General features: G+C 70.0%; 47 protein-coding genes (2 of these 47 only partly in view). 29 read left to right on the top strand and 18 right to left on the bottom strand.

Annotation, left to right across the window (positions count from 1 at the left end; genetic code table 11):
* Window positions 1-1,212: the 3' portion of a hypothetical protein gene (locus WME90_RS12275; protein WP_437281289.1), read on the top strand. 318 nt of this gene lie to the left of the window's left edge; the window shows 1,212 of its 1,530 coding nt (coding positions 319-1,530); its start codon lies off the left edge, out of view; the stop codon is at window positions 1,210-1,212.
* A gap of 43 nt (window positions 1,213-1,255) precedes the next feature.
* Here WME90_RS12275 and WME90_RS12270 read toward each other — a convergent pair whose 3' ends face one another.
* From WME90_RS12270 to WME90_RS12260, 3 genes are all read right to left on the bottom strand, one after another.
* A complete protein-coding gene (locus WME90_RS12270) occupies window positions 1,256-2,353 on the bottom strand; it encodes a hypothetical protein (protein ID WP_437281288.1) in 1,098 nt (365 codons plus the stop codon).
* A gap of 105 nt (window positions 2,354-2,458) precedes the next feature.
* A complete protein-coding gene (locus WME90_RS12265) occupies window positions 2,459-3,181 on the bottom strand; it encodes a hypothetical protein (RefSeq protein ID WP_437281287.1) in 723 nt (240 codons plus the stop codon).
* Window positions 3,178-3,588 (bottom strand): hypothetical protein, encoded by a 411-nt coding sequence (locus WME90_RS12260; protein ID WP_437281286.1) that lies wholly within the window; start codon window positions 3,586-3,588, stop codon window positions 3,178-3,180. Before WME90_RS12260 ends, WME90_RS12265 begins: the two co-directional genes overlap by 4 nt.
* Before the next feature lie 1,763 nt (window positions 3,589-5,351).
* Here WME90_RS12260 and WME90_RS12255 point away from each other — a divergent pair.
* Window positions 5,352-5,741 (top strand): hypothetical protein, encoded by a 390-nt coding sequence (locus WME90_RS12255; protein ID WP_437281285.1) that lies wholly within the window; start codon window positions 5,352-5,354, stop codon window positions 5,739-5,741.
* A 114-nt stretch (window positions 5,742-5,855) separates the two neighbouring features.
* Here the strand turns inward: WME90_RS12255 and WME90_RS12250 are convergent, their stop codons facing one another.
* The 3 genes from WME90_RS12250 to WME90_RS12240 all read right to left on the bottom strand — a co-directional run bounded on the left by WME90_RS12250 (window position 5,856) and on the right by WME90_RS12240 (window position 10,063).
* Window positions 5,856-8,012, bottom strand: a complete 2,157-nt coding sequence (locus WME90_RS12250) for a pentapeptide repeat-containing protein (RefSeq protein ID WP_437281284.1) — start codon at window positions 8,010-8,012, stop codon at window positions 5,856-5,858.
* Between the two features lie 5 nt (window positions 8,013-8,017).
* Window positions 8,018-9,169 carry a TIR domain-containing protein gene (locus tag WME90_RS12245; protein ID WP_437281283.1) on the bottom strand — a complete coding sequence of 384 codons (1,152 nt, stop codon included), beginning with the start codon at window positions 9,167-9,169 and terminating at the stop codon, window positions 8,018-8,020.
* 102 nt (window positions 9,170-9,271) lie between these two features.
* On the bottom strand, window positions 9,272-10,063 hold the full coding sequence (locus tag WME90_RS12240; protein ID WP_437283599.1) for a site-specific integrase: 792 nt from the start codon (window positions 10,061-10,063) through the stop codon (window positions 9,272-9,274).
* Window positions 10,064-10,763: 700 nt separating this feature from the next.
* On the opposite strand from WME90_RS12240, the gene WME90_RS12235 reads away from it, so the two are divergent.
* From WME90_RS12235 to WME90_RS12220, 4 genes are all read left to right on the top strand, one after another.
* Window positions 10,764-10,943, top strand: coding sequence for a hypothetical protein (locus WME90_RS12235; protein WP_437281282.1), 180 nt, complete (start codon window positions 10,764-10,766; stop codon window positions 10,941-10,943).
* A 546-nt stretch (window positions 10,944-11,489) separates the two neighbouring features.
* On the top strand, window positions 11,490-13,082 hold the full coding sequence (locus WME90_RS12230) for an ATP-dependent nuclease (RefSeq protein WP_437281281.1): 1,593 nt from the start codon (window positions 11,490-11,492) through the stop codon (window positions 13,080-13,082).
* Entirely contained in the window at window positions 13,069-14,157 is a 1,089-nt protein-coding gene (locus tag WME90_RS12225; RefSeq protein ID WP_437281280.1) for a UvrD-helicase domain-containing protein, read from the top strand. Before WME90_RS12230 ends, WME90_RS12225 begins: the two co-directional genes overlap by 14 nt.
* Window positions 14,158-14,436: 279 nt before the next feature.
* Window positions 14,437-14,583 (top strand): hypothetical protein, encoded by a 147-nt coding sequence (locus tag WME90_RS12220; RefSeq protein ID WP_437281279.1) that lies wholly within the window; start codon window positions 14,437-14,439, stop codon window positions 14,581-14,583.
* Between the two features lie 183 nt (window positions 14,584-14,766).
* On the opposite strand, the gene WME90_RS12215 is transcribed toward WME90_RS12220, so the two are convergent.
* The gene (locus tag WME90_RS12215) at window positions 14,767-16,623 is read right to left on the bottom strand and encodes a protein kinase domain-containing protein (protein WP_437281278.1); all 1,857 of its coding nucleotides are present in this window, start codon (window positions 16,621-16,623) and stop codon (window positions 14,767-14,769) included.
* A 295-nt stretch (window positions 16,624-16,918) separates the two neighbouring features.
* Here WME90_RS12215 and WME90_RS12210 point away from each other — a divergent pair, with 295 nt between their 5' ends.
* Together WME90_RS12210 and WME90_RS12205 are read left to right on the top strand one after the other, a co-directional pair.
* Complete coding sequence (locus WME90_RS12210) at window positions 16,919-18,019, top strand: hypothetical protein (RefSeq protein WP_437281277.1); 1,101 nt, start codon at window positions 16,919-16,921, stop codon at window positions 18,017-18,019.
* Window positions 18,016-19,890 carry a hypothetical protein gene (locus WME90_RS12205; RefSeq protein ID WP_437281276.1) on the top strand — a complete coding sequence of 625 codons (1,875 nt, stop codon included), beginning with the start codon at window positions 18,016-18,018 and terminating at the stop codon, window positions 19,888-19,890. Before WME90_RS12210 ends, WME90_RS12205 begins: the two co-directional genes overlap by 4 nt.
* 370 nt (window positions 19,891-20,260) lie before the next feature.
* Here the strand turns inward: WME90_RS12205 and WME90_RS12200 are convergent, their stop codons facing one another.
* Together WME90_RS12200 and WME90_RS12195 are read right to left on the bottom strand one after the other, a co-directional pair.
* Complete coding sequence (locus tag WME90_RS12200; protein ID WP_437281275.1) at window positions 20,261-22,936, bottom strand: protein kinase domain-containing protein; 2,676 nt, start codon at window positions 22,934-22,936, stop codon at window positions 20,261-20,263.
* A 309-nt stretch (window positions 22,937-23,245) separates the two neighbouring features.
* Window positions 23,246-25,477, bottom strand: a complete 2,232-nt coding sequence (locus WME90_RS12195; RefSeq protein WP_437283598.1) for a substrate-binding domain-containing protein — start codon at window positions 25,475-25,477, stop codon at window positions 23,246-23,248.
* Window positions 25,478-25,703: 226 nt separating this feature from the next.
* Between WME90_RS12195 and WME90_RS12190 the strand changes: the two genes are divergently transcribed.
* From WME90_RS12190 to WME90_RS12180, 3 genes are read left to right on the top strand one after another with little or no spacing between them, the layout of a single operon-like run.
* The gene (locus WME90_RS12190) at window positions 25,704-26,783 is read left to right on the top strand and encodes a hypothetical protein (protein ID WP_437281274.1); all 1,080 of its coding nucleotides are present in this window, start codon (window positions 25,704-25,706) and stop codon (window positions 26,781-26,783) included.
* Window positions 26,780-27,385 carry an RNA polymerase sigma factor gene (locus tag WME90_RS12185; RefSeq protein WP_437281273.1) on the top strand — a complete coding sequence of 202 codons (606 nt, stop codon included), beginning with the start codon at window positions 26,780-26,782 and terminating at the stop codon, window positions 27,383-27,385. Before WME90_RS12190 ends, WME90_RS12185 begins: the two co-directional genes overlap by 4 nt.
* Window positions 27,382-28,125, top strand: a complete 744-nt coding sequence (locus WME90_RS12180; protein WP_437281272.1) for a hypothetical protein — start codon at window positions 27,382-27,384, stop codon at window positions 28,123-28,125. The genes WME90_RS12185 and WME90_RS12180 overlap by 4 nt, the downstream gene beginning before the upstream one ends.
* A 264-nt stretch (window positions 28,126-28,389) precedes the next feature.
* On the opposite strand, the gene WME90_RS12175 is transcribed toward WME90_RS12180, so the two are convergent.
* A complete protein-coding gene (locus WME90_RS12175; protein ID WP_437281271.1) occupies window positions 28,390-28,662 on the bottom strand; it encodes a hypothetical protein in 273 nt (90 codons plus the stop codon).
* 31 nt (window positions 28,663-28,693) lie between these two features.
* Here WME90_RS12175 and WME90_RS12170 point away from each other — a divergent pair, with 31 nt between their 5' ends.
* The 4 genes from WME90_RS12170 to WME90_RS12155 all read left to right on the top strand — a co-directional run bounded on the left by WME90_RS12170 (window position 28,694) and on the right by WME90_RS12155 (window position 33,496).
* Entirely contained in the window at window positions 28,694-30,688 is a 1,995-nt protein-coding gene (locus WME90_RS12170; protein ID WP_437281270.1) for a hypothetical protein, read from the top strand.
* A gap of 220 nt (window positions 30,689-30,908) precedes the next feature.
* A complete protein-coding gene (gene ssuE / locus WME90_RS12165; RefSeq protein WP_437281269.1) occupies window positions 30,909-31,475 on the top strand; it encodes an NADPH-dependent FMN reductase in 567 nt (188 codons plus the stop codon).
* 115 nt (window positions 31,476-31,590) lie between these two features.
* Window positions 31,591-32,733: a sigma 54-interacting transcriptional regulator gene (locus WME90_RS12160; RefSeq protein WP_437281268.1), complete on the top strand. Its 1,143-nt coding sequence runs from the start codon at window positions 31,591-31,593 to the stop codon at window positions 32,731-32,733.
* 301 nt (window positions 32,734-33,034) lie between these two features.
* Window positions 33,035-33,496: a hypothetical protein gene (locus WME90_RS12155; protein ID WP_437281267.1), complete on the top strand. Its 462-nt coding sequence runs from the start codon at window positions 33,035-33,037 to the stop codon at window positions 33,494-33,496.
* A gap of 63 nt (window positions 33,497-33,559) precedes the next feature.
* Here WME90_RS12155 and WME90_RS12150 read toward each other — a convergent pair whose 3' ends face one another.
* Window positions 33,560-34,069 carry a hypothetical protein gene (locus WME90_RS12150; RefSeq protein ID WP_437281266.1) on the bottom strand — a complete coding sequence of 170 codons (510 nt, stop codon included), beginning with the start codon at window positions 34,067-34,069 and terminating at the stop codon, window positions 33,560-33,562.
* A gap of 295 nt (window positions 34,070-34,364) precedes the next feature.
* On the opposite strand from WME90_RS12150, the gene WME90_RS12145 reads away from it, so the two are divergent.
* From WME90_RS12145 to trxA, 8 genes are all read left to right on the top strand, one after another.
* Window positions 34,365-36,821 carry a DUF2169 family type VI secretion system accessory protein gene (locus tag WME90_RS12145; protein WP_437281265.1) on the top strand — a complete coding sequence of 819 codons (2,457 nt, stop codon included), beginning with the start codon at window positions 34,365-34,367 and terminating at the stop codon, window positions 36,819-36,821.
* Window positions 36,822-36,917: 96 nt separating this feature from the next.
* On the top strand, window positions 36,918-39,341 hold the full coding sequence (locus WME90_RS12140; RefSeq protein WP_437281264.1) for a type VI secretion system Vgr family protein: 2,424 nt from the start codon (window positions 36,918-36,920) through the stop codon (window positions 39,339-39,341).
* Between the two features lie 111 nt (window positions 39,342-39,452).
* Window positions 39,453-42,119: a DUF2169 domain-containing protein gene (locus WME90_RS12135; RefSeq protein ID WP_437281263.1), complete on the top strand. Its 2,667-nt coding sequence runs from the start codon at window positions 39,453-39,455 to the stop codon at window positions 42,117-42,119.
* The gene (locus tag WME90_RS12130; protein WP_437281262.1) at window positions 42,116-43,159 is read left to right on the top strand and encodes a pentapeptide repeat-containing protein; all 1,044 of its coding nucleotides are present in this window, start codon (window positions 42,116-42,118) and stop codon (window positions 43,157-43,159) included. The genes WME90_RS12135 and WME90_RS12130 overlap by 4 nt, the downstream gene beginning before the upstream one ends.
* A 33-nt stretch (window positions 43,160-43,192) precedes the next feature.
* The gene (locus WME90_RS12125; protein ID WP_437281261.1) at window positions 43,193-43,843 is read left to right on the top strand and encodes a DUF3540 domain-containing protein; all 651 of its coding nucleotides are present in this window, start codon (window positions 43,193-43,195) and stop codon (window positions 43,841-43,843) included.
* Window positions 43,844-43,855: 12 nt separating this feature from the next.
* Window positions 43,856-44,245 (top strand): DUF4150 domain-containing protein, encoded by a 390-nt coding sequence (locus WME90_RS12120; RefSeq protein ID WP_437281260.1) that lies wholly within the window; start codon window positions 43,856-43,858, stop codon window positions 44,243-44,245.
* Between the two features lie 7 nt (window positions 44,246-44,252).
* Window positions 44,253-44,699: a hypothetical protein gene (locus WME90_RS12115; protein WP_437281259.1), complete on the top strand. Its 447-nt coding sequence runs from the start codon at window positions 44,253-44,255 to the stop codon at window positions 44,697-44,699.
* A 72-nt stretch (window positions 44,700-44,771) separates the two neighbouring features.
* Window positions 44,772-45,167, top strand: a complete 396-nt coding sequence (gene trxA / locus WME90_RS12110) for a thioredoxin (protein ID WP_437281258.1) — start codon at window positions 44,772-44,774, stop codon at window positions 45,165-45,167.
* 111 nt (window positions 45,168-45,278) lie between these two features.
* Here the strand turns inward: trxA and WME90_RS12105 are convergent, their stop codons facing one another.
* Window positions 45,279-46,034 carry a ferritin-like domain-containing protein gene (locus WME90_RS12105; RefSeq protein ID WP_437281257.1) on the bottom strand — a complete coding sequence of 252 codons (756 nt, stop codon included), beginning with the start codon at window positions 46,032-46,034 and terminating at the stop codon, window positions 45,279-45,281.
* 68 nt (window positions 46,035-46,102) lie between these two features.
* On the opposite strand from WME90_RS12105, the gene WME90_RS12100 reads away from it, so the two are divergent.
* Window positions 46,103-47,170, top strand: a complete 1,068-nt coding sequence (locus tag WME90_RS12100; protein ID WP_437281256.1) for a hypothetical protein — start codon at window positions 46,103-46,105, stop codon at window positions 47,168-47,170.
* 26 nt (window positions 47,171-47,196) lie between these two features.
* Here WME90_RS12100 and WME90_RS12095 read toward each other — a convergent pair whose 3' ends face one another.
* The 5 genes from WME90_RS12095 to WME90_RS12075 all read right to left on the bottom strand — a co-directional run bounded on the left by WME90_RS12095 (window position 47,197) and on the right by WME90_RS12075 (window position 49,535).
* Window positions 47,197-47,613, bottom strand: a complete 417-nt coding sequence (locus tag WME90_RS12095) for a GFA family protein (protein WP_437281255.1) — start codon at window positions 47,611-47,613, stop codon at window positions 47,197-47,199.
* A 96-nt stretch (window positions 47,614-47,709) separates the two neighbouring features.
* The gene (locus WME90_RS12090; RefSeq protein WP_437281254.1) at window positions 47,710-48,102 is read right to left on the bottom strand and encodes a DUF2809 domain-containing protein; all 393 of its coding nucleotides are present in this window, start codon (window positions 48,100-48,102) and stop codon (window positions 47,710-47,712) included.
* Window positions 48,103-48,309: 207 nt separating this feature from the next.
* Window positions 48,310-48,861, bottom strand: a complete 552-nt coding sequence (locus tag WME90_RS12085; protein WP_437281253.1) for a hypothetical protein — start codon at window positions 48,859-48,861, stop codon at window positions 48,310-48,312.
* A complete protein-coding gene (locus tag WME90_RS12080; protein WP_437281252.1) occupies window positions 48,851-49,354 on the bottom strand; it encodes an RNA polymerase sigma factor in 504 nt (167 codons plus the stop codon). Before WME90_RS12080 ends, WME90_RS12085 begins: the two co-directional genes overlap by 11 nt.
* Before the next feature lie 49 nt (window positions 49,355-49,403).
* Complete coding sequence (locus WME90_RS12075; protein WP_437281251.1) at window positions 49,404-49,535, bottom strand: hypothetical protein; 132 nt, start codon at window positions 49,533-49,535, stop codon at window positions 49,404-49,406.
* 235 nt (window positions 49,536-49,770) lie between these two features.
* On the opposite strand from WME90_RS12075, the gene WME90_RS12070 reads away from it, so the two are divergent.
* Window positions 49,771-51,291, top strand: coding sequence for a L,D-transpeptidase (locus WME90_RS12070; protein ID WP_437281250.1), 1,521 nt, complete (start codon window positions 49,771-49,773; stop codon window positions 51,289-51,291).
* Between the two features lie 52 nt (window positions 51,292-51,343).
* Here the strand turns inward: WME90_RS12070 and WME90_RS12065 are convergent, their stop codons facing one another.
* The gene (locus WME90_RS12065; RefSeq protein ID WP_437281249.1) at window positions 51,344-52,219 is read right to left on the bottom strand and encodes an STAS domain-containing protein; all 876 of its coding nucleotides are present in this window, start codon (window positions 52,217-52,219) and stop codon (window positions 51,344-51,346) included.
* Window positions 52,220-52,494: 275 nt separating this feature from the next.
* Here WME90_RS12065 and WME90_RS12060 point away from each other — a divergent pair, with 275 nt between their 5' ends.
* From WME90_RS12060 to WME90_RS12045, 4 genes are all read left to right on the top strand, one after another.
* Window positions 52,495-53,184 (top strand): NUDIX hydrolase, encoded by a 690-nt coding sequence (locus WME90_RS12060; RefSeq protein WP_437281248.1) that lies wholly within the window; start codon window positions 52,495-52,497, stop codon window positions 53,182-53,184.
* 407 nt (window positions 53,185-53,591) lie between these two features.
* Window positions 53,592-54,431, top strand: coding sequence for a protein phosphatase 2C domain-containing protein (locus tag WME90_RS12055; protein WP_437281247.1), 840 nt, complete (start codon window positions 53,592-53,594; stop codon window positions 54,429-54,431).
* A gap of 65 nt (window positions 54,432-54,496) precedes the next feature.
* Complete coding sequence (locus tag WME90_RS12050) at window positions 54,497-56,458, top strand: hypothetical protein (RefSeq protein WP_437281246.1); 1,962 nt, start codon at window positions 54,497-54,499, stop codon at window positions 56,456-56,458.
* A gap of 54 nt (window positions 56,459-56,512) precedes the next feature.
* Window positions 56,513-57,292, top strand: partial view of a nicotinamidase gene (locus WME90_RS12045; RefSeq protein ID WP_437281245.1) — the 5' portion only. 267 nt of this gene lie beyond the right edge of the window; the window shows 780 of its 1,047 coding nt (coding positions 1-780); the start codon lies at window positions 56,513-56,515; its stop codon lies beyond the right edge, outside the window.

The raw sequence follows: 57,292 nt of genomic DNA, 5'->3' as shown, positions 1-57,292 counted from the left end.
GAGGGATTCGTGGTGGATCAGATCAGGGTGCCCTCCGGCGTGGACCTCCTGGGGGGTTTCCACTGCCGGAAATGGGAGCGCGACCCCCTGCTCCCGCGGACCCAGTTTTCTCACGCTAGTGTCTTCGGCCCCATGGTGATCGTCGAGCCCGCGGGCCCCGAGGACACGGGGGCCGCGGACGGGGTGTCGACGCTCGCCGATCTCTACGTCCGGTCGGCGGGCCAGGTCGGAGTGCTCGTTCAGTCGAGCACGGCGATGGAGATCCTGCGGAGCGAGATCTCCGCCCGCGGTGGACTGAGAGGGGAGGCTGGCGAGAAGTGGCAGACCTCGCAACCCACCGGATCGGATGGCAAGTTCGGTGGGGACGCTTGCTCGGCGGCTGTCGTCGCTGGCGGCCCTGCGGTCGTGAACCGATGCGAGAGCGGGCTCACGAGCATCGGTGGCAAGGGAGGCGACGGGCTGCCCGAAAGCGCCGAGGATGGAGGCGACGGGGAGCCCGCCGACCTCTTGCCGCCCGCACGCGGTGGTATCGGGGAGCGGGACAACGTCAGTTGCAGCAGCGGATCCGAGGGGGGCCCGGGGGCTCCGGGGACGCAAGGCGCGCCCGGCAAGGGCATCGGGCGCCTCACCGAGGCAGGATGGGAGGGCGACACGGGGGCCGAGGGTACCTGGGGCACGCCTGGCCAGGGCGGCGGCGGCGGCGGCGGTCGCTGGGGCGGGCTCGCCGTGTGCGGTGTGGCCTCCAAGGGAGGCCCAGCAGGCGGCTCGGGAGGGGCCGGCGGCTGCGGAGGCAGAGGAGGCCGCGGGGGAGCGAACGCACCGCCGTCCATCGGCGTCCTCGTGCTTCACGCCCGGGTGACCGTGCGCGACACCAAGATCACGGCGGACTTTGGCGGCAATGGCGGCGACGGCGGGGAACCTCAGCGCGGCGGTACAGGCGGCCGAGGCGCACCGGGCGGAACGCTCGGGGATGAACTCGCCGCCTGCTTCGGCGGCCGGGGCGGCCAAGGAGGGCCCGGCGGATACGGCGGCCCGGGGCGCGGCGGCGACTCGATCGGCGTCGCCTACCTCGACGAGGACCAGCTCACGCTCGAGGGCGTCACCATCGAGACCGGACAGCCGGGCAAGGGCGGCACCAGCTGGAACCACGATGGCAGCACGACGGTGGGAGAGAGCGGCGAGGCCCACAAGACGCTTAGGTTTCCCGAGTAGCCGCGGTCACGTCACGGGAGGAAAGCGTGGATCTCGGCGAGGGCTACGAGGAGGCTTTGGGGTCCGAGTCCACGAGCCAACTTGCCAGGAAGCTGGAGGCCCAAGCGACCATGGAGGCTGGCGGCTCGCCTTCACCATCCCACCCAGCGACCAGCGCTTCGATCTCGCGGATGGCGACTTCGAGTTCGCTCTTGGAAGCGATGCCGCGGGGAGTCTTCGGCGGATCCATGAGCACCCGAATTTCTGCAAGCACTCTCAATATTTCTTCTTTGTGCAGGACCCCATCTGTTGTCACGCCTCCGAAGAAAGCGCCCCGAGCCTCTGGCATCAGGCTCCACAAGATGTTGTAGAGCGCCGCCAGCACCTTGAGGACTGCGACGAATCGTCCTGTCAGGCTGCTCGCATCGACCTCTACCCCTGGCGTCCGCACTTCAGACGGCGAAGGAGGCGCCCATTCATGACCGGCCGTAAACAGGCAGTCGCACAGTCTAGCTTTCCCGAGAGCCCGTGGGTTCACCGCCACATCCGGCACGAGCACGGCACCGACCTCCGGCGGCATGCGTTCACAACCGAAGGTCGCTTCGATGTCGCGGGCGATCCACTCTGCGTATGGCAGCTCATCGTCCGATAGATCGAAGTCGATATACGATTCACCAAACGTGACACTCTTTAGTTTTTCATCATCCGAATTTGATACAAGCGCCGAATCGCTCGGACTTCGCGGAATGAAGAATTTTACACCGCCAAAGACAACCCTAAATCTCTCTGGCTGCCTCACAAACTGGACCAGGCGCCAACCATAGACGAGATAGTAAGGGACCAGGAAGCCGATGTGAAACCACAGCGTTCGGCCGCCGGTTGTATTTGGCAGAGAAACCGAAAAGGAGTAGGAAGCGTCCAGGGCCCCCGTAGGCAGGTGAAACGAATTATTCGTAACAATGCTAGATGGGAATCGTTCTTCGATTCGACGCAGCAAGGCAGGCCAGCGTTCGTCCGCTGCCGCGCGCCGCCGCGCGGCCACCAGGCGGCCGCACTCTTCGGTTTCCTTGTAGCGCTGAATGTCGGCCTGCTCGATGACATCAATCCCACGTGGGTAATATCTGTAGACGACGTCCAGCAGCTCTCCAACACTGTGCTTCATAGCCGTACCGCCTCCGCCTTGAGTTCGGGCGTAAACGCCCTCCTCTTTCTCCGTCCCATCCCTGCCTCCCTTTGCCTTCGGGGGTGTCTAGGGAAGCGGGGAGAATCAACCCATAAGCCTGGCACCGAGGCCCTCGTACTCTTTCTCTTTCTCAAACCGTTGACGTATCTCGGTCTTGAATCTCTCGCAGAATACACCAGGCGGAAGATCGGTAAGCCCTTCTTCGTAAAATTTTGCAGCTATCCGATTCACCAGATCGGCACTGATGATCGCCGCCCTCTCCGCCGAGATCGCCCCCCAAGCCTGGGTTCGCAATGGCATCCCGATGTGAACCGTGCACGCGTCGACGCCTCGGACGCCTCGTCTGAACACTAACCCCGCCGTCGCCTCCTGCCAACCACCTGCTACGGTCCCGTCGTAGGCTAAGGTCGTAACAAACTGAAACATCGACGGCTCGAACGCCGAGATGTTGCAACTCATCTGCGGAGTGCCGCTCTGCTGGCAGGGATCTGGCGGGCTCGTCGGGCTAGCTGTCGGCCTCTCCGAGCTGTCGCTCGGGCTTTCCTCCTCGTCCTCGTCTTCGTCGTCCGTCTTGTTGCACTGGATCTTGCGCTCGCTGCCGTACTCCGGTCCGCTCGGCGGCTCCGCCCCGAAGTCCCCCGACGCGACGGAGGTGAAGACAGGAACGGGCGGCCCGACTGGTCCACCTGCACCTTCGCCCTTCACCCACTCCTCGCGGGGATAGCAGTCTCCTACCGTCCAGTTGCAGGCCGCCAGCGTGCAGATGACGACAGCCAGAATCGGAAACAGAATTCTTTTCGCGTTCATTTTAGACTCCATCGAAGCACGGGACCGACGACGACAAGCACGGACACGTAACCTGGGAGCACGAGGCTGCTCCCGCCGACCCAATCCACATTGGCGCTCACCGACACGCCGAGCGGTCCTGCAACGTACGCGTTGGTTTGCGCATGCGCGCCTACCGCCATCCCGGCAACGTGCCCACACAATGTACTTCCGCAAGCCGGCATGAAGTAGAGCGCAACGGATGGGCCAGCGCTAAAATCGCCATTCTTCCAGCCATATCCGAGTGCGGCGATGGTGCTATTGTAGACACCGACCCCACCTATCTGGATTGGAGGCACGACACTGAGCAGATCGTGAACATTGAATAGGATGTTGCCGTTGATGCGCCACGATATTCCCGCGTGCGGACTCACCGCCAGGTGCGTCACGGTGCCAGCCTGGATCCCCCCGAAGCTAACTCCGGCACTCAGCTCGGATGCGTCTGCCTGCGTCGGAACGACACTGAGCAGGAGAGCGAACACTGCCGACGATGAGATCTGCCGGTCTGTCGTCCTCATCGTCTCCCTCACGGCCGTCCGAAACACGCGAGCAGCGTGGCGACGCGGCCCATTCTTCTGAACACAGGATCGGCGTCAAACGGAATCTAGACGAGAACACGACACGGGCCAGGGGTCGTACCGTCCAGAGCGTGCGCCAGCGCGCAGCGACCCGCGCGGCTCCAGCGCGTGTCGGCCTACGGGCGCCAGCTGCCTGCCCATGCCGCCGCGAGAGCGCGCTACCGGCCACGCGCCCCGGGATGCGCGTGTCGGCTGCAAGCCCGACCCAGCGCGGCGCCGCGCGCAGGCAGCGGTGACCGCGCGCTGTGACGGTCACGCGTGGCGCGGCACGACATCGCTCGCGCGACCACGCCGCCCGCGAGTGCGGCGCCTGACGGTGGCCTGCGCGGTCGGCGGCGACGACGCGCTAGCGTCACACGTCGTGGCTCCATCGGCGGGCAGTCATGAGACCGGCTACGGATGGCCCGCTAAGGCTCCGCGGGCCCCGCAGCCCGGACGATCCCGCGGGCCGCTCCGCGGCTCGAGGGCGTCGCCGCTGTTGCCCCGGCGGCGTCTCGGGATCGTCGAGCTGCTGAGCCGCGCCTAAGCCGATCACCTCGCGCATGCGTTGCAGATCGCCCAGGAGCGCCATCACCTCGATCACACCGCGCGGTACGCCGGCGAGCGGAGCGGGAGAACTGACGGATCAAGAACTCAACCATGCCGCTGCACAGCCGCGCGCCTTCGATCAACGTCGCCCGCGCGACGAGCGCGGGCCGCGTGCCTCACGATTCTGCAGTGCCGCGACCACGCGCGGGTTGGACGCGCGCGCTCGCAACGAGCGACGGCCTGCCCCGACGCGCTTGAGCACGCGGACGTCGACGGCCCCGAACGCGCCAGCGTCCACCTCCACCCCTGCGCGCTGAGCGGTCGCGGACCTCGATCCTGCGGCCTGTCTGCTCGAGCGCCATGTAGCGCGCCGTCGGCGGCCCCGCGCACCTGCGGTCGCTCTGGAGCGAGGAACGCGGCCTTGCTGTCTGCTCCGGCGCCATGTACGCCGCGCAGAACGGGCGCCAGTTGGCCGACGCGCGCCGTGCCGACTTCGCGCGCGAAGTCATCAGGTGAAACTCGACGCCGACTCCGCGCGCCGGCGTCGACCTCGACCCCGCGGCCGCTGTCTGCTCCATCGCCAAGCAGCGCGACGCCGGCGCGATCCCGATCTCGCGTGCGTCCAATCTTGTGGCCTCAGCCGCTCCCGCGGAGCGCCCGACGTGCCCCTTGACCTCCGCCGCCGCCCCCCAGCGTGCTCAACCAGACAGACGGCGACGTCGATGCGGCAAGAGCTCGCCCGCCAGCATGCACTTCGCCTCGCCGGCAACGTGAGCTCGGTCGGGTGGACGGCGTCGCGGCTCGTCTCCTCCAGATAGAAGCGCCGCGCGAGCTCGGGGCCGTTGCCGTCCACCGTCCACCTGGTCGAGCTCGGGCCGTCGCCGGCGAGATCCTCGAGCGCGACCTCGGCGCCACGACCTGCGGAGCGGCCGCGGGCGTCGAGGTGGACGCCGGCGAGCGCGCGAGCGCACTGGCGTCGTACATGGCGCCGGCGCAGGCACCGCGGCCGCAGCGTCGAGGCGGACGCCGGCAAGCTTGGCGTGGCCGTGCGGGTGTCGAGGGCCACGTCGGGCGCTGGTGACTGGACACCGGTGCTCAGCGCCGGCGAGCTCGGGGCCGTCGCCGTCCACCTGGTCGAGCTCGGCCGCGTCGCCGGCATACTCCTCGAGCGCGGCCTCGGCGCCGCGGCGTGGCGCGGCCGTACGGGTCGAGGGCGACGTCGGGCGCTGGCGACTGGACACCAATGGTCAAGGCCCGGCGAGCTCGCGGCCATCGCCGCCCACTTGGTCGAGCTCGGCCATGTCGCGGCGCTGAACGCCGGCGAGCTCGCGATCGCGCTAGCGTACCTCGCGCGCGAGCAGATAGCAGGGCCGCGGCGTCGAGGAGCACCGCGGCGGGTCCGCACCTTCCGGCGGACCGGAGGGGGTGGTTTATGAAAGGATAGGTTACCTGACGAGAAGAGTTTGGTTTCTCGGGTAGCTCTTGTCGTAGTAGTTCTGATTGCCACCCCAGGCCATGCTGTTCTTATCCTTTATCGTTCCTGATCCTCTCTATTCGCCCGTTACTCGCCGGTACGCTACCGTTCCTGCCCGAAAGAACCGCACCACGACTCCATCCTCGCCCAAGCGCTTCGAGACAGTCGGATTTAGGACGAAGACCAAGAACGCCGCATCTGACAGCGGAGTACTCGAGAAGAGCACGTTGTCGAGGACGACATAGTCCGATCGCAGGTAGATCGTCCGGCCCACAAGGCGCTTGCCCTGGAACACGACTCGGTCCTCGTAGAACGCGAGCCCAGGTCCGATCCTCGCGATGCGTTCCGCCATCCTGAACTCCTCTGTACCTGGCGGGAGCACCGTATAGAAGGTGCTCCACGCGCCACCTTCCTCCTCGAGCCCGTGAACCGACGGCTCGGCACGGAGTCGCGCTGTGCTGGTCGGTCCGGCGAGGTCGATCCCGCCGGGGCGAGCCAGCCTCTTTACGAAGGCCGCGTCGGGGTGACCGTCCTCGGGCCCTGAGTACGTGTCTTGGCTGAGGACGACGAACACGTGCGCACCCATGCCCGCGATCGCGAGTCCCACGAGGCGCCCGATCAGTCCTCTAAATCGCATGTCCCACATCGTCGGAACACGTAGGTACGCTTTGCCGAACCAGAATGACAAACCGCCACCCACGATCATCGCAATGCCTATGGATCGCACTCCCAGAAAGAAGAAGCACGGGAGCGCAACCACCATCCCGACGAGCATGAAAATGGTGCCGGCCTGCTGCGGCTCCATCTCATCCACGATTGCGTCGATCTCCTGGCGAAGGGTCCAGACTTTGGCGGTTTCCGTGTTAACGGCGCCGAGGAGGTTCGCGCCGCCCACTGCGCCTCGCAGGTTTGCCTGCATCACGTTAAGGCCGTCACACTGCGCGCCGGTCAAGTCGGCGCGTTCGAGGTTCGCCGAAGCGGCGTTCGCGCCGGACAGCTGTGCTCCCCGCAACGACGCATGACGCAGGTCGGCGTCCGCGAGGCTCGCACCCGATAAATCCGCGTAGTCGAGCTTTGCGTCCACGAGCAGAGCGTGATCAAATCTCGCACGCTGGAGCTGCGCCCCATGCAGGTCCGCACGGCGAAGGTCGGCATGCGAGAAGTCGGCGCCCCGGAGGTCGCGATTGCGAAAGACCGCACCTACCAAGCTCGCATTCTTGTATGAGCTTGCTTCGTCGCGTGCTCCGCCAGAATTCACAGGCTCGACGGCGATGGTCGGCGTTATCGAGGCCAGCAGCGCGGCACACTCCATCGACAGGAACTCAGCGACTTCCTTGTCCTGCAAAAGAACTCTTGGCCAATCGATGTCGATCCGCGCGGGCGGCGTCCCGAGCCGATCGTCCTCGGAAAATGCATGACCGACGGCGTTCATCGCATCCCCGCGATACTCATCCTCGGCTTGCTGGAGCCGTATAACGAGGGAGCCACTGGAGGGTCTTCCGCCGTCCACCTTGGCGAGACAGGCGAGCAGCGCTTCTGCATAGAATGATTTTGCAATTACGTCGCGATAGCAACTTTGGAACAACTGGTCCATCCACCGATCGATCCGCACGTCGGACCCCCTGTCCGTCCTCCGGTGGGCGCGAAGCGCGAGCCGGCGGAGCAGGCGCAGTGCCCACAGAAGTGGGTTAAGTGAGGAGAGGAAGACGCGCGACACCTTGGCGATCACCGCGTCAAGGTGCTCGACGAAACGTTCGAGCTCCCTAATGCGAGCGAGATCGCCGGACTTTAGGTGGAGTAGCTCGTGCGTGAGCGCGATCATGGCCTCCTCCCGCGTCAAGACGCTCAGTTCGAGCGCCGGGATACCGACGACGATCGACGAGCCGTGCCACGAAATCTGGAATCCCGATGCGCAGCGCTCGATGAGGACGGTGGAGTTCCCACCGGCCGTGCGCCGTGCGTCGAGGAGGAGTTCCTGGAGCGCACGGGGCGCGCCCTCCAGCGGATACGATGCGCGGCCTTCCAACGTGGCGCCCGCGAACAACGTGGGTAACGCCGCGAGCTGGGCAACGAGAATGGTGGTTACCGCGAGTGCCCAGCGGTATGTAATGGATCCCGGCTGCGAAAGCAAAATCAGCAGCAGAACGGCATTGCCCAGAATCAGTGCGATCGCGAGTGGTCGCAGGAAGCGCACGGCGTGTGAAATGAGCAGGAGGACGGGGTCGCGACCCATCGCACTCACTCCGTTCGGCCCGAAGCCCGGACCCAATCGCGAAGCGTCTCGGGTCGCGCCGTCGTCGCATTGAGATCCTGCTCTTCGAGGTCGCCAAAGAGGCGATTCAGCTCTGCCCTCGGCAGCGGCTCCTCGTCGCTTGCCGGTGCGTGATCGTGCGGAATGAATGCGGCAAAGCGAGTCAGTCGGGGAGTCGCTCGATTCCCCGGCTGTCGCAGGCGGGCGACGAACGTCGCGTCCCGCTCGTAGTCGGCAACGATGAGGGCAACACCGTGCGCACGTGCAACGACGATCGCGCCCATTTCGTAACCAACATTCGTGACGAACACGGCCTTGTGTACGCCGAGGAGATTGCGGCGGAAGACAAGGTTCTCTACGGCCTGCACCTCGACCGATCGTGGCAGGCGCTTGCATTCGACGATGACCTCGATGGTGACCGCGGAGGCGGCGGAGGTACGCAGGTACACGTCGACCACTCGGCGCTGTCCGTCCGTGGAAGTGAATTCCTTGAGCAGCTCGACTTCGTAAGATGGCGGGAAGTGCGTGCGCATCAGTTCGGCTGCAAAGATCTGGTACTCGTTGGGCGTCATAACTTCGCTGAAACGTCGAGTTGCCCGCGCGCCCGCATTCGCCAATTTTGCAAGTAGCGAAGAACCTAATTCTGATGCGTTCGAGCGACGTTCGTCGGCGGTCGACAGCAGGGCAGGAACCGCAATCTGCCTCACGGCCGCATCGATACCTCTCACGACGTTCGTCCATGCCTCGTCACGGTTCCTCCAACTCGTGATCGGCTTCGCATCCTTCGGAAGAGCATGAAGCCTAGCGAACGGCGCGCTGCTCCACATGCAATCACGCAGGATAACTGGCAGGACCCTAGCCTCATCTGAGTCGCACCGCGCGAGAGCGCGCTTCATCTCCACATCGTAACAGTAGTCTGACGCGAGGAAGTCGGAACTCACGAGCAGCAGGATGACCTGTGCCTTCTCGAGGTGCTCATTGCGCTCCTTCCGCCAATCTTCACCGGCGCCAATCCTACGATCGTGCCAGCTCCGAATCACAGCGGCGCGTTCGAGCAGTCTGAGGTGGGTCGCCAATTCGTCACGTAGCCTCTCGTCCTTGTGCGAGTAGATGAAGAACACGTCAACTGCTGCGGGCATGGTCCCTCTCTCCGTCCAGACAGTCACCTAGTCATCGAGGCATATCTCCGCCCGCCCAACTATCAGTCGATTGGTCAACCGAAACCGCCGGACCAGGTCTGTCTAGATCGTCACCTTTGGTGACCTCCCCCCAAGGATAGTCTCACGGATCAGGTCTGCGCCGCAAGGCCCAAATGCTGTCCAGCGCCATAGGGTGGATCCATCTAACACCGGCGGCAGTCGCCGCCTTCCCGGGGGGTCGTGGGCGTCTCGGGGAGCGCGGCGGACGCGCAGCTGGAGGGCGTCGCGCCGCGTCGTGCCTGGGTGACACGGTGCGGCCGCTTCATCGAGAGATTGCCGGACACATACCGGTCCGTTCACAACGTTGGGCCGAAGGGGCCGTCGAGGGGGCTGCGGACGGCGAGGCCGCCGCGGTTCAGGCCGTGGGTGTAGATTATCGTCATGCTCACGCAGGTGCGTGACAAGGAGTGATGCAGGGTGGCAGCTCGCGCGCCTCGAGAGACCGGCGGCGAGGGCGGCCTCCCGCACCACGCGCAGTGATGCCGCCGGGGCTGAGCTGTCTGCCTGTCTCGATAAGGGTACCTCGCGGGGAAGACATTTGGCCAGGACCATTCCCGGCCGGCATCCGGATACTTGCGGTCCAGGGCGTCGGGAAGGGCCACCCAACAGGCGGTGGCCGCGACATCGTGGGTGTAGAGTGAAGATGATGGCGGCGAGAGCCTGGTTCTGCGTCAAGGCGCTGACGTGCTGGTCGGTCGCCAGCTGCGTGAGGAACGCCTCGACGTGGGCCGGGCCGAGGTCGCGTGGATGGTGGCGGCCATGGAAGAGAATGAAGCGCCAGATCCGGGCGCAGTATACCTCTTCGACGCGAGAGCTGTAGCGGCGGGTCCGGATCGCCTCGCAGACGCGCGCTAGCTAGATCTAGAGCAGCGCCAGGGCGGCACGACGGAGGCCGGTAGTTAAGCGGAGCGATCGAGGGCGGGCGCGAACTGGTGGCGGCCTTCCTCGGCGCTGTAGCGCAGCGGTGGCGGTAGATGGAGCAGCGCCAGGGCGGTGCCGAGGCGGGCGTGGACGCCGCGCGCGGCGGCGAGCTGGCCGGCTGCGAGGAGCCCCGGATTCCCTCGGAGCGGGCCGCCGCGTCGGCTGCCGAAACGGCGGCAGGGGCCGCCGAAACGGCAGCGGCGGTCGTGAGCGGTCGCGACCGGCTCCGGATTCCCTGGATTATGCAGCCTCCGCAACGCCTTCGCCCGCTCGTTACTACTCCAGGTAAAAGCGCCGCGAACGGTGACCCTAGCCAGCCACGGGCTCCGGTCCGCTGGTGATCGCGCTCGAGTTCGTCGCCCGCAGCGGGGCACGGCCCGGCGCGGGCTCTGCCTCCCGCGCGGTCAGCCCCTCGTCGAGGCCTGCGGCGCACCATCACGCGCATCTCGGCATCCCGCCTCGGGCCAGCCGACCACGCGCCGCCGTCCTCGCGAATCACAGCGCACCGCCTCGACGGCCACACCCATATGGGCGGGTGGAGATGAAGGCGCCGCGACGTCCGCGGCGACAGCGCGTCCGAGCGCCTCCACCAGGCCCAGGATCAGCCCTTCTCATGTCGTTTCCCCTCATCTTGACGCTTGTCACCATCGCCAGCTGCCTCCCCGCCGCATATCGGCTCTTCCGCATCGCGCGCGCGTGGCACGCCGACCGCAAGCCCATCGACCGACGGGCTGTTGTCGCGGCCGCACTGAAGCTCCTCCGCGCCGCCGTGGCCCTGTATCTGCAGGAGTAACCGGCCCCGAGCGTGAGCCGGGTCTCCTACACAAGGCACGGTTCACGCCCTTCCCCGACGGCCGCTGCCGCCAGCTCGAACAGGTAGACGCCAGCCGTACTTCGAAACGCCAGCCGCGTCGCTGGCGAGCGATAAGCCCCCGCTGATCGCTCACCAGCCGGTAGCAAGCCGGTACACCGCGCCCCTCGGCGCCGGCGGAGAATCACCTTTGACGTCGGCGTCTATTGCGTATCTTTGTGTTGAATGCCCCTATAGTGAACTTGGCGTTCTGCGATCGACGTTCACCGCGTTGGGCGGGCGAGCGTGGTGCCACGGCGGATGGCTCAACCTGGGCGCGTAGTCTTGGGTCGGTCCGACCGAGACCGACTTGCTCCTCGACCTCAGCCCGGATCGGTCCGACCCGGCTGGGGCGGAGGCGTCGGCAGATGGCCCTTGACTTCGCTAACCCGTTGGGAATAGCTACCCTGCCAGCCCCCGTGCTTGCGCGCGTGGGGGCGAATTTTCCATGTGACTACCCCTGCTCCGCCGCCGAACGGAGGTCATCCCTTGCAGATCAACCGCGTGGTCATCAAGAACTACAGGGCCCTTCAGGACGTCACCATCGAGTTCCGCGCTGGCGTCAACATCCTCGTCGGGGACAATGAGGCCGGGAAGTCCACGGTCTTGGAGGCGATCCACGCCGCCCTGACAGGCCAGATCGGCGGTCGGAGCATCCGCTACCAGCTTCACCCGTTCATGTTCAACCGCGCCGCCTCCGACGAGTTCGCGAAGGCGGTGGCTGCCGGGAAGAAGCCGCCGCCGCCAGAAATCCTGATCGAGATCTACTTCGACGACGACGACGCCCTGGTTCGGTTGAAGGGGACTAACAACTCGCGCAAGGAGGACGCACCAGGCGTTCGACTGCAGATCCGTGTCGAGGAAACCAGTGCCGCGGACTTCGCCGAGTACATCAGCGGATCCAAAGACGTCGAGATGATCCCAGTCGAGTTCTTCGCGGTCGACTGGCAGTCGTTCGCCTACGCGCCACTGAACTCCCGCGCGATGCCGTTCAAGAGCCGCCTCATCGACACCACAGCGGGTGTTCCCGGGCGAGGGGCGTGGCGGTACCTCTTTCAGCTCATCGGGGACAGCCTGACAACGAAGGAGAAGATCGAACTCTCGCTGGCCTACCGCTCGATGAAGCGCGCCTTCGAGCAGGCCCCTGCGATTCAGAAGATCAACGGCGCATTGGCCACCCGGAAGGGCGAGTTGAGCGAGAAGGCTCTCGCGATTGCGATGGACGTATCTGCGACCGAAGAGTGGAGTGAGGGTGTCGTCCCGCTACTGGACCGCATCCCCTTTGACCTGGTGGGGAGAGGTGAACAGTCGGCAGCGAGCATCTGGCTGGCGGTAGACGCGGCGAGCCAGGCTCATCTCGTGATGATCGAGGAGCCCGAGAACCATCTTTCCTACGGGCGGCTCAACGCCGTGATCTCCAGGGCAGCGGAGCAGACAAAGGACCGCCAGATGATCGTCACGACGCACAGCAGTTTCGTGATGAACAAGCTCGGTCTCTCCAACGTGCTTCTCTTTCACACCTCGGGCAGCGTCCGGCTGACGGACCTCCCCCCGGAGACGACGAGCTTCTTCCGTCGCCTACCAGGCCACGACACCTTGCGGATGGTTCTGGCGAAGAAGGTGATCCTCGCGGAGGGACCCTCCGACGAGTTGATCGTGCAGCGTGCCTACCGCGACAAGCATGGGAAACGGCCGATCGAGGACGGCGTGGACGTGCTCTCGGTACGGGCCCTGTCCTTCAAGCGGTACTTGGACATCGCCCGGAAGCTGGGCAAGCCGGTGTCCGTCGTCACGGACAATGACGGCGACACGATCGCCACGCGGGCTCGGTACAAGGACTACGATGGGATCGCCCATATCAGAATCTGCGTGCCGGAACAGGCCGGCGGCCATACCCTCGAGCCGCAACTCGTCGGCTGCAACACCATTGAGACGCTTCAGGCCGTCCTAAAGCGGCAGTTCGCCGACACGGACCAGGCGGTCAAGTGGATGAGGAACAACAAGACGGAAGCGGCGATCCTGATCCACGATGCCGATAGGGCGATCAATTACCCGAAGTACGTGACCGATGCCGTCGCCTAACGTCCACATCGTTCTCGCGTCCGCCGGGTCGGGCAAGACCACCTGGATCGCCCGGGAGGTGCGTGACCGCCCTCAGGAGCGGGCACTCATCGCAACCTATACCACGACGAACTCGGGGCGAGTGGAGGAGCGGTTCTGGAAGGAAGCCGGGCGGCTCCCGGAGTGGGCGCGCGTCCGGACCTGGTTCACCTTCCTCCTCGAAGACCTCGTCCGGCCGTACCAGAATTCGACGGGGTGGAGCACTCGCGTCGCGGGGATCCATCTCGTGGCAGGCATTTCTGCCAAGCGCATACCGGCGACGAACTGGAAATATTGGTTCGACTCGACGGGCTGCGTCTACAACGACAAGATCTCCGCCTTCGCGATCCGCTGCGACAAGGAGAGCAACGGAGCCGTCCTCCGCCGCCTCGCTCGGCTCTACGACCGCATCTACATCGACGAGGTGCAGGACATGGCCGGTCCAGACCTAGACCTCATCGAGCGGATTCTGAACGCTGGCATCCGTGTCACGATGGTCGGCGACCCCCGGCAAGGCACGTACAGCACCAACATGTCGCGCCGGAACGCGAAGTTCCGCGGCGAGGGAATCGCCGATAAGTTCGAGGAGTGGGAGAAGCTGGCACTGTGCGTGATCGAGAAGCACAGCCACAGCTTCCGATGCAGGCCAGAGATCTGCCGCCTGGCGGACCGCTTCTTTCCAGACTACCCCAGGATCGAATCGAGGAACGAGGTGGTGACGCATCATGACGGAGTGTTCCTCGTGAGAACTGAGCAGGTGCCCCACTACATAGCCAGCCATCGGCCCGCTGTCCTGCGGTGGGACCGTCGCGAAAAGTGCCAAGGGTTTGACGCCACGAACTTCGGCGAGTCAAAGGGCCAGGAGTACGAACGGGTTCTCGTGTTCCCGACGGGTCCGATCCGCAACTGGATCGCTTCGGGCGACACGAGCCACGTCCAAGACTCCGTCGCCAAGCTCTACGTCGCCGTCACGCGGGCGAGGCAAAGCGTCGGATTCGTTTACGATGGGAAGGTGGGCATTGGCGACTTGCTCACGAGACGACCCGATGCGGGTTGAGCCATCCGTATAGTTACGAACGGTCCCACGAAGATGGCCCCATGTCATGGAAGACAGAAGAGCTGGGGCCCGGACGGCCACACACCCAACATGAATTGAAGCTGACACGGGGGCTTGCTGCGCGCGCCCCCGTGCAGCTCAATTTTGCGTCCGGCGGACGGACACATCTTTCTAGCTGTTCAGTAGTCCGACTGTTCGCCAACCATTTGCTCGGCGAACAGCACCCGCCCGCCAACCCGTTCCGATGCGACGATTCCTATTGACTATGACCGTTGAACCGTGCTTGGCGCCGCGTGCCAAGCCCACCGCCTTGCGCGGCGCGCGTCGCTCGCCGCGCTCGGCCAGGAGGACATCGACGGCCCCGAGCTCGCCCTCGAGCTGCTCGTCGCCGGCGCCGCTCCTGCGCTCGGTGAAGAGCTCCTGTAGAGTCCGAGGAATGAGCACTTCCGTACGCGCGCGCCGCTACGGGGATGCACGACGGCGCGGTCGCTACTGAGCTCACCGGGGTGCCGCCAGGGGGGCTGAGGGAGCGCGGCCAGGGCCGCCGCGCCGAGGAGCCTCTTCGTCAGCACCAAGCGAGGCAATCACGACGCGGCGGCATCGTCCGCTTCAGCCCTTCGAGACCAGCGTCGCAAGCGCCTCGCAGCTCCTCTCGTCGCCCCGCGCGCAGCCCTTTCCGTAGCTTCGGGCGGCGTCCTTCGTCTCGCCGTTCTCGATTTGCATTACCCCTCGCCAATAGCAAGCGGCGCCCACCTTGCCCCCCGCGCAAGCACGATCGATGAGCGCGGCACCGCGCGCCGGATCGCGGAGCTTAGGATCTTCGCCCCAGACGAGGAGGCGGGCGAGCGGGCCGCAGAAATTGCCGGTCGCAGCGTCGCAGGCCCGCTCGAGATACGGCAGTGCCGCTGCCGGCTGATGGCGCCGGAGGAGGGCCTTCCCTACCCACGCGCAGGCGGCGGCTGAGCCGAGATCGCAGGCCTTCTGGAGCAGCGCTTCGGCGAAGGCCGGATCACTCTCGGCGAGGGCGCGGCCCTGGTGATAGCAGGCGTCCGCGACGCCGGTCTTGCAAGCATCTTCAAAGAGACGCGCGGCGCGTCGGCGATCGGCATCGCTCGCCCCTTCGGCTTCGTCCAACACCTCGCCGAGGCGCGCGCAGACGTCTTGCTTGCCGCGCGCGCAGCCGGTCTCGAGGTGCTTAGCGGCCTCGGCGGTGCGGCCTGCCGCGAGATCCAGGCGCGCCGCCTCGAGACAGCTCGCGGAATCGCCGCCAACGGCGCAGGCGCGGGCCGCCGCGGGAAGGGGGCTCACGGATCGCCAGAGCTCGACGCAGGCGCGCTGATCGCGCAGGCGGCAGGCCGCACCTAACATCTCAACCACCTCAGGATCGCCGGCCGATCCCGCGAGGGTCGCGCCCTTCGCGCAAGCGTCGGCGTCGTCGCGCTTGCAGGCGCGAGCGCAGGCGGCGGCTTCCTCGCCCACGGCGGCGAACGCGCAGGCGTGCGCGTCGCGACGGGCAATCCAGGCATGCACGGCCTTCTGCGCGGCGCAGGTGATCGCGAAGGCGATGACGGCGGTGCCGGCCACGAGCGTCGGGCTGGCGGACCGCCACGCCGGGGCGCGGGCCGAGGCGAGAAGTGCGCGAAGCGAGGCCGCGAACTCGGCCGGCGCGGGGCGGTCCGCGGTATCCGGGGCCAGGCCACGCACGACGATCGCCCGCAGGCCGGCGGTGAGGCCGCGCGTCTTCTCCAACGCGCGGGCGATTTCGAAAGCGTCGGGGGGCGGCGGCGCACCGGTGAGGATCTCAAAGAGGATCGCTGCCAGGGAGAAAGTCTCCGAGCGTGCGCCGCCGATCTCGCCCTTCAGGCGCTCGGGTGCGAGATAGGCCCGGGTGCCCAGCGTCAGTCCCGGCGGGTCGATGGGCAGGTACTCCGTCCCACTTCGGGCTTTGCCAGTGAGGTGGGCACAGCCGAAATCAATGAGCCGGACCTCTAGGGGTCCGCCCTCGGGGAGGATCACCAGAATGTTCGCCGGGGCGATGTCACGGTGAATGATCCCCTGGCAGAGCAGCGCGGCGGTGGCCTCGGCAGCCGCGGCCACGGCCGTCATCCCAACGCGGAGCGCCGCGGACTTGCCGCGCTTCATGTGATCGGCAAGCGAGTGCCCGTCGATCAGCTCGAGGAGCAGGTAGGCGCGGCCCGTCGCCGTATGACCGGCCTCGTATAGAGCGGGGGCGACTGTACCGCCGACGCGTGTGAGCGCGGCGGCCTCGCGCGCGGCCGCAGCCGACGCGAGGGGGTGGGTGCCGTAGAGCTTGAGGGCCGCAAGGCGCTGGGCGGCGTTGTCCCAAACGCGCTGGACTACGGCCATGTTGCCGCGCATTGGCTGCCCCGCCACCAGATAGCGGCTGGGGAGGTCGGCCGTCATCGAACAAGGATTGTCGAGGGGAGCGCAGGTGTTGGCTTGCATGGTGAGCACCTCGGAGGCAAAGACTCCAGATCGTCAGTCATCCCCAAAGGGGGCATCATCCTCGGGAAACCAATTTGCAGGCGCCCTATGCGGGCACGAGGCTCGTGGGTGGGAAGCGCCGATCATCGCCGAGCACGGCGACCATCGCCATCGCCGCGAGGACCATCGCCCTGGTGACGAGCAACATGCCTGGAGCCTAATAGACCTTTGGCGCCGGTTTCTTACGAAGTTCGAGGAGACATTTGTCATTGCGGCCCGTGACAAACCGCGGCGCGACCTGTGATACGCTCCGGACATGCCGAACTGCGCGTTGTTCCCCCGCTGCGCCAACGAGGTCGAGCTCGAGGGCGGCCTTTGCAAGACGTGCAGCACCAAGAAGCTCTGGTGCGCAATCTGTGCCGAGCCCTTCTGCCCATCGCGTGCCGGCGGCGTGGCCCTGTGCCCGACCCACGAGCCCGAGCGCGGCGCTGCAGACATCGCCGACCGCCGCGCAGCGTGGCTCGCCCAGCGTGCGCGCCAGTTGGTCAACGCGAAGGTCATCACCCTCAAGGGTGAGGCTAAGGCCACTCTTCTGGAGTGCGTTCCGCGCCTCCGGCGCCGCGATCGTAAGAATCACGTCAAGGAACTCGAAGTGTGGGCGAGGAAGTGGCTGGCCGTCGAAGAGGACGACGGCCGGCCCTGGACCTGGGCCGCCGCGCTCGATGCTCTCCAGTGCCTCATAGAAAAACGCGTGCTCTTCATGTCCGTGAGTGGAGCTATCTACGCGCACGGGGCCAAATCCGAGGCCATCTGGCAGATGATTCACGACAGCCAGACCGGCGATCCCGACCTCGCGAGCGTGGGCCGCATGCTCGTCAAGGCGGAGCGGGAACACTTCAAGAAAGCCCGCAGGAACCTCAACTCGGCCCTCGATGCGGCCATGAACGAGCTGCAGCTGCCCCCGAAGGCGCGCGCTCTCCTCAGCACCCGCCAGGGGCTGCACGACAAGGCCATGGCCGTCGCGGGCGCGGCGGTAGTCGTGCTCGCGCTGGCCATTGTCTTCTGGCCGAAAGTCGTTCGCTTCGCGGGCACGGTGAAGGGCGGCGCGCCGCCCTCGGGCTTGCGCGACGTCGGCCCGCGGCTGCCCTGTGACGAGAGCGCGCCCGCAGTGATCGAGCGGATCCTCGCGGCGTGCATGGGGCGAGAGGTGCACGCGATCGCGCCCAACCCGTTGCATGTCACCGTTCCGGCGCCCGTCGGCAAGGGGACGGGCACCTTCGCTTTTCGGCGCGAACCCGGAGGAGATCAGGTATCCTGCACCTGGAGCCTCGACGTCGAACTGCGTGGCACCGGCAACGACGAGCAGCGCACGGTCAGGAAATGCATCGAAGCGTTTGGCGCCGAGGACAGGCCGTGAGCCGCGACTGGCGCCGCCTCGCCGCGCTCGCAGCCGCCGCGATCCTCGCGCTCGCAGCCGCCTGGTGGGTGCGCGTGCAGGAGCAGACGGCCCCCCTGCGCCCGTCCGGCTCCCGCGCCCGCCCCGCCGACGCCGCGACCTATGCGCGCCTCGCGGCGGCGCTCGATCGTGCGGTGCCTGCGGGCGATCTGAAGACGTCGCGCGGTCTCGTCGGATTATCGCCCGAGATCACCCAGGCCTGGAACGCCGCCGTGGAGTTCGAGATGGACAACGAGATCGCCGTGTACGTGATCGACGTGGTCGGCGAGCGCACCAGCGGCGACTTCGAGGCCCGCTTCCCCCGCGTGCTAGGCGAGCTCGAGCGGAACTGCGTCGTGCCGGCGCTGGGCCCGTCCGGGAAGAAACCGCCCATCCTCTGCGACGCGGCCTTGCTCCGCGAGCTGGAGGCGGAGGTCGAGCGCTTCACCACAGACTCGTTTCTCGCCTCGTTCGAGTGGAGTCTCCTGGAACTGCCCCTTTTCATGCTGCTCCTCGAGGAGCCTGGTGACAGCAAGAAAGGCCTCGACGTGCGCGCGTTCCTCGATGCGGCGCGCAAGAAGAACGAGGTTCCCTCCTTCCGCGAGATCGCGATCAACTTCCTGCGCCAGTCCCTTCCCAACCAGCGCGTGCCACTCCGCGACGCCGACGTCGATGAGGGCCTCGCGAAGATGTGCGACGGCGGCATGCTGTGCTCGGAGAACGTGCACCACCAGGTGCTCGCGTGGGGCGGATGGGTGAGCGGTGGCGCGACGCCGGCCGAGCGCATGCTGCGGCGACACGACCTCCAAGCGACAGCACGCGACGTCGTGCGCCAGTGGATCGGGGCCCAGCTCGCGGAGCTGTCCACACCGGACAGAAAGGTCGTGCTCGCCACCTTAGCCTTCCGCTTCATGCTGTCTCACGAGAGCGAGCACGTGCGCTACCCGCGCCGCGACGCCGCCGGCGATTACTGCGCCGAGTTCGATCCCCAGCGTGCCAAAGCCTTCGTGGAGCAGCGCAACCGCGAGGCGCTGGCAGACATCCGCGCCACCCTCTCCGCGTTCGGCAACATCTCGCTGTGGGACGAGCCGGACTCGCTCATCGGCGTGGTACTCGCCGTGCGCGTCACCAATCGACTCGGGCTCAGGCGCGACGCCGATCTCGGCGAGCCCGCGCCGCCCGATCTCGAGCGCGCCATGCGCTTGGCCCCGCTGCTCGACGATGCGCTCCAGCGGAGCGGCGGCCGCCTCTCGACGAACCTCTTTTCTGACACGCACCCGGCGCCGCTCACCCGCCTATTGTCGATCTCCGCCTCAGGCATCGACCTCATGCCCTGCTTCCCGCCCTCGCGCGCCTTCATCGCCGCCCACGCCCATTGGCTCGCGGGTGCGCACAGCTGCCACGCGCGCCTCGCCGCCAAGCCCGAAGCGACGGCGGCCTTCGCCCGCGATTTTCTCGGCGATCTCAGCCGCCTCCGCGCCGATCTCGATAGGCCGGACGCAGTCGACGCAGTCGATCGCCTAGCTCACGTGCGGCTTGCGCGCGATCGCAGCGCCGTCCCCGCGAGTCCCGAAGACGAGGAGCTCCACTTCCCTGCGTGGGCCTTCGCCACTGCAGAGGCCATCGAGCGCACCGCGCTCTGGCTCCACTTCCTGCTCCGCGAGATGCCCGACAATTCCGAGGCGCGCAAGGAGCTGAACCACTTCGCCAACATTGTGCAGACTGCCGGCTGCGCCGCCCTCGATAATATCGTGAAGGCCGGCATCGACGAGCCCGATTTGAAGCGCCTCTGGCCCTACCCTTGCGACCGCTTGGGGTTGCTGAAGATGCTCCACCGGGCTCCGGGCCAATGAAGCGCGCTTAAGGAACCAGATGGTTGGCGAACGGTCCTCGCCCGTAAATCCGCAGCGTCACGACTATTCTGCTTGACTATGGCGGCCGCACCGTGCTTCCCGGCATTCGCTTCGACCCCTATGACCGCAGCGGCGGAGAGGGGCCGCGCCAAGCTCTCGCCCGCACGCCTCGTCGCTGGCACCCCTCCTGTACCCGGCCAGATGGGCGACCGCGCCACGCTCGCCCTCTGCCAGCATCGCTCCTGCGCTCGGCTGGGTGCAGAGCCACTGCACCGATGGCCGACGTTCACCTCGACATCTGCGACGGCCCCGAGCGTGCCCAGGTGGACGACGGTGGCCCCGAGTTCGTGCCCGGGGATCTCGACGCCGGCTAGGCGTCGAGTGGCCCCCCGACCAACGCCCGCGCCGCGGCGAGAGACCACGCCGATCGGCTCCGGCGCCATGTACTCGACGGCGGCCGCGCCGAGTTCCTCCTCGTTGAGCTGCTGGATGGTGAGCGACGGCGGCCCCGAGCGCGGGCCCCAGGTGCAGCGATCCGAAGCCGCGCCCTTGACGACCCGCGACCGCCAGGACCGTACGGAGACGCCCCGATGGCCCGCCCGCATCCTGCCCAGCCTCCGTCCGCTAGCCGCTGTCCCTGCCGGGCACAGCCGCCAACCCATTGGAACTCCTCAGCATTGTTTTTGCGTGTAGAAATTGTTTCCCCCTTGCAGAAGACGTCGCCGAAAACGCTCGCCGCGCGCAGCACCTTGCGCGCCTCGCCGTCCAGCGCCGCGAGCCTCGCCTGGACCATCGCCAGCACCGTCTCTGGCAGCGCGCCGCCCTTCCCCTCGGCCACCGCGCGGATCAGCTCCTCGAGGTAGAACGCGTGGCCGTCCGCGTGCGCGACGAGGCGCGCCACCGTCTCGACGTCCACGTCCTCGCCGAGCGCGTGGCGGACGAGGCGCTCGCAGGCCTTCCGCGGCAGCCGGGTCAGGTGGATCACGTGGAGCGCGCGCCCGCTCCAGAGCGCCGGGAACACCTCGTGGACCTCCGGTCGCGCGAGCCCGAGCACCATGAACGGCTGCTCGGCGAGCGAGCCGAGCGCCGCGTCGACGAAGCGCACGGTCGGCAGATCGCCCCAGTGCAGGTCCTCGAGCACGAGCAGGACGGGGCGCGCCGACGTCTCCGCGGCGAGGAAGTCCTCCCACGCGCGGCGCATCTGCCGCCCCATGGTCTCCGCGTCCTCGCGGGCCGCGCAGAGCAGCGCGCTCTCCTCGCCCGCGAGCTCGACGCCGGCGATCTCGCCGAGGAACACCGCCACGCGCTCGCGGTCGGGGCCGGGGACGTGCCGCGCCACCCGCGCGACGAGCTTCTGCTTGCGGGCCGCGGCGGCCTCGCCGTCCTGGATGCCGCACGCGCACCGGATCGCCTGCCCGAGCAGGCCGAACGCGGAGCCCACGCGCAGCGGATCTCCGCACGCCGTCCAGATCTCGACGTGCTCGTCGTTCGCGCGGATCGCGCGCGTGAACTCGTGGGCGATCCGGGATTTTCCGATGCCGGCGGGCGCGGTCACGAGGACGGCGCGGGCGACCGCCGCCTCGGTGCACTCGCCGAAGAGCGTCGTCAGCGTGAGCAGCTCGTGATCCCGCCCGACGAACGCGCTCGCCTTGCCGAGCAGCGTCCCGGCGCTCCCCGCGAGATCGCGCTCGCCGTGCAGCGCCCTCAGCTCGCCCTCGCCGGACACCTCGAACCGGGCGCCGAGCAGCCGCGCCGTCACGTCATCGATCGCGATGGGCGGCCCGCGCGGGTCGGGCTGCAGCTCGTGGGCCCGCCTCGCCTCGTACGCGTCGAGCAGCCGCGCGGCCCTGTCGATCGCCTCCCCCATCGGCAGCTGCTTCGCCAGCTGCGCCCGGCCCGTCGAGAGCGCCATCGGCCGGGTCGGGGCCACCTTCCGGAGCGCCAGCGCGCAGCGCGCCGCCTGCGACGCCTGGTCGGTCGCGTCCCTCCCGGCGACGATGGCGACCACGGCCGAGCCGTCGGCGAGCGCTTCCATGTGCCCTCCGTGCGCCTCCACGACCCTCCGCAGGTGCGCGCTCAGGGTCACCTCCAGCGTCTGATCGAGCGGCGCGGTGTCGGCCGTGGCCGGCGTGGCCTCCCTCCCCACGAGCAGCACGGAGAGCAGCCGCCGCTCGCTGGAGGTGAGCGCCTCGGGGCGCTCGGGCGCGCTCCAGAGCGCGGGCGCGCCGGCGTCCCGGAGCGCGCCGAGGATCACGGCGGCGGTCGCGCAGTCGCCGATGCGCTCCCCCGGGTCCTTTGTGAGCATCAGGTGGACGACCGCGTCGAGCTGGGCGGGGACCTCGGGGCGGAGCGAGCGGATCGCGGGGACCTCGCCGAACAGGATCTTCGCGAGGATCGCGGGGATGTTCTCGCCGACGAACACGGGGGCGCCCACGAGGCACTCGAAGAGCACGCAGCCGAGGGCGAACACGTCGGCGCGCGGCGTGAGCGCGCTGTACCCGACGCGCGCCTGCTCCGGGGCCATGTAGGCCGGCGTCCCGAGGGCGACCCCCGTCAGCGTCATCGGCGTCGCGTCGAGCCGCCGCGCGATCCCGAAGTCCAGGATCTTCACCTGGCCAATCTGCCCGCCGACGAGGAACAGGTTGCTCGGCTTGAGATCGCGGTGGACGATGTCGCGGGCGTGCGCCTCGGCCAGCGCCTCGGCGGCCTTCACGCCGAGCGTCAGCGTCTCTTCGACGGTGAGGCGGCCGCGCAGGAGGCGCCGCGAGAGGTCCTCTCCTTCGAGCCACTCCATGGCGAGATAGGACCTCCCCGAGAAGGTCCTCCCGTGGGCCACGTGCCGCACGATCCCCGGGTGCGAGAGCTCCGCCAGGAGCCTCGCCTCCCTGTCGAACCGCGCCTCGTGCGCGCCTCCCCCGAGCACCATCTTGAGGGCGACCGTGGCGCCGGTCACCCGATCGAGCGCCCGGTAGACCTCCCCCATGCCGCCGGAGCCGGCGAGCGCGAGCAGCTCGAAACGCTCCCCGACGACGTCGCCGACACGCATGGATCGAGTATCGCCCGGCGTCCGATCTCCTGTCCAGCACGCGTGCGGCCGGAGGAGACACGGCACATCGTTCAACGTTCCGCCAACGTGCCGCCAACGTTCCGCGCGTCTAGCTCGTTTCGCGCCTTCAGCACGTTTCGCGCCTCCAGCACGTTTCGCGCCTCCAGCACGTTGACCTGCTCGACAAGCCCCCTGGGAGACGACATGCACGTTCGAGACGTGCTTAGAGGCGAACGAGACCAGACAGAGCGAGGGGTCGAGGGCGGGAGCCCACAGCCCTGCGCGCGCGCTCAGCGCGCGGCGTGGGGATCACTCGGTTCCTCTGCGACGCGCGGTATCCGAGATCGCGTTGCGCGACGAACGCGGCGGCGCTTCACCCGCGTCGTTCCGTCTCGCGCGGAGCGAGGGGACTCCTGTCGACGCGAGGTCCTCGAGCGCCGACGCGAGCGATTGGTGGCTGGACAGATCGCCGAGGTGGATATCGAGGTCGACGAGGCGCATCGCGAGCTCGGGGCGCACGCCGACGAGGCGGACGCGGGCGCCGAGCAGGGAGGCCGCGCGGTGGGTCTGCCCTAGCGCGTGGGCCACCTGGGCGTCGACGCGCGCGACGCCCGTGATGTCGAGCAGCACGCAGCGCGCCCCGTGTCGGCTCACCCCCTCGACCACCCGCTCGAGCATCTGCCGGGCGCGGTCCCCGTCGAGCTCGCCGATGAGCGGGACGAGCAGCACGCCGGGCAAGAGCGGGATGAGGGGACAGCCGAGCTCGCGCACGGCGGCCGAGAGGTCGCGCTCACGCAGATAGGCCTCCTGGAGGCTCGCGTGCTGCTCGGAGAGCGACTGCACGAGCGCGTCGCGCTCGAGGGCGGCGCTGAGGAGCGCCCCCCAGATGGCGATGGTGCCCTCGTCGCCGGCGACCTCGATCGAGCCCGGGCCGACGATCGCGAGGACCCCCCAGTCGCGGTGGAGCGTGCGGATCGGCAGGAGGGTCACCATGAACGGGCCGCCGGCGGTCGACGGCGGCAAGAGCTCGGCGGGAGGGAAGGCCTCCGGCGCGCAGACGGCGCCGAGCGGCGGAGTCGGGCTGCCATCGCGGCTGTAGACGCCGGCGATGACGAGGCGCGCGCGGGTCGTCCTGTCTTCCCAGAGCGCGAGGCAGCCCCAGACCGCGGCGGTCGAGTCGAGCCACGAGAGCGAGCGCGACTCTTCCTGGGTGCTGCCGAGCAGCGTGAGGCTCACCTCGTGATCGGATCGCATGAGCGTCCCGAGCTCGCCGACGAACTGCCGCTCGGCCTCGACGCGAGCCAGGGTGAGCGAGAGGCGCAGTCGCTCCTGGAACTCCTCGGCTCGCGCCTCCGCCGACTCCGCAGCTTCCGTGTCCAGGCGTGCGCGTCGTCGCTTCCCGAGCCGGCCCAGCAGGCGGACGACCCCCATGAGGCTCTCCACGTCGGCCGTGAGGCGAGAGGCCTGCTGGCAGGCCTCGTCGATCTCGGCCGCGGGCGGGGGCGCGGTGCCCTCGAGCGCCGCGGTATACCCCGCGATCACGGCCGCGACGCCGGGCCACACGGCTGTCGGGGGCGTCTCGCGCGGGAGCGGCAGGCGAAGGAGCAGCTCGACCATCTGCCGGTCGATGGATCCGCCGAGATCCTCATCCGTCGCGGAGCCCGCCCGGCGGCGCAAGCCCTGGAGCGGATCGCAGCCGCACGTCCGCCGCCTGACGAACGTGGTCGGCGCGAACGCGGGGCCGGACGGGACGACCTGGCCGGCGAGCTGCGCCAGCACGAGCTCGCAAGCGAGCGCTCCGAGCGCGTCGAAGCGCTGGCGCACGGTGGTCAGCGGAGGGCTCGACCACTGCGCATCGGCGATGTCGTCGAAGCCGACGATCGCCAGATCGTCGGGGATGCGGTATCCCGCGGCCTGGAGGGCCTCCATCAGCCCGAGCGCGTTCTTGTCCGTGGCGACGACCGCGGCCGTGAGCTCTCCCCTGCGCGCGATGAGGGCCTCTGCGGCTTGCCGACCGCCGGAGTGCCAGTTGTCCTCGGCGTCGAAGACGAGGCCGGGATCGAAGGGGATCCCGCTCTCGATGAGCGTTTCCATGTAGCCGTCGAAGCGCGCGCGGATGTCGTCCTGATCCATGCAGCCGACGAACGCGATGCGCCGGTGTCCGTGCTCGATCAGGTGGCGCACCGCGCTCCGGACGCCCTCGCGGTTGTCCGGCATCACGGTCGGGCAGCCCGCCTCGGGGGCGCAGGAGCTGACCGTGACGAGCGGGACCCGCTCCTGCGCGAGGCGCTCGATGCCGTCTGTGGCGAGCACGACGATCCACCCGTCCACCTGGTCCCGCGCCAGCGAGGGCGCCTGGACGTACGCGGGCGTGCCGCGAATCACCACGACGCGGTGACCACGCTGCTGCGCCGCCTGATGGATGCCCCGGAGGATCGCGGTGAAATAGAAGCCGTCGAGGAAGGGCGTGAGGACGCCGATGGTGGTCGGGCGGGAGTGCATGGGGGCGGGCTCGCGGATGGATGAATACCGGATCTCCATCTCGCCCACCGACGGCGTTCGCCTCAATCCGCCCGAAATTCCGGTGACTCGCGAATCATCCGGGTGTACAGGAGCGACGATCCGGGTGTACAGGAGCGACGATCCGTTTGGCAATCGCTCGAACATTCGCCCCGCCACGGCGCGCCCGCTGTACGAAGCAGCCTCTTTCCCCGAAGGGGGGCCGCTCGGCCGATCGATCGAGCGAACGGAGGGGAGGCCGCGGCCTGTGAGCGCGCCGACCGTACGCGCGCTCGTCTCGGCGCTGGGCGCCTGCGCGGCGCTCACGCCCGCCCTGGCGCGGGCGGAGTGCGACCGCGCGGCCGCGGACGTGTCGTGGGTGCGCCTCGCCGGCGCGGAGGGGCGGTGCCCGTCGGCGTCCCGGTTCCGTGCCGAGATCTCGCGACGGCTCGGGCGGGAGCTCGTCACGACGGGCAAGGCCGCCTCGATCGAGGCCGTGGTGCAGGGGCAGCCCGGGGCCTGGTCGGCCACGATCCGGACCGAGCTGTGCGACGGCGCTCCGGCGACCGTCCGCGAGCTCTCGGACCACGGGCTCAGCTGCGACGGCATCGTGGCCGCTGCGGCGGTGCACATCGTGCTGACGACCGATCCCGAGGCTGGCCTGTCCTCCCCGGCCGCCGAGGCGCCGCGCCCGGCCGCCGAGGCGCCGCGCCCCCAGCCCTCGCCGGCGCGCCCTCCGGCAGCGGAGCGGGCGCCGGAGCCGCCGTTCCCCTGGCCGGCGGAAGCCAAGGTCGCGCCGCCGCCGGCCGAGGGCCCGCCGCCCACCCGGCTCTCGGTCGCCTGGCGCGGGTTCGCTTCCGTGGGCGTCATCCCCTCGCCCGCGGCCGGTGTCGCCCTGTCGGGCGAGTGGTCGTTCCTGCCGCGGTGGACGCTCGAGACGGGCGCGCTGTGGCTCCCGGAGCAGCACGCGACGCGGCAGACGTTCGCCTTCGGGCTCACGGCGGGCTGGCTCGGCGCGTGCTGGGAAATGGTCCGGAGCCGCTCGGTCGCCTTCGGGCTCTGCGGCCGGGCGGTGGCAGGCGCGATTTACGCCGTCATCTACGGGGAGGAAGATCTCCCCCCCACCATCCTGCCGACCGACGTCGGCTCGCGCGCGTGGCTCAGCCTCGGGGCGGGCACGCGGCTCGGCTTCCGCGTCGTCGGGCCGCTGCGGATCGAGACCGGAATCGACCTCTTCGTTCCGCTGACGCGGTATAATTTCCAGCTGGAGGGCGGCTTGCCGACGGGCTTCGAGCAGAGCGCGCTCGCGGCCGCGGCGTTCGGCGGTGTCGGCATCACATTTTGGTGAAGGATCCCCGGGCCACCGGCATTCAGCCCTCCGTGGAGCAGTGCTTACGAGCCGACGTCCTGCCCGACGCCAAGCAGCCGCCACGGAGCCTCGTCTCCCTGCACGCCGAGCACGGCGACTTCGTCTGGGCGACCCTCCAGCGGTTCGGCGTCCAGCAGCCTGACCTGGAGGACGCCTTCCAGGACGTCTTCGTCGTCGTCCAGCGGCGGCTCCCGTCCTTCGACTGGGCCTGCCCGATCACGACCTGGCTCTTCGCCATCTGCCGCCGCGTCGCCGCGTCGCACCGCCGCCGCGCCCACACGCGCCGCGAGCGGCTCGGCGAGCCGGTGGACGACGTGCCGGACTCCGCGCGCGGCCCCGAGGAGATCACCTCCCGCCACGAGGCGCAACTTCGGCTCGAGGGCATCCTCGGGGCCATGGATCTCGATCGAAGGGCCGTGTTCGTGATGTTCGAGATCGAAGAGATGCCGTGCGACGAGATCGCGCGCCTCGTCGGCGTCCCCATCGGGACGGTCTACTCGCGGCTCCACGCGGCGCGGAAGGAGTTCGCGACGCTCCTGAAGAAGTCCGAGGCCGAGCGCGCGCGCAGGGGGGCCCGATGAGCGATCCGAAGCGATGGATTCAGGAGGGAGGAGGCGCTCCGCCGGGGGCCCGCGAGCTCCTCCGCGCCGCCGCGCCCATCCGCCCGATGACCTCCGCCGAGCTCGCGCGCACCGCGGCCCGGGTGGCGCCGCTCGAGACGGCCGCGGCCGCGGGCGCCGGCGCGACGGTGCCGGCGTGGGTCAAGGGGATCTTCCTCGCGTCGAGCCTCGGGGTCGGCGGGGCAGGGCTCTACGCTGCCCTCGGCCAGGACCCGAGCGCCGCCGCGCCGCCTCCGGTGCTGACAGATCTGCCGCTGGAGCGGCTGCTCTCGCGCGCAGGAGGCACCGTGCCGGCCGAAGCGCCGGCAGCCGAGCCGCCCGCGATCACGGCGCCCGCGACCACGGCGCCGCGCCCGACTCCATCCACCCTTCACCGCGAGGCGCCGCGGAGCACCCGGCCGCCGGCGCCGGAGGCGACCGGCGCGGACAGCGACGACCTGCTTCGGGAGTCCAACCTCGTCGACGCGTCCAGAGCGGCGCTCGCGCAGGATCCGGAGGCCGCCCTCGCCGCGCTGGAGAGGCACCAGGCCGAGTTCCCGAAGGGGCGGCTCTCGGAAGAGCGGGAGTTCATCGCGATCCGCGCGCTGGCGCGACTCGGGCGCGCCGACGAGGCGCGGGCGCGCGCGGCGGCGTTCTTCGCGCGGTATCCATCGAGCTCCTTCGCCGAGCCGCTGCGCCGGATCGTCGGCGCGGTCCGGTGATTGCCTCCACGACCACGACTGCACCCGCGAGCTCCATACCCACGTTCGAGCACACGAGCAGGATCTCGTCCCCTATGCCAGGACGACGACATCGACGCTCCCACGGACCGCGAAAAATTAACGCGACATCGACGCTCCCACGGACCGCGAAAAATTAACGCGACATCGACGCTCGCACGGACCGTGAAAAATGAACACGAAGTCGAACACGACCTCTCCTATCGCTTGCCTCGTAGTTAAACAGTATTAACATACGGCCCGCGTTCACGGGCGGCCGCGTCGACAGGCGCCGGCGCCCTGGCGTTTCATCGAAGAACGGTGGATCCAGCGGCTCGATGAGGCCAGGCTGCCGTGGCAGCGCTGGCCGCGGCGAGGCACGTCGCTCATGAGGCGCGCGCCGGGCGTCGTCCCTTTGCGGACCGACGCGCGCGCTCGCCGGCGGTCGTCCTCCCCGGGCTGCTCCCTTCCATCCGCGAGCGCGTCCTCGTGCTCGCGCGCGGCTCCGCCGTTCGTCGTGGTCATTTCAGGAGGTTTCATGTCGTCGAAGCTGTCGAGTTCGAGCAGTCCGGTGAGCTCTCATTCTGATTCTGCCTCCTCCGGCGCGTGGCAGGGGGCGCGGCGCGCCGCGCTGGCCGCGCTCGCGATTCTGCCGATTTCTTGCGCGGATCTCTCGCCCACGGACGGCGCTCCGGCCGATCTCGCCGACGGCGAGATCGCGCAGGCCGGCCAGGCGCTCTCGCTGTCTTTCCCGATCAAGGAGCGGAGTTCGCTCGTCGTCACGAACACCGAAATCCTCGGCGGGTTCAAGCTGAAGGACGTGCTCCAGCAGCTCATCGATCAGGCGGGCGTCAGCCTGACGCCCCTCCAGCTCTTCCGGCAGTTCATGGACACGAACCGGAAGGCCGCGGACGGGATCGGCCTCGGCCCGCACTGCGATGACGTGGTGATCCCCGGCTCGGCCGGATCCATCAACGGGTGGCCGATCGACTGCCCCCGTGTCGTGGGCGAGGAGGCCGACAGGGATCCCTTCGCCGACGAGGAGGCCTCGAACGCGTACGTCGCCACGACCCTGTCGAACCGCTTCGACCTCGCCCCACCGGACGGCGCCAACTGCGGTGAGTACCGCGTCGTCTTCGCCAGGCGCTCGGGCATCCCGGAGGGGGCGTTCCAGATGCGCAACTTCATCATCTTCGAGGGCCGGCTGCCCAACCCGACCCCGAGCCTGGGCCGCCAGGGGTGCCGCCCGGTCGTCGATTTCTGGTACCACCTGTCGGATCCGGCGAAGAGCCTGGAGGCCCGGAGGGACGAGCTGCTCTCCTTCTATTTCGACGGCCTGCCCGGGGGGTTCGAGCCCGTCTTCCACATCGATCACTACGGCCAGAACGCGGGGCCGTTCGGCGGCCAGATCCGGACCAACGAGTTCCTCTTCGCCCCCGAGGTCGACGGCGATCCGCCCGAGCCCTTCACGACATGGAACCTCCGGGAGTTCAGGCTCCTTCACAGCGGCTCGGGGAGCAGCGGCACGCTGGTCGTGACCCCTTCGTTCGTGAAGGACAACCCGGCCGCGCCGCTCTTCGATCCCGCCTCGACCGACGCGCGCGCCGTCGCCTTCAGGAGCACGTCGTTCCCGAACCTCGTCGAGCGGCTCGCCGCGGCGGACGACATCAACCGCTTCGCCCTGGAGCCGAGCTATCCGACGACGATGAACGCCGGAGAGAGCCAGATGATCGGCCTCCAGAACAACTACTTCACGACGTTCGGCGCCGGGGCCTCGGCCCTCAGGACCAGCATCCAGAGCAAGCTCACCGCGATGGGCAGCGCGCTCACCCCGGATCAGATCGTGGGGCGCGCGTTCTCCCTGTCGTGCAGCGGGTGCCATGAGCCGATCGGCGACGCCACGGGCAACCCGAGCGTCGCGCTCGACCTCGGCACGAGCGAGACGCTGGCGAAGCTGAGGCCGTTCACGCAGACCTCCGAGCAGCTGGAGGCCGACCCGGACGAGCCGGGCTCGCAGCGCTTCAAGATCTCGGAGGCTCTCACGGAGGTGTTCATCCCGTTCCGGAAGAACGTGATGGCGGAGTTCCTCCTCAACGACCCGATCCTCGGGTTCGAGAAGCCGGGCGCGTGGACGTCGGCGCAGGCCCAGCTCTCGGTCCACACGGGCCGGGTGATGGAGGGCATCTCGTCGCTCCAGGTGAAGACGCCCTCCTCGTTCAACGCGATCGTCAGCCCGAGCTTCAGCTCGGCGAACCTCGCGCCGGTGGGCGACAAGATCACGCTCGATCTCTTCGTGTCCCCCGTCCAGCCGAACCCGAGCTGGGTCGGGAACATCGAAGTGCTGATCTCGATCCCTTCGGCCGGCATCCACAACCAGTGGGCCGGCAATGTCCCGCTCACCCCGCTCACCCGGGGCGAGTTCGTGACGATCCAGTTCGCCCAGCTGCCGACGGCCACCAAGAGCGCGCTGAACGCAGGGGCCAGCGACGTGAAGCTGCAGTTCAACCTCAACGTGACCAGCAACTCCGGTCCGTACTACCTCGACAACGTGCGGTTCGCGAACTGACCGCGAGCGAGCGCTCGTGAGAGAGAGAGCGCTCGCTCACGAGGAGGGCGCCAGTCCCCTGCCGGCGCCCTCTTCTTCTCTTGCGCTCCGACACCGATCCTCCCACGCGCGCCCACACACGACCCCTCCCCGGGGCCGACGCCCGGCAGCGAGATCCGCCTGGACGGACAATTCATCCGTTATAGTAGACACTGCGCGCGGGCCTTGTTATGCTGCGCTCATGTCAGGCATTGCCATCATCATCGGAAGTCTCTCTGCGCGCTCGAAGACCGCGGCGCTCGCGGCCCGCGTCGCGGCGCGGCTCGTGCGCGAGGGGTTTCGCGTCACCACCGTCCACGTCCGCGAGCTCCCGGCCGAGGATCTCCTGTCCGGTCGCGTCGACTCCCCCGCCGTGGCGGACGCGGCGCGGATCGTCGCCGAGGCCTCCGGGGTCGTCATCGCGACGCCCATCTACAAGGCCTCGTACACGGGCGCGCTCAAGGCGTTCCTCGACCTCCTGCCGCAGTTCGGGCTCGCGGGGAAGGCCGTGCTCCCCCTGGCGACGGGCGGGACGCTCGCGCACGTGCTGGCCATCGATTACGGGCTCCGCCCGGTCCTCCAGTCGCTCGGCGCGCGGCACGTCGTCGCGGGCCTGTTCCTCCTCGACAAGGCGCTCCGGCTCGGGGACGACGGGCTGCTCGACATCGATGACGAGCTCGGGAGCAAGCTGGAAGAGATCGTGAGGCCCTTCATCGACAGCGTGATCCGCGAAGGCCTCCCGCTGCCGGCGCGCGGGGTGGCGGCCTGAGAGCCGGCCAGGGGGAGGAGGGCGGCGCGCGGCGCCGTCCGCCGCGATAGGCGCGCTCGATCGCACGCGAACGCAGGACACGCACCGACCGCAGGCGGTGCTCCGAGGACCACCCATGCGCTTGCTCACGCTCCCCAACCCCGAATCGACCACGGCGCCGACAGAGCGCGCCAAGGCGCTCGTCTTCGAGGACGCCAAATCGCAAGAGCTGCTCCGCCGCGCGAGGCAGGTCGCCGCGGGCGACGCGGCCGCGCTCATCACCGGCGAGCTCGGCACCGGCAAGGAGATCATCGCGCGGCACGTGCACGAGCTCAGCGCGCGCCGCGGCCGGCCCTTCCTCGCCGTGAGCTGCGCGGCGCTGTCGCCCGCGCTCGCGGAGAGCGAGCTCTTCGGCCACGAGCAAGGGGCCTCCCCGAGGGCGCTCGCCTTGAAGCGCGGCCTGCTCGAGGCCGCCGAGGGCGGCACGCTCTACCTCGACGAGATCGGAGACCTCCCCCTCGGCGTGCAGATCAAGCTGCTGCGCGCGCTGGAGGAGCGCGAGGTGACCCGGCTCGGCTCACGGACGCCGGTGCCCGTCGACGTGCGCATCATCGCGGCCACGAACGTCCCGCTCGAGGACGTTGTCGCCGTCGGCGGGTTCCGTGAGGACCTGCTCTCCAGGCTGCGCAGCGCCGCGATCGCGGTCCCCGCCCTGCGCGAGCGGCCGGGCGACATCCTGCCGCTCGCGCGCTATTTCCTTGGCACGTACGGGCGCCGCCTGGGGCCCGCGCCGGGCGTGCTCACGTCGTCCGCGGTGGAGCGCCTCCTCGCGCACACGTGGCCGGGCAACATCCGCGAGCTCGAGCACGTCATCCATCAGGCGCTCCTCGTCTGCCGCGCAGGCCGCGTGACGCGGAAGGATCTGCGGTTCACGAGCCTCCGCCCGAAGGCGGCCGCGCTCGAGCCGTCGAGCGCGCCGGGCCGGCTCGACGGGCCGATGGCCACGCTCGAGAACACAATCGCTGCGCTCTTCGACGGCAACTTCCCGAACGTGCACGAGCGGGTCGAGGAGATCGTGTTCCGCACCGCGTACCGCCGCTGCGAGCGCAACCTCGGACTGACGGCGGCGCTGCTCGGCGTCAGCCGCGACCTCGTGCGCGCGCGCCTCCTGCAATCCGGCGAGATCGCGCAGCCCTCCACGCCCGAGCCCCCAGCCGCGCCGCCGAGCGCCGGCGACGCGCGAGCGGCGGCGACGGCATTCCCGATCTCCCTGCCCTGACGGAAGCCGCCGCGCCGCTCCTCCCCGCCAAGAGAACCCGCGACTCGCGCCAGACCGACGAAGGTGCGAGATAAAGCGACATGCACCTCCACGCCCCGGTGCGAGCAAGCCTCGAACGGCACGAGCCGATCGCGTGTCCTGCACGGCAGATGCACCGTTTGCGTGTTCTGCACAACAGATGCGCACGTGATTCGTGCTCTGGCCTCGCAGAGCGCGCCGGGTCGCTCTTTTCACGTTGGCGCGCAACGTGCGAGCCTGGGGATCGTGCAGGGCCGGACGGCAAGGCGAGGAGGGTGTTTGTATGAGCTCAATCCATCCCGGTGCGGCGACGAACGCAGTCGTGGTGTCCTTGGCGCGCCCCGCGGCGAGCGCCGACGCGCCCGGTGATTCAGGCGCATGTGCGCCGGAGCTCTCCGGAGGGGAGCTCGAGCCGCCACCCAGCGTGACGCGCGCGCTGGCCGCCACCGCGGAGTCGGAGGGCGCTGAGCGCGCCACGTCCTGGGAGCTCTGTACCGCGATGCTCGCGATCGCCACCGGCTGGCTCGCGTGGACGCTGCCGGAGCCGAGCGCCCGCGACGTGCTGCTCGTCACGCTCTGCCTGGCGCTCGTCGCGATCGAGCGCCGCAGGGCCGGCGCGCACTTCAGGAAGGCGATCGCCGCGGCCGCGGGCGCGCGCGGCGCGACTGCGGGTGAGGCGTCGCGCGCGGCCTGGCGGCACGACGCGGCCTTCTGCGCGGCCCGCGCCGCGGGGCGCCGGCGCTAGGCGCGGCGGCGCGATCCGACGCCCCCGCCGAAGAGGATCGGCTCGGCGGGGATCACCGGCACATCACGAGCACGCCTCCCCTGGCGCCGGCCCGCGCGCCCCTCCGGGCTCGCCCGCGGCGTCGAGCGCCGAGCCGGGCTGTCCGCACCGCGCGCGCCACCCGCCACCCACGTCGCGCTCGCGGAACTCGGGGCGCAGCTCGCTGCGGGCGTCGGCCGCGAGCAGCTCGCACGGGTCGAAGTAGTGCGACGTCCGCGCCAGCGCGGCGATGGGCGGCAGCTCGCCCGAGAACTCCGGCACGCCGGGGCAGCGATGGTGCCAGAGGGCATAGCGATCCGGGACGTCGCCGAAGCAGAGCACTTCCTTTACGCCCCCGTTGCAGTTCGTGCTCACGACGAGCACCGGAGCCGGCAGCGGCGCGAAGCGGTGCACCCGGAGGACCACGTCGTGGTGGAACTCGCCCTGCTTCCAGTGGGCGAGGAGATCGAACTCGCCATGTCGATCCCGGACCTCCTGCAGCAACGACCCGAGATCCATCGCATCGGCGAGGGCTTGAACAGACGTATTTATCATGGCGCGCTCTCCTTCGACGGCAAGCGTTGCCGGTGTTGTAGCACGTCGCCCGCGCGGAGCCGGGACGCGGGCTCCCCGTCGGCGGCGGAGCACTCGTGTCCTTGCGCCGTACCAGCGAGCACCCGACCTATGTCGCTCCCCGGGAGAACTTCATAGCAACATTGTCCTGTGGGCCGACTCCTGGCAAATCAGCGCCGATTCCTGCGCTTGCGCCCGAGCGACCCGACGCGTATCGTCGGTTGCCTGAGAGCCCTCCGCGGCGGTGAAGGCGCGCGGGCCAGTCGAGATCACGCCCGTGCGATCGCCCTGGCCTGTCCCCATCGTCGCCCTGACGCCGGCCTCCTGCGGGGCCGTCCTGTGGCGCGCGCAGGGCGCGGAGCGGCTCACGGTCGTGGTCAAGGCCACGTTTGCCCTCGTCCACGACAGGAGCGCCGAGCTCGCCGCCCCGGCGGACCTGAGCCGCGCGGACCGGCTCCGAGACGGCTCCGGCAGCCTGGAGGACGCAGGTGAGATAGCCCCTTACCTGCCGCGCGCAGGGGTCCTCGTGCGCGGACACGCGGCCGCGCCGGCGGGGACGACGACAACGGCGCTCTCGGTGCGGGTCGCGCTCTTCCGCGAGGATCGCTGGGTCCTCGACAAGGTGCTCCACGTCTACGGCGACCGGACGCGAGAGGCCCCGAGCCCACGTCCGTTCAGCCTCATGCCGCTCGTGTACGAGCGCGCCTACGGCGGCCCCCAGACCGACGCGAACCCGGTGGGCGTCGGCGCCGGGACGACGCTGCCCAACATCGTCGATCCGGCCGATCCGACGCGGCCCACGGGCGTCGGGCCGATCGCGGGGAGCTGGGCTCCCAGGCGGGGCCTGCTCGCGCCCGATCACGCGCCCGATCTTTCGGCGCTGGAGCTCGGCGGCAGCTTCGATTTCCGCTATTTCGTCGCCGCCCCCGCGGACCAGCAGCTCGAGTTCCTCCGAGGCGACGAGTGGATCCTCCTCGAGGGCCTGCACCCGCACTGCCAGCGGATCCAGTCCTGCCTGCCTTCGGCGCGCGGGCTCGCGCGGATCCATCGGCTCGGGCCGGGGTGCGACGACCTCGGGCAGCCGATCGAGCTCGTCGCCGACACGCTGACCATCGACGCGGACCGCCTGCTCTGCTCGCTGATCTGGCGAGGGAACGTCGCGCTGCTGCCCGACGATGCGCCGGCGCGGATGCGGGTGGTCGCGGGCGTCGAGGTGCCGGGGCGCCCCGTCCCGTGGCCCTCGGCCCCGTGGCCCTCGGCCCCGTGGCCCTCGGCGGGGGGGCCCTCGGCGGGGGAGGGCCTTGTCGCGATCGCGGCGCCGGAGGGCGCGCCCGCCGCCGAGGGAACGGCCCTCCTCGCGGGGCACTGGAGCGTCGTCACGCAGCAGGTCGCCCCGCTGCTCTCGCCGCCTCCCCTGCCCTTCTCGCGGCCCCAGGAGGCGCACTGGAGCGTCGTCACGCAGCAGGTCGCCCCGCTGCTCTCGCCGCCTCCCCTGCCCTTCTCGCGGCCCCAGGAGGCGCACTGGAGCGCGGTCACGCAGCAGGTACCGCCGCTGCTCTCGCCGCCTCCTTTGCCCTTCCTGCCGGCGCCCGAGCTGCCGTCACGCCCCGAGGCTCCCCCGGCGTCGGTGCCGTTCGCGATGCCCTTCGCCCATGCCGGACCCGAGGCCTCGCCGCCCGAGCCGCCGGCCCGGGTGCAGCCGCCGCTCGCCGGGCTCGACGAGACGCAGCCCGGCGTCGACCAGCCACCCCCGCACGCGCAGCCGCCCGCTCCGCACGCGCAGCCGCCCGCCGCGCCCGACGGGATGGCCGTCGTCGCGGAGCAGCCGCCCCCGCACGTCGAACCGCCGCCCCCCGCGCCCGACGAGGCGGCGGCCCTGGCGGAGCAGCCGCCCCCGCACGTCGAACCGCCACCCCCCGCGCCCGACGAGGCGGCGGCCCCGGCGGAGCAGCCGCCCCCGCACGTCGAACCGCCACCCCCCGCGCCCGACGAGGCGGCGGCCCCGGCGGAGCAGCCGCCCTTTCCGGCCGCGGCGGCGCCGGAGCCGGAGGCCCGCGGCCTGCGCGCGGCGGTGCTCGCCCGCCTGAGGAGCGGCCAGCCGCTCTACGACCTCGAGCTCGCGGGCGCCGAGCTCGAGGGAATCGACTGGAGCGGCGCCTCCCTCGAGCGCCTCAACCTCGCCGGCGCAGCGCTCGCCCGGTGCAACTTCGCGTCCGCGCGCCTCGCCCGGGCGAACCTGAGCGGCGCAGATCTCACGGACGCGAACCTCCAGGCGGCCGATCTGACGCGCGCCGATCTCTCCCGCGCCATGCTCGACCGCGCGGCGCTCTCCTCCGCGATCCTCACGAGCGCCGACCTCACCTCGGCCAGAGGCTCGCAGGCGCGCTTCGACGGCGCGGCGCTCGACGGCGCCGACCTGCGGCAGGCGCGCCTGTTCGAGGCCGTCTTCGACCGGGCGAGCCTCGCTGACGTCAACGCGAGCAAGGCGGACCTCTCGCGATCGAGCTTCGCGAACGCCAACCTCGCCGGCGCCATCCTCCGCGCGGCGAAGCTCAAGGAGGCGAGGCTCCCCTGCGCCAACGTCGATGGCGCCGATCTGCGCGAAGCGGACCTCGCGGGCGCCAACCTCTACGGGGTCAAGCTCGCAAACGCGAAGTCGAGCGGCGCAATCCTGCGCGAGGTCGTCGAGATTCCACCGCCCGAAGAGGACATTAACGTTTCTTCACAGGGTTGACTCCCTGGCTGTCTTTTGTCTAACTCCCCAGGACGAGCCGCCTCGGAACCGTCAAGGCGGATTCATTCACCTCCTCGCGCCAGGAAGAGACCCCATATGAGTGATCTCATCCGTTTTTCCTCGAGCATCCTGGAGGGCCCGACGCGCGTCGTCGGCTTTCGCGGCGTGGAGGCGATCTCGCGCCCTTACAGGTTCGAGATCTTCCTGTCGATCCCGAGCGACGGCGACGATGACACGGACTTTGCCGAGATGGTCGGGGCCAAGGCGCGGCTCTCGATCGATCGCCCGGACGCCACGGCTCCGCCCTACGTGTTCGCCGGCGTGCTCGCCGGCGTCGACCTCCTGCACGAGTTCGGCGGGCGCGCGCTGCTGCGCGCGGTGCTGGTGCCGCGGCTCTGGGGGCTCACCCTGTCGAAGCACAGCCGGATCTTCACGAAGAAGAGCGTGCCCGACGTGATCAAGCTCGTGCTCGAGGAGAACGGCATCGGGGGCGGCGACGTCGAGCTCAACCTCGGCAGCTACGAGACCGAGGAGCACATCTGTCAATACCGCGAGAGCGACTTCGATTTCATCTCGCGCTGGATGGAGCGCGAGGGGATCTTTTATTATTTCGAGCACACCGAGGACGGCGAGAAGCTCGTCCTCTGCGACGACAAGAGCTACCCCGCCGAGGCGCTCGGCGCGCCGGTCCGCTACCATCCGCAGACGGGCGAGGACCGGAGCGCCTCGGCCTCGTTCCGCACCTTCTCCTGCCAGCACGGGGCGCTGCCGTCGCGGGTGAAGCTCAAGGACTACGACTATGTCCGGCCGAATTTCCCGCTCGCCGGCGCCGCGCCGGTGTCCCAGTACGGGACCGGGGAGATCAGCCTCTACGGCGAGCGCTTCTTCACCGCCGACGCCGGCAAGCGGCTCGCCGAGCTGCGCGCGGAGGAGTACCTCGCCCGCGAGGCCGTCTACCAGGCCGCCGGCGGGCGGCTCCACCTGCGCTCGGGGTACACGTTCGAGCTCGAGGACCACCCGCGCGCGCGGTTCAACGCGAAGTACCTCGCGGTCGAGCTGCGCCACCACGGCAACCAGTCCGCCGGACACAACGACTTCGAGGAGCTCACCGGGCTCACGCACGAGGAGGTCTATTTCGTCGAGGTCGCGGCCATCCCGGCGACGACGCAGTTCCGGGCGGAGTCGCGGACGGCGTGGCCGCGCATCTACGGTTACGAGAACGGCACGGTCGACGGCTCCGCGTCGAGCGAGTACGCGCAGATCGACGAGCACGGGCGCTACCTGGTCAAGCTCAAGTTCGACGAGGCGAGCCCGCGCGACGGCAGCGGCTCCACGTACGTGCGCATGATGCAGCCGCACGGCGGCGGCGTCGAAGGGTTCCACTTCCCGCTGCGCCGGGGGACCGAGGTCGTGCTGAGCTTCCTCGGCGGCGATCCGGATCGGCCCGTGATCTCCGGCGTCGTGCCCAACGTGCTCACGCCGAGCCCGGTGACGAGCGGCAACCACACGAAGAACGTCCTCCAGACCGGCGGCAGGAACCGCCTCGAGCTCGAGGACCAGGCCGGAGCGCAGCGCATCACGCTCTCGACGCCCCACTCGAACACGTACCTGCGCATGGGGTCGCCCAACAAGGGGCACGAGTTCATCGGCAAGACCGACGGCAGGGTCCTGCTCGACGCCGGGCAAAACATGGACTTCGAGGTCGGCGCGAGCTGGACGAGCCATGTGGAGAACGACATCACGACGACCGCCGACTCGGGCCACATCACGACGACCGCCCTCGCGGGCAACATCATGACGACGGCCGTCGCAGGCACCCTCACCGAGATGGCCAAGGGGGATGTGTCGATCACCTCGACCACGGGCAAGGTCGTCGTCAAGGCCCTCGGGAACGACGTCGAGATCTCGGCAAAGGGCAAGCTGTATCTCGAGGCCGAGGGCGACAAGAAGGAGATCCTCAAGTCCAATCACGACATCGAGAGGACCGGCGACTACAGCGTCACCACGCTGGGAAGCGCGCGATCCCACGTGTTCGGGGCGAGCTCATCGACCGTGGTGGGCGGCTCGCTCGACGCCAAGCTGGGCGCCTTCCGCTCGATCGTCGTCGGCGCCACGAGCGATCTCAAGCTCACGAACGCCACGTCGGTGACCGCCGGCAAATCCCTCGACGTGAAGGTCGGCAACTTCACGTCGATCAACGTCTCGAAATCGCTCGACATCAAGCTGGCGAGCACGACGGAGCTCAAGGTGACGAACGCGCAGGAGCTCACGGTGGGGAGCAAGCAGTCGCTCTCGTGCAGCAGGACCCAGGAGCTCGTCATGGGCCAGAAGCTCTCGTTCAACCTCAGCAGCGCCGTGGAGTTCAAGCTCGGCGCGACGGTGTCCGTGAAGAACGGCCCGGAGCTGACCATCCAGGGTCCAAAGTTCACGACGAAGACCGTCGAGCTCGAGAACGGGAGCTTCACCCTGCAGAACGTCGCGGCGGAGATCAGGAAACACGGCATCTTCGTGGTCAGCTAGCGGCGAGGCGCGCCGCGCGCGCTCGCCGCCGCTCCTCCGGCGAAACATCGGCCTCTACCGCGCCAGGGCGGACGCGAGGCGCCGCTCAACACACCACATCCCTCGATCTCCATGCGTGTCATCAAGCCCCTCCGCCTCTCCGTTCTTCAGCGCGTGCTCACCGTCCGGCGCAGCCATCACCTGAGCATCGGCCTCCTCGTCTTCTTCCCGCTCGACGCCCCGGAGGTCCCGCTGCCCGAGGTCTCGTTGTGGCAGCGGGTGACGCCCGCGCTCGGCAAGGACGGCCTCCTCGACGAGGGCATGCCCAAGCCACGGGGCGAGGTCCTCGTCTTCGGCAAGGCGTTCTCGCCGGAAGGGGAGCCTCGGCCGGCGTTCGCGGCGGGCCTGCAGGTCGGCCCGGTCGACGAGCCCCTCGTCGACAAGTCCGTCGCCGTCGTCGGCAAGCGGCGATGGCACCTCGGCGCGCCGACGGAGCCAGAGCCGATCACCGAGATGGCGCTCACCTGGGAAAACGCCTTCGGCGGACCGGATTACGCGCTGAATCCGAAGGGGATGGGCCTCGGGCCCGTCGAGGAGGAGGGAGCCAGGGTGCATTACCTGCCCCACCTCGAGGACCCGCAACGCCTCCTCATGTCGCCGGGCGACAGGCCGCCGCCCGCGGGCTTCGGGGCCCTCGACCCCACGCTCGCGTCGCGGATGGCCAAGCTCGGCACATACGGCGGCGAGTGGCTCCAGAGCGATTTTCCCGGCTTCGCTCGGGATCTCGACCCAGAGTACTTCCAGGTCGCGCCGGACGATCAGCGCCTGCCCGAGCACTTCGAGGGCGGGGAGGCGATCCGCCTGAAGAACCTGCACCCGGCGCGGCCGCTCATCGAGACCCACGCCCCGAGGCTCCGCGCCCGGTGCTTCGTCCGGCAGCGAGGCGTGGCCGGAGCGGACGGCGACGAGGGCCTCCGGGAAGTCGCGACCCGCCTGGAGACGGTGCTCCTCTTCCCCAACATCGAGCGCGGCGTCGCCATCTTCCGCGGCGTCGTCCCGGTGGCCGAGGACGACGCCGACGACGTGCTCTTGCTGCTCGCCGGCCTCGATCGGATCGACGCGCCGAGGCCCATCGAGCACTACCGCGCGGCGCTGGAGAGGCGGCTCGACAAGGAGAAGGGGCACCTCCACGCGCTGCGCGAGAAGGAGCTCCTTCCGGAGCCCGATCCCGACGCCCCGTCGTTCCCGGACGAGGCGATCAGCGACATGGACGAGCTCATCCGGCGCGAGCGGGCGATGGAGCAGCGGTCGATCTCGCGGGCGCAGCGCGAGCTCGACCAGGCGCGGCTCACCCTGCTCGTGCTCGGGATGAACCCGGACGAGAAGCTCCCGCGCGAGATCAAGCGCCCGGAGGAGCCGCGGCCGGACGAGCTCGCGGACTACGCCGAGCGGATGGAGCTCGAGGCCGCGGAGCTCCAGCAGGACGCCGAGGCGCAGCGCAAGTCCGCCGAGGAGGAAGCGCGGAAGCTCTGCGCCGAGCAGGGGATCGACTTCGACGAGGTGGTCGCGAAGGGCAAACGCGAGGGGGGCGGCCCGCCGAAGTTCAGCGCCGACGAGGAGCTGGCCCGCCTGCGCGAGCTCGCGGAGGTGGGGCGCAAGGCCGACGCTCCGATGGAGGACCTCGAGGCGAAGCTCGCGGACCCGGCGTTCGCCGCGAGCCTCCGCAAGGCCGAGGAGAACGTCCTCTTCGCGTACCGCGCCTTCGCTCACTTCTACCCGCCGGCGGATCTGGCGCCCGAGGGGAAGAGGTCCGATCTGCGCGCCGAGGTGGAGCGGGCGCTCGCCGCCGGCGAGTCGCTCGCCCGGCGCGATCTGACGGGCGCCGATCTGCGCGAGCTCCGCCTCGCGGGCGCCGACCTGCGCGAGGCGCTCCTCGAGGGCGCGGATCTCTCGGCGTGCGATCTGAGCGGCGCCGATCTGACCGGCGCGGTGCTCACGCGCGCGAAGCTCGAGGGCGCGCGGCTCGGGAAGGCCACGTTGCGCGGGGCGAACCTCGGCGAGGCGCGCGCCTCGGGCGCGAGCTTCGACGGGGTCGACCTCCGCAAGGCGGTCCTCCACAAGGCGTGGCTCGAGGGGGCGCAGCTCTCGGGCGCCGACCTCGCCGAGGCCGACTTCCTGGAGGCCAGGGTGCCCGGCGCAGACTTCAGCGGCGCCTCGGCGGACGACGTCCTCTTCTTCCAGCTCGACCTCACGGGCGCGAGCTTCGCCGGCGCGAGCCTGCGAAAGGCGACGTTCTTCCAGTGCACGGGGGCGGGCGCGGACTTCAGCGAGGCGCAGCTCGAGGACGCGGCCCTCGTCGACTTCAAGGGCGAGAAGGCCTCGTTCCGGAAGGCGAGGGCCACGGCCCTGCGCGTCGTCTCCGCCTCCGCGCTGCCGGGCGCGGACTTCTCCGGCGCCGAGCTCGCGCGGGCGAACCTCCGCGGGGTCGATCTGGAGGGCGCGATCTTCGAGCGCGCCTCGGCGGACGGCGCGGACTTCAGCGAGGCGAACCTCCGGAAGGCGCGCCTCGGGGAGCTCTCGGGCAAGGGCGCGCGCTTCATGCGGTCCGACCTGGCCGAGGCGGATCTGACCGGAGCGAACCTCATGGACGCCATGCTGCAGAAGGCGAAGGTGCCTGGCGCCCGCTTCGAGAACACGAACCTCTTCCGCGCCAACCTGCTCGACGCGAAGGGCGATGAGCGGACCACCTTCACCGACGCGCACATCAAGAACGTCGTTTTCACGGGGCAGAGCAAGTGACGCGCGAAGAGCTGCTCGCGAAGATCGACGAGGGCGAGATCATCGACGGGGAGGACCTGTCCGGGCTCGATCTGTCGGGGCTCGACCTGTCGGGCGTCGTGTTCGAGAAGACGACGTTCCGCGGCGCCAGGCTGAAGGACGCGAAGATCAGCGAGTCCATGTTCAACGGGTGCGACCTCTCGGGCGCGGACCTGTCCGGGGCGCGGGCCCGCCACGCCGTGTGGAGCCGTTGCGCGCTCCTCCACGCGCGCCTCGACGGCAGCGATCTCGTCGCCGCGAGCTTCGCCGAGTGCGACGTCTCGCGGGCCAGCTTCGACCGCGTGAACCTCACGATCGGGAGCATGGTCAAGGGGCGCGCCGACGAGGTGAGCTTCCGCGAGGCCAACCTGGACCGGTTCTCCCTCGTGGAGACCGAGGCCGCGCGCCTCGCGCTCGACGGGGCGAAGCTCAAGCAGGCCTGCCTCATCAAGGCGGATCTCTCGACCGCCAGCCTGCGCGGCGCGACGATGCACCTCGCGGTGCTGGTCGGCGCCCGCCTCCGCGGGCAGGACCTGTCGGGCATGGACCTGACCCTGGCGCAGCTCACCGACGCCGATCTCGCGGGGTGCGACCTGCGCGGCGCCCGGCTCGTCCAGGCGAGCTTCAAGGGCGCGGACCTCACCGCGGCGAAGCTCGACGGCGCGGACGCCGAGCGCGGCCTGTTCTTCGGCGCGCGGCTCGCGGGGGTCTCCGCCGCCGGCCTCAAGGCGCGGCAGGCGATCTTCTCCGAGGCCGATCTCGAGGCCGCGGACCTCGCCGGCGCCGACCTCTTCCAGGCCATCTTCCACCGGGCGGCCTGCCCGCTGGCGAGCTTCCGCGACGCGGACCTGACCTACGCCGATTTCTCGCACGCGAGCGTCGAGAAGGCGGATCTTTCCCGCGCGAAGCTCTTCCGCGCCCGCTTCCACCAGACGCGCGACGCGGGCGCGACCTTCACGAGCCGGTCCGCCGCGCTCGGAGACGACCCGGAGCTGCTCGAAGCCGAGCGCTGGACGCCCTGAGGGGATGCCCCTCCCGACAGCAGGAGAGAGACGATGCGAGACAATCTGGCCAGACAGCGGGTGGAGACCTTCGCGATCCAGGAGGTCGGCGCGGTGATCGGAGCGGTGGATGGGTCGTTCCAGGTGCGCGTCGGCTCGGGCGACTACGCAGCGAAGCGCGCGGTGAGCTGCCTTGTCGAGCCGGCGCTGGGCGACCGGGTGCTCGTCGCGCTGCACGACGCGGGGTGCCACGTGCTCGCGGTGCTCGACCGCGAGGGCGACGCGCCGACGCGCCTCGTGGCCCAGGGAGACCTGGAGCTGAGCGCCCCGCGCGGGCGCGTCACGGTGACCGCGGGCGAGGGCGTACGCCTCGTGACGCCGGCCGAGGCCGCGGTGGCCGCGGGCAAGGTGCGCGTCGCGGCGAGCGAGGGGTCGCTCGCGATCGGGGCGATGACGTACGTCGGCGAGCGGCTCGTCGCGCAGGTGGACCGCGTGAAGACGGTCGCCCGGTCGGTCGAGTCGATCGCGGATCGCTGGGTGCAACGGCTCGACCGCGCGTACCGGTTCATCGCCGAGTCGGAGCAGGTGCGGGCGCGGTACTACGAGGTCACCGCGGAGGCCGCGGTGAACATCAAGGCGCAGGCGACGCTCGTCTCGAGCGGCGAGCTGACAAAGATCGACGGCGGGCAGATCCACCTCGGCTGACGGGAGGCACCGATGTTCGCGAACACGCAGATGGGAGGCATGGCGCTGGGCGGACCGGACGTGTGCCTCACGCCGCCGGCGCACCTGCCGGTGCCCTACCCCAACCTCGCGGCGCAGCCCATGGGGGTGCCGGCGGTCTACAACGTGCTGTTCATGTGCACGCCGGCGCACAACATGACGACCCAGGTGCCGCTGACGAACGGCGACAACGCGGGCCTGGAGACGGGCGTCGTCTCGCACACGGTGATGGGCCCCTCGCGGCACGTCACGGCGGCGTTCACGGTGCTCGTGGGCGGCGCGCCCGCCACGCGGATGACGAGCATCACGATGCAGAACTCCGTCAACGCGCCCGGGGTCAGCATCGTCCCGAGCCAGCTCAAGGTGCTCCTTCTCGCCCCGTAGTCGACCCTTGAAAGAGCACAACCGGCTCCGCATCGAGCGCCTCGCGGCCCGCTACGCGCGGCGCATCGAGGAGGCGCGCGCCCCGGCGGAGACCGACTTCCTCCGCGAGTTCGACGACCTGCGCGAGCGCCTGCTCCGGCCTCAGATGGAGGAGTTCGCCGCCGAGCTCCGCAAGGCAGGGCACGCGCCGCGCATCGTGCTCGACGAGGGGCACGACGCGCCGAGCATCGAGCTCGCCCTCGGCCTGCGCGAGGCCAAGGCGAGCCGCAACGTCGTCGGCTTCTGCGTCATCCGCTGGGCCGGCTACCCGCTCCAGATCCTCGCCTACCTCGAGGTCAACCCCACGCCGTTCGATCTGGAGCGCTTCGCCCGCGCCGCCGACGTCGGGGCCGAGCGCGTCGAGCAGCTCCTCGTCGAGGCGATCGAGCAGATCATGGCCTGCAACGCCCCCTGAGCGCCGCGGGCGACGGCGGCGTCTGCCCGCTCGCTCGGCGACACGCGCGGATCTCGGGGGTATGCTTGGCGGATGAGTACCATCGAGCTCAGCACGGCGAACTTCGAGCAGACGGTCGAGTCGAACGGCATCGTCCTCATCGACTGGTGGGCGCCCTGGTGCGGCCCCTGCCGGGTCTTCGGGCCCGTCTTCGAGAAGGCCTCCGAGAAGCACGCGGACATCGTGTTCGGGAAGATCAACACGGACGAGCAGAAGGACCTGGCGCAGGCCTTCAACATCCGATCCATCCCGACGCTCTTCATCTTCCGCGAGAAGGTCCTCCTGTTCGCGGAGGCAGGCTCGCTGCCCGCGTCGGCGCTCGATCAGGTGATCGAGAAGGTGCGCTCGCTCGACATGGACGAGGTGCGGGCGAAGATCGCCGAGGAAGAAGCGAAGGAGGCCGCCGGCGGAGGTGACGAAGGCTCCTGAGAACGCGGCCCGCCGGGCCGGTGCTCGGGCGAGCGCCCCGGGGCTCCCGATGGGCCTCGCGTACGGGCCCGACGCCCGGCGCCCTGTCGTCGCTCACGAGGAACACCGCGCTCAGCCGAGCCCGAGCTTCTCCAGCGTTGGCGCGAGCCGTTCCCTGTACGTCCTCTGGCACAGCAGCGAAAGCCGCACCTCGCCGAGGAGCCCCAGCGTCGCCCGCTCGGGCTCGGGCCAGCGGTCGAGCGACCGGTCCTCCGCCGGGACGCGCGCCAGGACCCGCTCGGCGCGATCGAGGTGCCCGCGGACGAGCCGGCCCGTGAATACGCGCCATCCGGCCCGCTTCGCCGAGGGGAGATCGCGGAGCTTGCGGGCGACGAGCTCGGGCCCGAACGCCTCGTGCTCTGCCTCGTCGCCCGCGATCGCGGCGAGCACGGCGCGCGTGACCGGGTGATCCGCGCGGGCCTCGAGATCCAGGAGGTAGCCGACCGAGAACGCCTCGGCGATCAGGAAGAGCGAGATGGCGCTCGCGAGCACGCGTTCGTCGAGCGGGACCTCGCGCAGGTCCGCGAGCGGCGCGGCGACCTCGCGCGGCGCCGGGGCGCGGCCTCCGAGCGCCGCGCACATGCGGCTGCACAGCGCGGCGTGGCGGATCTCCTCGTCGACGGTCTCCGCGATGGCGCGGGAGACATCGAGCGGCTCGCCCGCCGCGAGCGCTTCGCCGAGGAACCTCGTCGCGATCTGGATGGATTGGTACTCGGTGCGGACGCGGTCGGCCCAGACGAGGCGCGCCTCCTCGACGAGCGCGGGCGGCAAGGCCCCCAGGTCGAGCGGGGCGAGCTCGATGGTGGAGTCGGTCGGTGGATGGCGCATGTTCTACCTTTTCGAGTGTGCCATCGGCGCAATATGGCACAAATCCGGCGGCCTCAACGCCGTGGATCATGCTGCAGATGGCCTTGTTCCCGGCCTTGATTCGCAAAGGTCGGGCCAGCGCGTCGGCACAACCTGCGATTGGCACATGCTGTGCTCCGGGTGAAGAAATGCGCCATCGAACCAGCTTACCTCTCCTGGCAGCCCTCCTATCACTCCTCGTCACCCACGCTGCGTGCAACAGCACGGTTGCCGTCGACCGCGGCCCCGGCCGCAACGGCGCCGAGACCGGCGGCACTGGCGACCACAGCACCACAAGCGCCAGCACCGGCGAGGACAGCACCACAAGCGCCAGCACCGGTGAGGACAGCACCACAAGCGCCAGCACCGGCGAGGACAGCACCACAAGCGCCAGCACCGGCGAGGACAGCACCACAAGCGCCAGCACCGGCGAGGACAGCACCGCCACCGCGGGCGCCGGCGGCGGCGACAGCGGGCCCGCCTGCGAGCGACACGCGCCCAGCGTCTACATGTGCGTCGATTCGGCAGCGGTTCCGGACGAGCTCATCGTTGCTGCGGAGCTCGGGGGCTCCTGGACGGTGACCGCCGTGCGTCCAAACACCTCGAGTGACCCCTGCGGCCTGAGAGCCCGCCAGGTCGGGTACGGCGCCAAGCCCGACGTGGTATTCGACCTCGTCGACGCAAACTCGAATGCGCTCACCCTGGCCGTCAGGGCCCCTGGCTTCGCATCGAGCACCGTCGCTGTGGGCGACACGCTCGACGTCGATTTCTCCCATCAAGTGATGGAGTACGGTGACACGATCGGCCGCCTTCGCCTCGAGCGGGACGGAGAGCTCATCGTCGCCGTGGGTGAGAACGATCCGATCGGGCTCACCCTCGGCACAGGAGAGCGCGCGTGCTACGGCGACGACGGCTACTGCGGCCGCGAGGAGCACGCGTTGACCGTGGCGACCGAAGCCGGGCCCGCCGTCTCGATCGCGAACGGCGAGAGCGCCGAGGTCGGCGCGCTGACCGTCACCAACGAACGTTATCTCAAGTACTACGACATCAGCGGAAGCTGCAACTTCGGCGTCTGGGATCCATTCACCTACGTCGTCAGCGCCGCCCCCACGCCCTGAGCGCTCGCGCCCACCGTCACATCGGGCTAACCCTGGCTCCCCGTCTTGTCCCCGCGATAGTCGGCGGCCCCCGGGATGGCGGGCAGCCACGGTACGCGGTGCGCAGTCCAGAGCTGGAAAGCCGGCGGCGGCAGGTCGCCAGGCCGGTCCATCGTGCCGAGGAAGATATCGAGTTCCCGCGCGCCGTCACGGCGCCAGAAGAGCGACGAGCCGCAGGCCGCGCAGAACTGGCGCACGGCGAAGCCGGATGATCGATAGGTCGCGGGCGAGCCGGAGAGCAGCTCGAACTGCCCGTCAGCAAAGGAAGCAAAAGCCGGCATCGGCGCGCCGGTCTGGCGCCGGCACTGGCTACAGTAACAGATATTGACGCTCACCGGCGCGCCGTGCGCGCGGTAGCGGATCGCGCCGCACAAGCAACCGCCGGTGTGGTGAGCCTCGGACATGGACGTCGCCTCCTGGTTCCTGGAGTTCGCGATCGCCAGCCTGGCCCCTCCCGGCGCACGCCGCAACCGGCTCACGCTCGCAGCGCGGCGCTCGCCTCACACGGAGGCGCGGAGCGGCCGGCAGAGCCCGTAACCCAGGACGCAGCCGAGGCCGTACAGCGCGAAGTCCGCCGGGTCGAATCCGCCGTTCGCGCCGAGCAGGAGCCGCCCTGGGGTGGTGCTGCGCGTGGCCACCAGCCACGGCGCCTGGCTCAGCTGGAGCAGCTCGATCGCGCACGTCGCGGCCAGGACCGCGAGCGCCAGCCGATGCGTGCGCGCGGAGATCCACGCGAGCTGCGCCGCGGCGATCCACGCGACCTCATAGAGCACCGCGCCGGCGCTGTTGCGCAACCAGGCCGGACCTCCATGGAACCGGGAGATCAGGCCGACAGGGATGACCGCGACGATCACGAGGGCCAGCGCGACGCGCTTGCGAGCGGCTTCCGGCATGCGGCACCGATCACGCTAGAGTTCCGAGGAAGTCAACAGAAGGGAAGAGAAACCGCAAGGGCGCGAGGGGCGCAAGGGGAAGGCTAGAAAAGTTCTCTTCTCTGGTCCTTTGCGCCCCTTGCGCCCTTGCGGTTTCTCTCTTTCAGCATCGACGCGAGGCGCCCGCCCTCTCGGTCGCCTGACGACGGGAGGTTTTGAGAGGCGCGCTCACACGCCGCGCGCAGGGCGGAGCGCGAGCGGCGCGGTGCCGGTGAGCAGCCCTGCCGTGAGGGCGATCACACCGCCGAAGCCGACGCAGGCGCAGCCGAGCGCGCCTGTCAGGGCGGCGACGCCGCACGCCGAGGCCCAGGACGCCCCGAGCCGCTCCGACCGGCGCAGCGCGCGCGAGAGCAGCACGCCGGCGGCGACCCCGCCCGCCAGGCAGGCAGGGACGCAGATGGATACGCACCCCTCCGGCGTGCACAGGTGACCGTAGATGCGCGCCGCGTGCGCCGTCGCGAAGGGCACGAGCCCCGCCGCGACGCCCGGGAGCACGCCCCGCCCGAGCTGCTGCCCGCGCCACGAGAGCAGCGCCGCCGCGACGTAGAGCGCCGCTCCGAGGATCGCTGTCGTCACCGGACGGTCGCTCATCAGCGTCGCCACGAGCCCCACGGCGATCGTCGGGGCCGCTGCCAGGGCGGCCCTCCGCGCCCTCCCGCGCTCGTACGCGCGATAGGCCTTCTCCTTCAGGTTCAGCGCGGCGAGCGCCTCAGGTTCCATAGATCCTCCTCCACGCCTCCCGGAGGCGGGCAAATGCGCGCTCGCGGCGCTTCCGGAACGCCGCGCCCGACACCGACGGATCGCGATCGCCCTCCAGGGTCGCCCTCAGCGTCTCGCGATCCGCCTCGGCCAGCGTGCCGAGCACCTCGCGCGCCGCGTCGTCCAGATCCCGGGCGATCGCCGCGTCCTCCGGCGTGGGCGCGTCGGCCGGGATCGACGGGACGAGCTCGTCCGGCGCCTCCCTCGACCGGGAATGGCGCCGCCGCGTCGTGCGGCACTCCCACGCCGCGATGGCAAGCGCCCAGGTCAGCGCGTCGCCGTCGGGATCGAACGAGCCGGCGCGGTCGAACACCTTGAGGAGCGCCTGCTGCGCCGCGTCCTCCGCGTCCGCCCCGCCGCCGAGCATGCGGCGGCAGAACGCGCCGAGCGCCGGCCAGAGGGCGGCGTAGACAGGCTCGAATGCCGCGCGATCGCCGTCGGCGAGGCGTCTCATCGACGCGTTGAGCAGCGATCGCGCGCGCGGTTCCAAGGGCGCTGGGTCCTCAGCCGCAGGGGCAGTCCGGGCACGGGCAGTCCGCGCACGGACAGCCGCCCGCGAGGTGCGTGCCAGCATAGGCCGCCGCCGGGATTGCGAGGACGGCCGCGAACAGGGTCACCTTGAGCCAACGACGCATGGGATCTCTCCTTGTCTGCTCCGGCCAGCTGTCCTTGCCGGCCTTCCTCGGCTCTAGGCGCGAGCGGGGGCGAGCGTGACACCCGCGGCGATCGAAATCGTGGCGACCGGACGCCATCGCCGCAATCGCCGCAGATCACCCGATAAGCCCGCTCGCCGCCCGCGCCTCGAGCGCCCTCACCCAGCCTGGCACGTCGTTCCACCGGGCGGGCTCGGCGTGCTAGGGTCTCGTGCCTATGTCCGGCCGCTCGTGGTTCGTTGCCCTCGGCGCCCTCTGGCTCGGGTGCACGCCGTCGCGGCACGATGCCGGCTCGCGCGCCGACGCGGCCGCGAGCGCGGGCGTGGCGGTCGCGGAGCCCTCGCCCTCCATCGCGCCCGCGGCCTCCAGGGCGCCCGCCGTGCCAGCGCCAGAGCCGTCGCCGGAGGCGCTGGCCGCCTCGACGTCGCCCGCGCCGGCCGCGGAGGTGGAGGCGGCGCGGGCGCGAGCCGCGCGCGTGTACTCCAAGGGCCGCGAGGTGTGGATCCGGTCCGCGCCGCGGCCGAAGGCCCAGTGGATCGGCATGCTCTCGATCGGCAGCTCGGTCCGCCTGAAGAGCGTCGAGCCCATCCGCGGCGCCGGCGGCTGCCCGGCGTTCTACGCCGTGGAGCCGCGCGGCTACGTCTGCGTCGACGGCAAGCGCGCCACCCTGGACACGGCCGATCCCGTGCGCCAGGCGCTGATCCCCCATGCCCCGCTCGTCGATCGGCCGCTCCCGTACCGGTACGGCGAGTCGCTCGGCCTCAAGCGCCTCTTGCGGTTGGACGGCTTCGACGCGCCGGCGTGGCCCGAGGAGATCCACGATCTGCGGCACCTCGAGGTCCGCCCTCGCTCGTCGGTCGCCTGGACCGACGAGGTCGAGGCCGGCGGGAAGACATGGCTCTGGACATCGGATCTGACGTTCGTACCGAAGGACAAGGTCAAGCCGTACGAGCCCACCACCTTCCAGGGGGTGTACCTCGGCGCCGAGGCACGCCTCCCGATCGCCTTCTTTCGCCGCAAGGCACGCCCCAAGTACCGCCTCACGGAGGGAGGCCAGCCCGCCAAGACCGACGCCGTGTGGGAGCGCCTCGACCGGGTCGGGCTCACGGGCCGATCGAAGCGGGCCGGCGAGCTCACCTATCTCGAGACCCGCGACGACGGGCACTGGGTCCTCGAACGAGACGCGGTGGTGGTCCGGCCGCGGAAGGCGCGGAACCCGTGGGGACGCCCGATCCAGCTCGCCGGCGAGCCGGCTTCGGCGCCGGCGCCGGCCGACGCGCCCAGGAACACATGGGTCGAGATCGCCGCCCTCGACGGCTGGCTCATCGCCTACGAGGACGATCGCCCCGTGTTCGCGACGCTCATCTCGGCCGGGCGCAACGGGGCCGAAGAGCCGGAGAAGACCGAGCCGCTCGTGCCGCCTTCCACGACCCCGCTCGGCCAGTACAGCATCGGCCGCAAATGGGTGACGAAGACGCTCATCACACCCCACGTCGACGCCGACGACTGGATCGAGGCGGAGGTGCCGTGGAGCCAGCACTTCTTCAGCAAGTACCTCCTGCACGCGGCGTACTGGCACGATCGGTGGGGTGACGGGCAGAGCGGCGGGTGCGTGAACCTCTCGCCCATCGACGCGAAATGGCTCTTTTACTGGACCGAGCCGTCCGTGCCGGAGGGGTGGTACGCGGTCCAGGCCACGCGCAACGACCCGTCCACGCGCGTCGTGATCCATCGCTGAACCGCCGCTGCCCGACCGGGGGGCGCGCCCGCGCCGCGCCTGCCGAGCGCCGCTATTTCGCTGGCGCGCTGGCCGCCTCGACCCGCCCGACCCCCGCGTCCGCCGCGGCCATGCGCCGCATGCAGAGCTTGAGGCCGGCGCGGAGGTTGCCGACGGTCGTGACGCCGGTGAGGTCGAGTCCGAGCGCGATCATCGTCTGCGCCACGTTCGCCCGGATCCCCGTGACGATGCCCTCCGCGCCCAGGAGCCGGATGGCCTTGATCATCTCGATGAGGTACCCGGCCGTCCGCGTGTCGACGGCGTCGACGCCGGTGAGGTCGAGGATCGCGAACCGGGCGTCCTTCTCCACGATCGCCGAAAGCAGGTTGTCCATCGCCTCGGAGATCCTCAGGCTGTCCACCACGCCCACCATGGGGAGGGTCAACACCTTGTCCCAGACCTCGATGATGGGCGTCGAGAGATCGCGGATGACCTCCTGCTGCGTCTCGATGAGCTCGATCTTCGAGCGGAGCTCCTGCTCTCGCCGCTTCGCCGCCGAGCCGTCCAGGCTGACGGTGATCATGCCGTCGGGCTCCCCGCTGCCATCGCGCACCGGGACGTGCCATGACTCCCAGGCGGCGCCGTACGCCTCGTAGACGTTGTACGCGCCTTTCCCCGCGAGCGCCTGCCGGTTGGTCTCCAGCGTCTCCGGCTCGTTCGCGAAGAGCTCGAGCACGTTCGCTCCGAGGAGCTGCCCCGGCTTCACGCCGACGGCCTCGAGCCCCCTGCCGTCGTGGAACGTGAAGACGCCCGCGCGGTCGTACTTGCACACGGTGATCGGAACGTGGTCGAGGATGGCGCGGAGGAGCAGCTGCGCCTCACGGAGCTTCGCCTCGAGCTCCTCCCGCGTATCTTCCCCCGCCGCGATCGACCCCGCGTCCTCCTTCATGGGAGCCTTCTACCGCGCACGCGCGCTGGCCGTCGAGGGGTCGTCGGTCCATCGATGACGTTTTGATGGGCTCGTCATGCGGGCAACATCGCACCGTCTGTCGAGGCCGCCTGTATTGCCGCTCCACGGACGCTGGACATTTCGGTCCAACGCAGGTGTGGAGGGCCTCCGCCCCTTCCCGCTGACTCGGAGGAGCCGCGCTCCACGCGGCGCGCGATTGACATGGTGTCTGCCATACACAAACATCCGCGCGCCGATCCCACTGAGAGGTTTGAATGTCCGTCTCCTACGAGCACCCGCGGCCGGCGTTGACGGTGGATTGCGCCGTGTTCGGCCTCGACGACGGGGCCCTCAAGATCCTGCTCATCCAGCGGGAGCTCGAGCCGTTCCGCGGCAAGTGGGCGCTGCCGGGCGGCTTCGTGCGCATCGGCGAGGCGCTGGACGACGCCGCGCGGCGGGAGCTCGCGGAGGAGACGGGGCTCTCCGGCGTGTTCCTGGAGCAGCTCTACACGTTCGGCGCCCTCGGGCGCGACCCGCGCGAGCGCGTGGTCTCGGTGGCGTACTACGCGCTGGTGAAGCTCGGGGATCACCGGGTCAAGGCCGCGACCGACGCGCGCGAGGCGGCGTGGTTCGCGGTGGACGACGCCCCGGCGCTCGCCTTCGATCACGACGAGATCCTCGCGGTAGCGCTGGAGCGGCTCAAGGGCAAGGTGCGATACCGGCCGATCGGCTTCGAGCTCCTGCCGCCGAAGTTCACGCTGTCGCAGCTCCAGCGGCTCTACGAGGCGATCCTCGAGCGCCCGCTCGACAAACGCAACTTCCGCAAGAAGGTGCTCGGCACCGGGCTGCTCGTGGAGCTCGACGAGGTCGAGCAGGACGTCGCGCACCGCGCGGCGCGGCTCTACCGGTTCGACCGTCGGAAATACGAGCGGCTCGAGAAGGACGGCTTCAGCTTCGAGATCTGAGGCGGGGCCGGCGGCGCCCGCGAGCTCCGCCAATCGACCTCGGGCGCGCGGCGAGCGCTCGTAGCGGGCCCATGGGGCGTCGCGACTCGTACACGCGCGGACGCCGGCGCGCCAGCGCGCGGCGCCCGGGGGCTCGCGCGCCCATCGCAGAGCGCGCCCCACGCGAGGCCGGCCGGGCGGCGACGGGTTGACATTGTGTACAACGGACACTAAGATTAGTGTGTAAGATACACGAACGGCCGGGCGCTCGCCACGCGGGCGCTGACGGCCGGCGTTCGCCGCCGAGCGGACGGTGGAGCTCCGGCGCCGGGAGGACCGCGCGCCCCGGCCTCCGTCTGCCCGGGTCCGGCCGCAGCGCGCCCTCGCCGGGCGCGGAAGGGAGCTCCATGCGTCGCGACGTCGCTTTCATGGCTGACATGGGAGGTGGCTCGGCCTTCGAGGTCGCCGGTGGCACGGTGACCGGGACCGACCACCTCGCCGCGGGGCGGCCCAACCAGGACGCGTATGCCTTCCGGGCCGAGGGCGGCTGTCTCGCCGCGGTGGTCTGCGACGGCTGCGGCAGCGGCGCGCGCAGCGAGGTGGGCGCCGCGCTCGGGGCGCGGCTCGTGACCGATCAGGTCCTCGGCGCGCTCCGGCGCGGCGGAGAGGTCGATTCGCCCGCGACGTGGGAAGAGGTGCGGCGCGGGGCGCTCGCGCCGCTCCGGGTGATGGCCAGCGCCATGGGCGGGAGCCTCTCCGAGGTCGTGTCGACCTTCTTCCTCTTCACCGTGGTCGGCCTCGCGATCTCCGGGGACAAGGCGTGCGCGTTCTCCCTGGGCGACGGCCTCATCGCGATCGGCGACGAGCTCCTGCGGCTCGGCCCCTTCCCGAGGGACGAGCCCCCGTACCTCGCGTATGGCCTGCTCGATCGCCCGCCCGGCGGCGAGGCGCCGCGCTTCACCGTGCACCGCGCCTTCCCGTCGAGCGCGATCCGGACTCTGCTGCTCGGGACCGACGGCGCGCTCGATCTGCTCGAGCCGTCGTCCAGGCAGATCCCGGCCGGCGGCGAGGTCGGGCCGCTGTCGCGCTTCTGGGAGGACGACCGTTATTTCCGGAACCCCGACGCGGTGAGGCGGCGGCTCGCGCTCATCAACCGATCGGTGACGCGGCCCGTGTGGAAGGAACAGCGGCTGGAGCGCGAGGGCGGGCTGCTGCGCGACGACACGACGGTGATCGTCGTGCGGAGGGCGCAGAGCGCCCGCGACTGACGCGCGGCCCTGCGCGGGCTCGCGAGGGGACAACGTGGCGCTCGGTGCGCCCGGAGGAGGCAAAGGTGGACGTCTATCTTGGTTCAAAGCGGGTTCGGCTCGACCCCCGGGCCTCCATCGGCAAGGGCGGGGAGGCGGACGTGTTCGACCTCGGCGACGGCCGCGCGCTCAAGGTCTGGAAGACGCCGGATCACCCGGATTACGCCGGGCAGGACGCCGAGCAGCGCGCAGCAGAGGTCCGCATCGAGCGCCACCAGGACAAGCTGCGCGCCTTTCCTCAGGCGCTGCCCGACCGGGTGATCTCGCCCGTCGAGCTCGCGACCGACAAACCGCGGAAGCGCATCGTGGGATACGCCATGCGGCTCGTGCGCGGCGCCGAGCCGCTGCTCAGGTACGGCGAGCCGTCGATGCGCCACGCCGGGCTCTCGTCGGCCGCGGTCTCCGGGGTGCTCGCGGGGCTCCACCGGACCGTCACTGCGCTCCACGACCGCGGCGTGGTGATCGGCGACTTCAACGATCTCAACGTCCTCGTCCTCGGCGGCGAGGCGTTCGTCATCGACGCGGACAGCTTCCAGTTCGGCCCGTACCTCTGCCAGGTGTTCACGGAGCGCTTCGTCGATCCGCTCCTCTGTGACCCTTCCCTCCCCCGGCCGCTCCTGTCGAGGCCGTATTCGCAGGACTCCGACTGGTACGCGTTCGCCGTGATGGTCATGCAGAGCCTGCTCTGCGTGGGGCCTTATGGCGGCGTCTTCCGGCCGCGGTCGGCGTCGGCGCGCGTGCCCGAGAGCGCGAGGCCGCTGCGCCGCATCACCGTGTTCGACCGCGAGGTGCGGTATCCGAAGCCGGCCATCCCGTACCGCGTCCTGCCGGACGATCTCCTGGACGCGCTCTACCGCACCTTCGTCGAGGACCGGCGCGGCGTGTTCCCGCGCCGGCTGCTCGACGCGCTCGCCTGGACGAGGTGCCCTTCGTGCGGCGTCGAGCACGCGCGCCCTGCTTGCCCGGCCTGCGCGGGCGCCGCGCCAGCCGCCGTGAAGGAGTCGACGGTCGTGCACGGCGAGGTGCTGGCGACGCGGCTCCTGAGCACGCGCGGCGTGATCCTCGCGGCGTCCCTCGGCCCGGGCGGGCTCTCGTACCTCGTGAACGAGGGCGGCCGCTTCCTGCGGGAGGACGGGTCCGTCGTGATGTCCGGCGCGCCGCACCCCGCGACGCGCTTCGCGGTGCACGGGAAGGCGACGTTGATCGGCCGGGGCGGTGATCTCGTGGTGCTCTCGCCCGGCGCCGCGCCCGAGCGGATCCAGGTGGACTGCGTGGGGACGCGGCCCATCTTCGACGTCAACGAGCGCGCGCGCTACTGGACGTGCGGCGGGCAGCTCCTGCGCAGCGGAAAGCCGGGCGCCGCCGCGCTCTCGGGCGAGGCGGGCCCCGTCCCGATGGGCGACGTCCTCGCCGGGCAAACGATGTTCTGGGTGGGCCCCTGCTTCGGGCTCGGCTTCTACCGCGCCGGGAACGTCTCGATCGCGTTCGTCTTCGACGCCGAGCGGCCCGGCCTCAAGGACACGGTCAAGCTGCCTTTCCCCGGCGGCAAGCTCACCGCGGCGACGTGCGTGTTCGACGCCGGCCCGAGCGCTTCTTCCAACCACGGCCGCGGGCGCCCCGACGACGGCCGCGGGCGCGCCAGCGGCGGGCGAGCATGGCTGTTCCTCGCCGCCGAGCAGGCCGGCCGGACCGTGCACCGGTGCGTCGTCGTGCGCGAGGACGGCGCGGTCGAGGCGGTCGCCGACGGCGACGCGGAAGGCGGCTCCTGGCTCGGCGCGCTCACGGGCAAGTGCGCGGCCTCCGGGTTCCTGCTCTCGGCGACCGACACCGGCGTCGTCCGCGTCGAGGTCCGCGGGGGCGCGCTCGTCGAGACGCGGCAGTTCCCGGGCACCGAGCCGTTCGTCACCCAGGCTTCCCGGCTGCTCGTCGGCCCTGATGGCCTGTTCGTCGTCGACGCACAGACGATCACAAAGCTTCGCATCTCGTGAATCCACGCTGAGCTGACGGCCCGCCCTGGCGGGCCGCTCGAGAGGAGAGAGACAATGAAAACGACAGAGCTCCCCCTGCCTGCCTTCTATGATCCCAAGAACGCCGAGCGGTGGGGCTTTCACCCCAACGAGGAGGCGCTGCACGGCGCCGCCGCCGCGTGGCGGAAGGCGCACGGCGTGAAGCCGTCGGCCGCGGACGCGCAGAACGTCCACCTCCTGCTCATCGACGTGCAGAAGGACTTCTGCTTCCCGCAGGGCTCGCTCTACGTCGCCGGCAGGAGCGGCGCGGGCGCGGTCGACGACAGCCGCCGCATCGCCGAGTTCATCTACAAGAACCTCGCGGCCATCACGAACATCACGGTCACGATGGATACCCACTTTGCTTACCAGATCTTCTTCCCGGCCTTCTGGGTCGATCGCGAGGACCGCCCGCTGAGCGCGCACCGCGAGATCACGACGGCGCAGATCGACGCGGGGGAGGTGCGGCCGAACCCCGCGGTGGCGAAGTGGCTTTGCGGCGGGAGCTACCCGTGGCTCATGAAGCAGGTCCGGTACTACTGCGAGGAGCTCGAGAAGGCGGGCAAATACAAGCTCTACCTGTGGCCGCCGCACTGCATCCTCGGGAGCGACGGCCACGCCCTCGCGGGCGTCGTGCACGAGGCGCGGATGTTCCACGCCTTCGCGCGCGGGGTGCAGTCGTGGGTGGAGGTCAAGGGCGGCAACCCGCTCACCGAGAACTACTCGGTGATGCAGCCCGAGGTGCTGACGCGGCACGACGGCCAGCCGCTCGCGCAGCGGAGCACGGGCTTCCTGAGGACGCTGCTGCACGCGGAC

Origin of the sequence: Sorangium sp. So ce375, assembly GCF_051473855.1 — a bacterium.
Taxonomy (GTDB): Bacteria; Myxococcota_A; Polyangia; order Polyangiales; family Polyangiaceae; genus Sorangium.
This window is presented reverse-complemented; position numbering and strand designations above follow the sequence as displayed.

Excerpts from the sequence above, each read along its gene's own strand:
- WME90_RS12070 (WP_437281250.1), top strand. The coding sequence starts at position 49,771 with ATGTCCGGCCGCTCGTGGTTCGTTGCCCTCGGCGCCCTCTGGCTCGGG.
- WME90_RS12150 (WP_437281266.1), bottom strand. The coding sequence starts at position 34,069 with ATGATAAATACGTCTGTTCAAGCCCTCGCCGATGCGATGGATCTCGGG.
- WME90_RS12120 (WP_437281260.1), top strand. The coding sequence starts at position 43,856 with ATGTTCGCGAACACGCAGATGGGAGGCATGGCGCTGGGCGGACCGGAC.
- WME90_RS12250 (WP_437281284.1), bottom strand. The coding sequence starts at position 8,012 with ATGGGTCGCGACCCCGTCCTCCTGCTCATTTCACACGCCGTGCGCTTC.
- WME90_RS12060 (WP_437281248.1), top strand. The coding sequence starts at position 52,495 with ATGTCCGTCTCCTACGAGCACCCGCGGCCGGCGTTGACGGTGGATTGC.
- trxA (WP_437281258.1), top strand. The coding sequence starts at position 44,772 with ATGAGTACCATCGAGCTCAGCACGGCGAACTTCGAGCAGACGGTCGAG.
- WME90_RS12140 (WP_437281264.1), top strand. The coding sequence starts at position 36,918 with ATGAGTGATCTCATCCGTTTTTCCTCGAGCATCCTGGAGGGCCCGACG.
- WME90_RS12265 (WP_437281287.1), bottom strand. The coding sequence starts at position 3,181 with ATGAACGCGAAAAGAATTCTGTTTCCGATTCTGGCTGTCGTCATCTGC.
- WME90_RS12065 (WP_437281249.1), bottom strand. The coding sequence starts at position 52,219 with ATGAAGGAGGACGCGGGGTCGATCGCGGCGGGGGAAGATACGCGGGAG.
- WME90_RS12180 (WP_437281272.1), top strand. The coding sequence starts at position 27,382 with ATGAGCGATCCGAAGCGATGGATTCAGGAGGGAGGAGGCGCTCCGCCG.
- WME90_RS12095 (WP_437281255.1), bottom strand. The coding sequence starts at position 47,613 with ATGTCCGAGGCTCACCACACCGGCGGTTGCTTGTGCGGCGCGATCCGC.
- ssuE (WP_437281269.1), top strand. The coding sequence starts at position 30,909 with ATGTCAGGCATTGCCATCATCATCGGAAGTCTCTCTGCGCGCTCGAAG.
- WME90_RS12125 (WP_437281261.1), top strand. The coding sequence starts at position 43,193 with ATGCGAGACAATCTGGCCAGACAGCGGGTGGAGACCTTCGCGATCCAG.
- WME90_RS12225 (WP_437281280.1), top strand. The coding sequence starts at position 13,069 with ATGCCGTCGCCTAACGTCCACATCGTTCTCGCGTCCGCCGGGTCGGGC.
- WME90_RS12100 (WP_437281256.1), top strand. The coding sequence starts at position 46,103 with ATGCTGCAGATGGCCTTGTTCCCGGCCTTGATTCGCAAAGGTCGGGCC.
- WME90_RS12080 (WP_437281252.1), bottom strand. The coding sequence starts at position 49,354 with ATGAGACGCCTCGCCGACGGCGATCGCGCGGCATTCGAGCCTGTCTAC.
- WME90_RS12090 (WP_437281254.1), bottom strand. The coding sequence starts at position 48,102 with ATGCCGGAAGCCGCTCGCAAGCGCGTCGCGCTGGCCCTCGTGATCGTC.
- WME90_RS12195 (WP_437283598.1), bottom strand. The coding sequence starts at position 25,477 with ATGGAGATCCGGTATTCATCCATCCGCGAGCCCGCCCCCATGCACTCC.
- WME90_RS12210 (WP_437281277.1), top strand. The coding sequence starts at position 16,919 with ATGCCGAACTGCGCGTTGTTCCCCCGCTGCGCCAACGAGGTCGAGCTC.
- WME90_RS12075 (WP_437281251.1), bottom strand. The coding sequence starts at position 49,535 with ATGCGTCGTTGGCTCAAGGTGACCCTGTTCGCGGCCGTCCTCGCAATC.
- WME90_RS12175 (WP_437281271.1), bottom strand. The coding sequence starts at position 28,662 with ATGAAACCTCCTGAAATGACCACGACGAACGGCGGAGCCGCGCGCGAG.
- WME90_RS12270 (WP_437281288.1), bottom strand. The coding sequence starts at position 2,353 with ATGAAGCACAGTGTTGGAGAGCTGCTGGACGTCGTCTACAGATATTAC.
- WME90_RS12105 (WP_437281257.1), bottom strand. The coding sequence starts at position 46,034 with ATGCGCCATCCACCGACCGACTCCACCATCGAGCTCGCCCCGCTCGAC.
- WME90_RS12200 (WP_437281275.1), bottom strand. The coding sequence starts at position 22,936 with ATGCGTGTCGGCGACGTCGTCGGGGAGCGTTTCGAGCTGCTCGCGCTC.
- WME90_RS12055 (WP_437281247.1), top strand. The coding sequence starts at position 53,592 with ATGGCTGACATGGGAGGTGGCTCGGCCTTCGAGGTCGCCGGTGGCACG.
- WME90_RS12215 (WP_437281278.1), bottom strand. The coding sequence starts at position 16,623 with ATGCAAGCCAACACCTGCGCTCCCCTCGACAATCCTTGTTCGATGACG.
- WME90_RS12245 (WP_437281283.1), bottom strand. The coding sequence starts at position 9,169 with ATGCCCGCAGCAGTTGACGTGTTCTTCATCTACTCGCACAAGGACGAG.
- WME90_RS12155 (WP_437281267.1), top strand. The coding sequence starts at position 33,035 with ATGAGCTCAATCCATCCCGGTGCGGCGACGAACGCAGTCGTGGTGTCC.
- WME90_RS12160 (WP_437281268.1), top strand. The coding sequence starts at position 31,591 with ATGCGCTTGCTCACGCTCCCCAACCCCGAATCGACCACGGCGCCGACA.
- WME90_RS12235 (WP_437281282.1), top strand. The coding sequence starts at position 10,764 with ATGTCGTTTCCCCTCATCTTGACGCTTGTCACCATCGCCAGCTGCCTC.
- WME90_RS12135 (WP_437281263.1), top strand. The coding sequence starts at position 39,453 with ATGCGTGTCATCAAGCCCCTCCGCCTCTCCGTTCTTCAGCGCGTGCTC.
- WME90_RS12085 (WP_437281253.1), bottom strand. The coding sequence starts at position 48,861 with ATGGAACCTGAGGCGCTCGCCGCGCTGAACCTGAAGGAGAAGGCCTAT.